At 71.5% G+C, this 50,528-nt stretch carries 51 protein-coding genes, 1 tRNA gene and 1 pseudogene (1 of these 53 only partly in view); 33 read left to right on the forward strand and 20 right to left on the reverse strand.

The window, feature by feature from the left end; genetic code table 11:
- Positions 1-510, forward strand: the 3' portion of a protein-coding gene (locus tag BMY07_RS25230) for a LutC/YkgG family protein (protein WP_092783587.1). Its footprint begins 93 nt before the window's first position; the window shows 510 of its 603 coding nt (coding positions 94-603); its start codon lies off the left edge, out of view; it ends in the stop codon at positions 508-510.
- A gap of 292 nt (positions 511-802) precedes the next feature.
- The gene (locus BMY07_RS25235) at positions 803-2,710 is read left to right on the forward strand and encodes a Calx-beta domain-containing protein (protein WP_245782644.1); all 1,908 of its coding nucleotides are present in this window, start codon (positions 803-805) and stop codon (positions 2,708-2,710) included.
- Between the two features lie 80 nt (positions 2,711-2,790).
- Here the strand turns inward: BMY07_RS25235 and BMY07_RS25240 are convergent, their stop codons facing one another.
- From BMY07_RS25240 to BMY07_RS25250, 3 genes are all read right to left on the reverse strand, one after another.
- The gene (locus tag BMY07_RS25240; RefSeq protein WP_092783594.1) at positions 2,791-2,994 is read right to left on the reverse strand and encodes a cold-shock protein; all 204 of its coding nucleotides are present in this window, start codon (positions 2,992-2,994) and stop codon (positions 2,791-2,793) included.
- 161 nt (positions 2,995-3,155) lie between these two features.
- A complete protein-coding gene (locus tag BMY07_RS25245) occupies positions 3,156-3,545 on the reverse strand; it encodes a hypothetical protein (protein WP_092783597.1) in 390 nt (129 codons plus the stop codon).
- Positions 3,546-3,554: 9 nt separating this feature from the next.
- The gene (locus BMY07_RS25250; protein WP_245782645.1) at positions 3,555-4,127 is read right to left on the reverse strand and encodes a TetR/AcrR family transcriptional regulator; all 573 of its coding nucleotides are present in this window, start codon (positions 4,125-4,127) and stop codon (positions 3,555-3,557) included.
- 49 nt (positions 4,128-4,176) lie between these two features.
- On the opposite strand from BMY07_RS25250, the gene BMY07_RS25255 reads away from it, so the two are divergent.
- The 6 genes from BMY07_RS25255 to serB all read left to right on the forward strand — a co-directional run bounded on the left by BMY07_RS25255 (position 4,177) and on the right by serB (position 11,595).
- A complete protein-coding gene (locus BMY07_RS25255; protein WP_092783600.1) occupies positions 4,177-5,247 on the forward strand; it encodes an FAD-dependent monooxygenase in 1,071 nt (356 codons plus the stop codon).
- Positions 5,248-5,330: 83 nt separating this feature from the next.
- Positions 5,331-5,972: a M50 family metallopeptidase gene (locus BMY07_RS25260; protein WP_092783824.1), complete on the forward strand. Its 642-nt coding sequence runs from the start codon at positions 5,331-5,333 to the stop codon at positions 5,970-5,972.
- A gap of 93 nt (positions 5,973-6,065) precedes the next feature.
- On the forward strand, positions 6,066-6,713 hold the full coding sequence (locus BMY07_RS25265; protein WP_092783603.1) for a TetR/AcrR family transcriptional regulator: 648 nt from the start codon (positions 6,066-6,068) through the stop codon (positions 6,711-6,713).
- Between the two features lie 117 nt (positions 6,714-6,830).
- Positions 6,831-8,072 carry an aldehyde dehydrogenase family protein gene (locus BMY07_RS25270; RefSeq protein WP_092783606.1) on the forward strand — a complete coding sequence of 414 codons (1,242 nt, stop codon included), beginning with the start codon at positions 6,831-6,833 and terminating at the stop codon, positions 8,070-8,072.
- A gap of 142 nt (positions 8,073-8,214) precedes the next feature.
- On the forward strand, positions 8,215-9,990 hold the full coding sequence (gene ctaD, locus BMY07_RS25275) for an aa3-type cytochrome oxidase subunit I (RefSeq protein WP_092783609.1): 1,776 nt from the start codon (positions 8,215-8,217) through the stop codon (positions 9,988-9,990).
- Between the two features lie 375 nt (positions 9,991-10,365).
- Complete coding sequence (serB, locus tag BMY07_RS25280; RefSeq protein WP_092783612.1) at positions 10,366-11,595, forward strand: phosphoserine phosphatase SerB; 1,230 nt, start codon at positions 10,366-10,368, stop codon at positions 11,593-11,595.
- Here the strand turns inward: serB and BMY07_RS25285 are convergent.
- Positions 11,502-12,455 carry a LysR family transcriptional regulator gene (locus BMY07_RS25285; protein ID WP_092783615.1) on the reverse strand — a complete coding sequence of 318 codons (954 nt, stop codon included), beginning with the start codon at positions 12,453-12,455 and terminating at the stop codon, positions 11,502-11,504. The genes serB and BMY07_RS25285 overlap by 94 nt on opposite strands.
- A 69-nt stretch (positions 12,456-12,524) precedes the next feature.
- Here BMY07_RS25285 and BMY07_RS25290 point away from each other — a divergent pair, with 69 nt between their 5' ends.
- Together BMY07_RS25290 and BMY07_RS25295 are read left to right on the forward strand one after the other, a co-directional pair.
- Positions 12,525-13,496: an EamA family transporter gene (locus BMY07_RS25290; RefSeq protein ID WP_245782646.1), complete on the forward strand. Its 972-nt coding sequence runs from the start codon at positions 12,525-12,527 to the stop codon at positions 13,494-13,496.
- 274 nt (positions 13,497-13,770) lie between these two features.
- Entirely contained in the window at positions 13,771-14,532 is a 762-nt protein-coding gene (locus tag BMY07_RS25295) for a peptidyl-tRNA hydrolase (protein WP_092783618.1), read from the forward strand.
- A 12-nt stretch (positions 14,533-14,544) separates the two neighbouring features.
- Here BMY07_RS25295 and BMY07_RS25300 read toward each other — a convergent pair whose 3' ends face one another.
- Positions 14,545-14,892: a hypothetical protein gene (locus tag BMY07_RS25300; RefSeq protein ID WP_245782647.1), complete on the reverse strand. Its 348-nt coding sequence runs from the start codon at positions 14,890-14,892 to the stop codon at positions 14,545-14,547.
- 32 nt (positions 14,893-14,924) lie between these two features.
- Entirely contained in the window at positions 14,925-16,949 is a 2,025-nt protein-coding gene (locus BMY07_RS25305; RefSeq protein ID WP_092783621.1) for an ATP-dependent DNA helicase, read from the reverse strand.
- Positions 16,950-17,131: 182 nt separating this feature from the next.
- On the opposite strand from BMY07_RS25305, the gene BMY07_RS25310 reads away from it, so the two are divergent.
- Together BMY07_RS25310 and BMY07_RS25315 are read left to right on the forward strand one after the other, a co-directional pair.
- A complete protein-coding gene (locus BMY07_RS25310; protein WP_092783624.1) occupies positions 17,132-17,827 on the forward strand; it encodes a hypothetical protein in 696 nt (231 codons plus the stop codon).
- Between the two features lie 180 nt (positions 17,828-18,007).
- A complete protein-coding gene (locus BMY07_RS25315; protein WP_092783627.1) occupies positions 18,008-18,217 on the forward strand; it encodes a S1 RNA-binding domain-containing protein in 210 nt (69 codons plus the stop codon).
- A 596-nt stretch (positions 18,218-18,813) separates the two neighbouring features.
- Here BMY07_RS25315 and BMY07_RS25320 read toward each other — a convergent pair.
- Positions 18,814-20,184, reverse strand: coding sequence for a glycosyltransferase family protein (locus tag BMY07_RS25320; protein WP_483860466.1), 1,371 nt, complete (start codon positions 20,182-20,184; stop codon positions 18,814-18,816).
- Positions 20,181-20,759, reverse strand: coding sequence for an exosortase P (gene xrtP, locus BMY07_RS25325; protein WP_092783835.1), 579 nt, complete (start codon positions 20,757-20,759; stop codon positions 20,181-20,183). Before xrtP ends, BMY07_RS25320 begins: the two co-directional genes overlap by 4 nt.
- Before the next feature lie 242 nt (positions 20,760-21,001).
- Between xrtP and BMY07_RS25330 the strand changes: the two genes are divergently transcribed.
- The 3 genes and pseudogenes from BMY07_RS25330 to wecB form a co-directional block, all read left to right on the forward strand.
- On the forward strand, positions 21,002-21,733 hold the full coding sequence (locus BMY07_RS25330) for a choice-of-anchor protein CoaP (protein WP_092783630.1): 732 nt from the start codon (positions 21,002-21,004) through the stop codon (positions 21,731-21,733).
- A 14-nt stretch (positions 21,734-21,747) separates the two neighbouring features.
- The gene (locus tag BMY07_RS33865) at positions 21,748-21,909 is read left to right on the forward strand and encodes an LPXTG cell wall anchor domain-containing protein (RefSeq protein ID WP_143073633.1); all 162 of its coding nucleotides are present in this window, start codon (positions 21,748-21,750) and stop codon (positions 21,907-21,909) included.
- Between the two features lie 77 nt (positions 21,910-21,986).
- Positions 21,987-23,135 (forward strand): annotated as a pseudogene (gene wecB / locus BMY07_RS25335) (non-hydrolyzing UDP-N-acetylglucosamine 2-epimerase); the annotation flags it as partial.
- Here the strand turns inward: wecB and BMY07_RS35610 are convergent.
- Positions 23,105-23,686: an isochorismatase family protein gene (locus BMY07_RS35610; protein WP_092783636.1), complete on the reverse strand. Its 582-nt coding sequence runs from the start codon at positions 23,684-23,686 to the stop codon at positions 23,105-23,107. The pseudogene wecB and the gene BMY07_RS35610 sit on opposite strands and share 31 nt — an antisense overlap.
- Positions 23,686-25,005 carry a nicotinate phosphoribosyltransferase gene (locus BMY07_RS25345; RefSeq protein ID WP_092783639.1) on the reverse strand — a complete coding sequence of 440 codons (1,320 nt, stop codon included), beginning with the start codon at positions 25,003-25,005 and terminating at the stop codon, positions 23,686-23,688. Before BMY07_RS25345 ends, BMY07_RS35610 begins: the two co-directional genes overlap by 1 nt.
- Before the next feature lie 130 nt (positions 25,006-25,135).
- On the opposite strand from BMY07_RS25345, the gene clpS reads away from it, so the two are divergent.
- The 12 genes from clpS (at position 25,136) to rdgB (ending at position 33,395) form a co-directional block, all read left to right on the forward strand.
- Positions 25,136-25,435: an ATP-dependent Clp protease adapter ClpS gene (clpS, locus tag BMY07_RS25350; RefSeq protein ID WP_092783642.1), complete on the forward strand. Its 300-nt coding sequence runs from the start codon at positions 25,136-25,138 to the stop codon at positions 25,433-25,435.
- On the forward strand, positions 25,432-25,992 hold the full coding sequence (locus BMY07_RS25355; RefSeq protein ID WP_092783645.1) for a DUF2017 domain-containing protein: 561 nt from the start codon (positions 25,432-25,434) through the stop codon (positions 25,990-25,992). Before clpS ends, BMY07_RS25355 begins: the two co-directional genes overlap by 4 nt.
- Positions 25,989-26,930, forward strand: a complete 942-nt coding sequence (locus tag BMY07_RS25360; protein ID WP_092783648.1) for a P1 family peptidase — start codon at positions 25,989-25,991, stop codon at positions 26,928-26,930. The genes BMY07_RS25355 and BMY07_RS25360 overlap by 4 nt, the downstream gene beginning before the upstream one ends.
- A gap of 142 nt (positions 26,931-27,072) precedes the next feature.
- Positions 27,073-27,525 (forward strand): M67 family metallopeptidase, encoded by a 453-nt coding sequence (locus tag BMY07_RS25365; protein WP_281245090.1) that lies wholly within the window; start codon positions 27,073-27,075, stop codon positions 27,523-27,525.
- A gap of 79 nt (positions 27,526-27,604) precedes the next feature.
- Positions 27,605-27,883, forward strand: a complete 279-nt coding sequence (locus BMY07_RS25370) for a MoaD/ThiS family protein (protein WP_092783651.1) — start codon at positions 27,605-27,607, stop codon at positions 27,881-27,883.
- Positions 27,884-27,910: 27 nt separating this feature from the next.
- On the forward strand, positions 27,911-28,861 hold the full coding sequence (locus tag BMY07_RS25375; RefSeq protein ID WP_092783654.1) for a PLP-dependent cysteine synthase family protein: 951 nt from the start codon (positions 27,911-27,913) through the stop codon (positions 28,859-28,861).
- Between the two features lie 406 nt (positions 28,862-29,267).
- The gene (locus BMY07_RS25380; protein ID WP_092783657.1) at positions 29,268-29,741 is read left to right on the forward strand and encodes an SRPBCC family protein; all 474 of its coding nucleotides are present in this window, start codon (positions 29,268-29,270) and stop codon (positions 29,739-29,741) included.
- A gap of 54 nt (positions 29,742-29,795) precedes the next feature.
- Positions 29,796-30,416 (forward strand): rhomboid family intramembrane serine protease, encoded by a 621-nt coding sequence (locus BMY07_RS25385; RefSeq protein WP_425426352.1) that lies wholly within the window; start codon positions 29,796-29,798, stop codon positions 30,414-30,416.
- Positions 30,413-31,204 carry a glutamate racemase gene (murI, locus tag BMY07_RS25390; protein ID WP_092783660.1) on the forward strand — a complete coding sequence of 264 codons (792 nt, stop codon included), beginning with the start codon at positions 30,413-30,415 and terminating at the stop codon, positions 31,202-31,204. Before BMY07_RS25385 ends, murI begins: the two co-directional genes overlap by 4 nt.
- A 36-nt stretch (positions 31,205-31,240) precedes the next feature.
- Positions 31,241-32,011 carry an MBL fold metallo-hydrolase gene (locus tag BMY07_RS25395; protein ID WP_092783663.1) on the forward strand — a complete coding sequence of 257 codons (771 nt, stop codon included), beginning with the start codon at positions 31,241-31,243 and terminating at the stop codon, positions 32,009-32,011.
- Positions 32,012-32,034: 23 nt separating this feature from the next.
- On the forward strand, positions 32,035-32,796 hold the full coding sequence (gene rph / locus BMY07_RS25400) for a ribonuclease PH (protein ID WP_092783666.1): 762 nt from the start codon (positions 32,035-32,037) through the stop codon (positions 32,794-32,796).
- The gene (rdgB, locus tag BMY07_RS25405; RefSeq protein ID WP_092783669.1) at positions 32,793-33,395 is read left to right on the forward strand and encodes an RdgB/HAM1 family non-canonical purine NTP pyrophosphatase; all 603 of its coding nucleotides are present in this window, start codon (positions 32,793-32,795) and stop codon (positions 33,393-33,395) included. The genes rph and rdgB overlap by 4 nt, the downstream gene beginning before the upstream one ends.
- Here rdgB and BMY07_RS25410 read toward each other — a convergent pair whose 3' ends face one another.
- On the reverse strand, positions 33,396-34,280 hold the full coding sequence (locus BMY07_RS25410; protein WP_092783672.1) for a serine hydrolase: 885 nt from the start codon (positions 34,278-34,280) through the stop codon (positions 33,396-33,398). It lies immediately after the preceding gene.
- 125 nt (positions 34,281-34,405) lie between these two features.
- Positions 34,406-34,879, reverse strand: a complete 474-nt coding sequence (bcp, locus tag BMY07_RS25415) for a thioredoxin-dependent thiol peroxidase (RefSeq protein ID WP_092783675.1) — start codon at positions 34,877-34,879, stop codon at positions 34,406-34,408.
- Here bcp and BMY07_RS25420 point away from each other — a divergent pair.
- Positions 34,878-35,516, forward strand: coding sequence for a hypothetical protein (locus tag BMY07_RS25420; RefSeq protein WP_143073634.1), 639 nt, complete (start codon positions 34,878-34,880; stop codon positions 35,514-35,516). The two genes, bcp and BMY07_RS25420, sit on opposite strands and share 2 nt — an antisense overlap.
- Positions 35,517-36,710: 1,194 nt before the next feature.
- On the opposite strand, the gene BMY07_RS25425 is transcribed toward BMY07_RS25420, so the two are convergent.
- A tRNA-Leu gene (locus BMY07_RS25425) sits at positions 36,711-36,784 on the reverse strand.
- Between the two features lie 98 nt (positions 36,785-36,882).
- Here BMY07_RS25425 and BMY07_RS25430 point away from each other — a divergent pair.
- Entirely contained in the window at positions 36,883-37,104 is a 222-nt protein-coding gene (locus tag BMY07_RS25430; protein WP_092783681.1) for a DUF3618 domain-containing protein, read from the forward strand.
- On the opposite strand, the gene BMY07_RS25435 is transcribed toward BMY07_RS25430, so the two are convergent.
- Both BMY07_RS25435 and BMY07_RS25440 read right to left on the reverse strand, forming a co-directional pair.
- Positions 37,101-37,415, reverse strand: coding sequence for a hypothetical protein (locus BMY07_RS25435; RefSeq protein WP_177215755.1), 315 nt, complete (start codon positions 37,413-37,415; stop codon positions 37,101-37,103). The two genes, BMY07_RS25430 and BMY07_RS25435, sit on opposite strands and share 4 nt — an antisense overlap.
- Positions 37,416-37,528: 113 nt before the next feature.
- Entirely contained in the window at positions 37,529-38,152 is a 624-nt protein-coding gene (locus tag BMY07_RS25440; RefSeq protein ID WP_092783684.1) for a TetR/AcrR family transcriptional regulator, read from the reverse strand.
- Positions 38,153-38,228: 76 nt separating this feature from the next.
- Between BMY07_RS25440 and BMY07_RS25445 the strand changes: the two genes are divergently transcribed.
- From BMY07_RS25445 to BMY07_RS34535, 3 genes are read left to right on the forward strand one after another with little or no spacing between them, the layout of a single operon-like run.
- A complete protein-coding gene (locus tag BMY07_RS25445; RefSeq protein ID WP_092783687.1) occupies positions 38,229-39,749 on the forward strand; it encodes a flavin-containing monooxygenase in 1,521 nt (506 codons plus the stop codon).
- A 10-nt stretch (positions 39,750-39,759) separates the two neighbouring features.
- On the forward strand, positions 39,760-40,239 hold the full coding sequence (smpB, locus tag BMY07_RS25450) for an SsrA-binding protein SmpB (protein ID WP_092783690.1): 480 nt from the start codon (positions 39,760-39,762) through the stop codon (positions 40,237-40,239).
- A 28-nt stretch (positions 40,240-40,267) separates the two neighbouring features.
- The gene (locus tag BMY07_RS34535) at positions 40,268-40,444 is read left to right on the forward strand and encodes a hypothetical protein (RefSeq protein ID WP_092783693.1); all 177 of its coding nucleotides are present in this window, start codon (positions 40,268-40,270) and stop codon (positions 40,442-40,444) included.
- A 47-nt stretch (positions 40,445-40,491) separates the two neighbouring features.
- Here the strand turns inward: BMY07_RS34535 and BMY07_RS25460 are convergent, their stop codons facing one another.
- The 5 genes from BMY07_RS25460 to BMY07_RS25480 all read right to left on the reverse strand — a co-directional run bounded on the left by BMY07_RS25460 (position 40,492) and on the right by BMY07_RS25480 (position 46,524).
- Entirely contained in the window at positions 40,492-41,241 is a 750-nt protein-coding gene (locus BMY07_RS25460) for a hypothetical protein (protein ID WP_177215756.1), read from the reverse strand.
- A gap of 4 nt (positions 41,242-41,245) precedes the next feature.
- Positions 41,246-41,587 (reverse strand): effector-associated constant component EACC1, encoded by a 342-nt coding sequence (locus BMY07_RS25465; RefSeq protein ID WP_092783696.1) that lies wholly within the window; start codon positions 41,585-41,587, stop codon positions 41,246-41,248.
- A gap of 21 nt (positions 41,588-41,608) precedes the next feature.
- Positions 41,609-42,064: a helix-turn-helix domain-containing protein gene (locus tag BMY07_RS25470; RefSeq protein ID WP_092783699.1), complete on the reverse strand. Its 456-nt coding sequence runs from the start codon at positions 42,062-42,064 to the stop codon at positions 41,609-41,611.
- A 120-nt stretch (positions 42,065-42,184) separates the two neighbouring features.
- Entirely contained in the window at positions 42,185-44,185 is a 2,001-nt protein-coding gene (locus BMY07_RS25475) for an LCP family protein (RefSeq protein ID WP_245782648.1), read from the reverse strand.
- A gap of 167 nt (positions 44,186-44,352) precedes the next feature.
- Positions 44,353-46,524: a phospholipase A2 family protein gene (locus tag BMY07_RS25480; RefSeq protein ID WP_092783702.1), complete on the reverse strand. Its 2,172-nt coding sequence runs from the start codon at positions 46,522-46,524 to the stop codon at positions 44,353-44,355.
- 360 nt (positions 46,525-46,884) lie between these two features.
- Between BMY07_RS25480 and BMY07_RS25485 the strand changes: the two genes are divergently transcribed.
- On the forward strand, positions 46,885-50,364 hold the full coding sequence (locus tag BMY07_RS25485; protein WP_177215757.1) for a BTAD domain-containing putative transcriptional regulator: 3,480 nt from the start codon (positions 46,885-46,887) through the stop codon (positions 50,362-50,364).
- Positions 50,365-50,528 lie beyond the last annotated feature (164 nt).

Raw genomic sequence — 50,528 nt, forward strand, 5'->3', positions numbered from 1 at the left:
GCACCCAAAGGCACCGACATAGTCGAACTCTTCGCAAAAAGAGCCGCCGACTACCGCGCCGAAGTCCGTCGAATCACCCGCGACATAGCCGCCGAGGTGCGACAGGTAGTGGCCGAGCGAAAAATCACCACCATCGCCGTCCCGACAACCTTCCCCGAGCACTACCTGACCGACCTCAAAGCAGACATCAAACGAGACGACCCACCCCTCAGCGCCGCCGACCTCGACCACACCCAAGCAGTAATCACCGAATGCGCCACCGCCATAGCCGAAACCGGCACCATAATCCTCGGCGCCGACCAAGGCAGGCGAGCCCTCACCCTCCTCCCCGACACCCACATCTGCGTAGTCCACACCGACCGCATCGTGGGCACCGTCCCCGAGGCACCGGCAGTCCCCACCCCCGCCACCTGGATCAGCGGCCCCTCCGCCACCAGCGACATCGAGCTGCACCGCGTCGAAGGCGTCCACGGCCCCAGGACCCTCATCGTGCTGCTGGCAGCCCCATGAGCACCGAACCCCACCGGGTGCAACGTCGCGCGCCCACCACACCCACCGCGGGTTCGTGAACCGCTGACGTGACTGGGTGTCGCACTGTCCACAGTGGTGGGACGGCGCTACTCGTCCAATGTGGTCGGAACCGGCGTGGACGCAGACGGTCCGTCATCATCGGAGCTCGGGCCGTAGCTCGATGGTATGGGGGTCATACCCGGAATGGTGGTCTGTGCGGCTGCCCATTGGCGCGGTGGCGGCGGCACGCCCACGATCGGATGGGGGATACCGCCATCCGATTGGAGGATCTGTGCGCACACTGCGGAAACCGCTCGCGCTCGCTGTCGTCGTCGCCACGGTGACCACAGGGCTCGCCGCCGTCCCGGCCACCGCGGCGCCACCGGGCGTCACACCCTCCGTTGTGGACGTCGTGCTCACCCCGGGCGGGTCGACGACCATCGCCAAGGCGGTGACCACCCCGTCCATCCCGGTCAACCCCGACGTCGTGTTCCTCGCCGACACCACCGGCAGCATGACCGCGGCGATCGCCAACGTGCGGTCCAATATCGGCAGCCTGGCAGGCACGATCCTCACCGAGCAGCCCACCGCCCGGTTCGGCGTCGCCGAGTACAAGGACATCAAGGACACCATCCCGTACCGGGTCAACCTCCAGCCGACCGCCGACATCGCGGCCGTGCAGGCGGCGACCACGCAGTGGGTGGCGGCCGGCGGCGGTGACTTCCCCGAGGACAACATCAACGCCCTGTACCGGATGGCCACCGGCGACGTGAACTTCCGCGTCGGCGGCGCCCGGGTGATCGCCATGTTCGGTGACGCCCCCTCGCACGACCCCAGCGGCGGCCACACCCTCGACGAGGCGATCGCGGCGCTGCAGGCGGCGAACGTGCGCGTGATCGCGGTCAACTCCTCCGGTCTCGACAGCAAGAAGCAGGCCACCGCCCTGGTCAACGCCACCGGTGGGGTGCTGATCAACAACGTGGCCTCCAGCGCCGTCCCGCAGGCCATCCTCGACGGGCTGCACGGCATCAGGGTGACGGTCAGCCCGACCGTGCAGACCTGCGCGCCGGAGTTGACCGTCAGCGCGACCCCGGTCACCTCGGCCACCGCGGCCAGCGGCCAGGTCGTCGCCTTCACCGAGACCATCACGGTGAGCCCGAGCGCGGCCCCCGGCAACTACAGCTGCGTGGTCGACTACCTGGTCGACGGCGTGTCGCTCGGCTACACCCAGTCCACCACGGTCCGGGTGCTCGGGCTGTCGATCAACGACATCACCGTGCAGGAGCCGCGGGTGCTCGGTTCCGGCTCCGCGGTGTTCGCGGTGACCCTCAACGCCGCCTCGCCGTCGCCGGTCACCGTCAACTACGCGACCACCGCGCTCACCGCGACCGCGGGTGTCGACTTCACCCCGGTGTCGGGCACGGTGACCTTCGCCCCGGGTGAGACGTCGAAGACGGTCACCGTCCCGCTGATCGGTGACCTGCTCGACGAGGTGTCCGAGACGTTCCGGGTGACGCTGTCCGGCGCGACGGGGGCGGGGATCGTCAAGGCGGTCGGCACCGCGACCATCCTCGACGGCAACCGCAACGGCAGCTACACCTGCCAGGCGACCGCCGCCAAGCTGGTCGCGCTCGGCGTGGTCGGCGCGACGGCCGCCGTGGCGAACACGGCCAACGACCCGTGCGCCGAGGCCACCGCGACCCTGATCAACGCCTCGCTGCCCAGCGGCATCCTGACGGTGATCACCGGCGACGTCAGCAGCACCACGAACCTCACCCCGGACGACCAGTCGGTCCTCCCGGTGGCCGGTGACAGCGTGGTGTCGACCGCTGATGTCAGCAGCACCACGATCACCCTGCTCGGTCTCGCCAACATCCAGGTCGGCGCGGTCACCGCGTCGGCGGGCTACACCTGCACCGCTGGCCCCGGTGGTGTGCTGACCCCGGTGTTCAGCGCGTCGTCGAACGTGGCGTCGCTGCGGGTCAACGGCCTCAACGTCGCCGTCGGCAGCGGCACGCTGGTCATCCCGCTGGTGGTCGGCCAGTTGCGGATCAACGCCACCACCGTCGACGCCAACGGCCAGTACACCCGGCAGGCCTTCGCCCTGGACACCTCGGTGGCCACGGTCGTGCTCGGTGAGGCCAAGGTCGGCCTGAAGGGCACCGCGCTCAACCCGACCGCGAACCCCTGCGTCGCCTGATGGTCCGGTAGTGGTGGTCCGGTAGTGGGGAAAGGCCCCGTCCCGAGTCCCGGGACGGGGCCTTTCCGCTTCGTGTTCGATCAGACCGCGGTCACGCCGGTCGCCTGCGGGCCCTTCGAGCCCTGGCCGACCTCGTAGCGCACCTTCTGGTTCTCCTCCAGCGTCCGGAAACCGGCCGTCTGAATCTCCGAGTAGTGCACGAACACGTCAGCGCCGCCGTCGTCGGGGGCGATGAAGCCGTACCCCTTCTCCGAGTTGAACCACTTGACGGTGCCCTGGGCCATGCTTGTCTCCTAGCCGTCCTGCTGGAGGGTGACCGCTGGTGCGGACATCCCAGCCGCCCACCCGTCCCCGACGTCCCAGGCGGGCGTCACGGGGGCGATGCGAGCGACCACAGCCAGTCAACCACAACAGACCGACAACGGGGAGGAACCCGCGCTGGGTCTTACTTCCGCCCGCGCGAGCGCCCCGCGGCCAGCGCCGACAGCGCGCACAGCCCGGCCCAGATCCCGGCCACCAGCGCGGACTTGCGGCGCGCGTCGGCGTCGGGCAGCCCGGTGCCGAACCCGACCGCGTCGGCGATGTCGGCGCTCACCCGCACCGCGATGGCCGTGCGCAGCGCCGTTCCCGCGGGGGCGACCGCCATCGCCAGCCCGGTGGCCACGTCCCTGACGCCGATGCTCCTGGTCAGCACCGCCACCCCGCGCGCGGGTTCGCCGGTCAGCGTCACCAGTCCGGTCGGCTTGGCCATCAGCGCCGGTCGGATCGTGACGGCGGCGCCGTAGGCGGCGGTGGCGAGCCCGAGGGCGCGCGGGATCCAGGTCAGCTTGGCCATGCCCGCAGGTTACCGAGGTGGGTCGCCCAGCACCCCTCGGAGCGCCTCGGCGAACGAGCGCCGGAAACCCTCGGCGTCGAGCGGGACGGCGCCCGCGCCCGCGATCCGGTCGAAGATCATCCCGTCCAGGAACGCGACCAGGGCGCGCCCCTGCCGGTCCGGGTCGGTCGCGCCCGCCGCCGTGAGCAGCGCCGAGGCCAGCACCCGGTACCGCTCGCCGACCGCGACCAGCGTCGCCCGCAGTTCGGGCCGCCGGGTCGCCTCCAGCGACAGTTCGTACCTGGCGACCATCCGCGCCCGGTGCACCGTCACCGAGCGCTCGGCCATGCCCGCCATCACGTCGGCGAGGCGGTCGGCGGAGATCCGCTCCGGCAGCGGGGTCACCGCGGCCAGTTCGTCGGCGTCGAGGTCGGCGAGTCGCTCGACGGTGGCGGCCAGCAGCGCGTGCCGGGTGCGGAAGTAGTACGAGCACGAGCCCTCGGGCAGCCCGGCGGCCCGGTCGACCGCGCGGTGGGTCAGCCCGCGCAGCCCCTCGGCGGCGAGTGTGGCGATCGCCGCGTCCGCGATCTCGTGGGTGCGCACTCTACGAGTGTAGAGTGCTCTACAGGTGTAGAGGGCGACTGGAGGAGACATGCGCACAGCGGCGGTGGTCGGCGGCGGGATCGCGGGCCTGGCGACGGCGATCGGGCTCGGCGAGCGGGGCTGGCGGGTGTCGGTGTTCGAGCAGGCGGCCGGGTTCGCCGAGGTCGGGGCCGGGATCTCGCTGTGGCGCAACGCCCTGCGGGCCCTCGACGCGCTCGGCGTCGGCGACCGGGTGCGGGCCAGGGGCGCCAATCCGGGTAACGGTGGCCTGCGGGACAAGCGCGGCCGGTGGCTGGCGGCGTCCTCGGCGGCCGACCTGGTGATGATCCACCGCGCCGACCTGCTCGAAGTCCTGCTCGGCGCCGTCCAGCCCGAGGTGCTGCGGCCAGGCACCCCGGTTGACCGGCTGGCGGTCGTGGACGGCAAACCGGTCGTCAACGGGGAACGGTTCGACCTGCTCGTGGGCGCTGACGGCCTCCACAGCACCGTCCGCGCTACCTTCTGGCCGGACGCCAAGCCGCCGCGCCCCGCCGGGCACACCGCGTGGCGCATGGTCCTGCCCGCCAAGGGAGTCACACCTAGCGAGACCTGGGGTGACAGGCAGGTCTTCGGCATCTTCCCCATGAGCGCCGACAGGGTCTACGCCTATGCAGCCGCGGTAGCTCCACCGAACACCGTCTTCCCTGAAGGGGACCTCGCCGAACTACGACGCCGCTTCGCGGACTGGCACGACCCGATCCCCAGCCTCGTCAATGCCGCCGAGACCGTGCTGCGCCACGACCTCTACTACTTGCCGGACCTGTCGACCTATGTTCGCGGCCCGGTCGCCCTCGTCGGCGACGCCGCTCATGCCATGACGCCCAACATGGGCCAAGGCGGCTGCCAGGCACTAGAGGACGCGGTGACCCTCGCGGCCACAGTCGACGACCTCGCCCACTACGACGCCCTGCGCAGGCCGCGTTCGCAGCGCATCGCCCACCGCTCGCGCAGCACCGGCAAGTTCGTCCACAGCGGCGCTCCCTGGCGCGACACCCTGGTCCGGTTGCTGCCGTCGAGCCTGGCCACCAAGGCCGTCGACCGGGCACTCGACTGGTACCCGCCGGTCACCACCCCGGCTTGAGGGAAGATCGTGGGGTGCAGATAGCCGCGACCAAGGACCTCTGGCAGCAGATCTTCGGTGACCAGTGGGAGCCGCCCGCGACGATGGTGCTGGTCACCGCCGGGGCGGCGCTGGTGCTCGTCCTGGTCAACGCGCTGTGGCGACCCGCACGCAACGTGATCACCATCGTGCACGAGGCGGGCCACGCGCTGATCGCCCTGCTCGCAGGCCGCAGGCTCACCGGCATCCGGCTGCACTCGGACACCTCGGGCGTCACCGTCTCGCGCGGCAAGCCGGAGGGCCCGGGGATGGTCTGCACCGCGCTCGCCGGGTACGTCGCGCCGTCGCTTCTCGGCCTCGCCTTCGCCGCCCTGCTGGGTACCGACCGGGTGACGGCGGTGCTGGTGATCTGCGCGGTCCTGCTCTTCGCCGTGCTGATCATGATCCGCAACGCCTACGGGGTGTTCTCCATCGTGGTCACCGGCGCCGTGCTGTTCGGCGTGTCCTGGCTGGCCACCGACGAGGTCCAGGCCGGATTCGCCTACCTCATCGCCTGGTTCCTGCTCCTGGGCGGCCTGCGCCCGGTCTTCGAGCTCCAGGCCAAGCGCAGGCGCGGCCACGCCCGCGACTCCGACGCCGACCAGCTGGCCAGGCTCACCGGCGCGCCCGGCTTCTTCTGGGTCGGCACCTTCGCGATGGTCAACACCGGCGCGGTGCTGCTCGCGGCGGGGTGGCTGCTGCTCTAGCGTGCGACCGCGCTCGGCGTTCGCCCGTTGGGCGTGTCCTCACCGGCACCTCGCGCGTTGTGCTCGGCAGGACCCCACCGAAAGGTCGACACCATGACCGAGGCACAAGGGCGACCCCAGCGACGCACCCAGCGCGAGCGCCGCGAGGCCACCGTGGGCAAGCTCGTCGACGCCACCATCGCCGCCATCTCCGAGGTCGGCTACGCCAAGGCCTCGGTGCAGGAGATCTGCCGCCGCGCGGGCGTGTCCCACGGTGGGCTGTTCCGGCACTTCGAGACCCGGCTGGACCTCGTCGTCACCGTCACCGAGGAGGTCGGCCGCCGCCAGATCGCCGGGTTCGTGGCCAAGGTGCACCCGTTCTTCGCCCAGCCGGGTGACCCGGCCGGGTCCGAGGACTTCGTGGAGGTGCTGCGGGCCATCCGGGAGGCGTCCCGGTCGCCGCTCAACATCGTCTGGTTCGAGCTGCTGCTGGCCGCCCGCACCGACGACGAGCTGCGCGCCCGCCTCGCCCCCACCATCGAGGCCTACTCCAAGGACATCTACCTCACCGCGCTGCGCATCCCGGCCATCGCCGCCCAGCCGGACGAGATCCGCCAGGTCGCGGTGTTCACCGGCCTGCACATGTTCGACGGCGAGACCTTCGTCAACGCCGTCTACCCGCGCCCCGACCTCGACGAGAAACGCCTGCGCTTCGTGGCGGCCTTCTATGCGTCGACCCTCACCGGTAGGACGGACAGTTAGCGCTGGTTGTCGGGCAGCGTCGACCCTCGCCGCTGCTCCGGAACGCGACGGTTAGCGCAGGTGGGCCATGCGGCAGACTCCACGCCAAGTCAGGCCCACCTGCGAAGGGATCGATCCGTGTCCGACCAGCCCACCATCGGCGAACTCGTCTCCGCGTGCGCGACCAGGGCGTTCGCCGCGGCGCCGTCGCTGGCGGGTGCGGACGACGAGACCATCGACAACGCCATCGCCGAGATCGCCGCCCGGCTGTCCTCCGCCCGGGCCAAGGTCCTCGCCGCCAACGCCGAGGACGTCGCCGCGGCCGAGGCGGCGGGCATGAGCGGTGGCCTGCTCGACCGGCTGCGCATCACCGAGGAGCGGCTGGCCGAGATGGCCGAGCAGCTGCGCCTGCTCGCCTCGGTGCCGCACCCCGAGCGGTCCCGCGAGGTCCGCGCCCTCGACGGCGGTCTGCGCCTGGTCGAGCTGACCCGCCCGGTCGGCGTCATCGGCGCCAACTACGAGGCCAGGCCGAACGTCACCGTCGACATCGCCTCCCAGCTGGTGAAGTCCCGCAACGGCGGCGTGCTGCGCACCGGCTCCGCGGCCCTGCGCTCGGCGACCACCCTCATCGAGCACGTCGTCGCCCCCGCGCTGTCGGACGCGGGCCTGGACCCCGACGCCATCCAGCTCGTGCCCAGCCCGGACCGCGAAGCTGCCGGCGCCCTGGTCGACCTGCCGCACCTGGTGCCGCTGGTCATCCTGCGCGGCAGCGGCGAGAGCACCCGCGAACTGGGCCGCCGCGCCGCCGCCTCCGGGGTGCGCACGCTCGCGCACGCCGATGGCGGGGGAGTCCTCTACTACGACACCAAGGCCGACCCGGCCGTCGCCGAGGACCTGATCACCCGCAGCCTCGACCGGCTCGGCGTCTGCAACCGGCTCAACCTGCTGCTGGTCCACCGCGACGTCTACGACGCGGCGCTGCCCGGCATCCAGGCCGCCCTCGCCGCCGCGGGCGTCACCGCCTCGCTGCCCCCGCACGACCACGCGGTCGGCTACGAGTGGGCGCTGGACTCCGACCGCGAGGCCACCGTGACCGTCACCCCGGTCGACGACCTCGCGCACGCCGCCCGCGTCGCCAACACCGAGACCTCCGGCCTGGCCGCGGGCATCGTCACCGCCGACCGCGCGCGGGCCGAGCAGTTCATCGCCGCGTACACCGGAACGGGTGTCTTCTGGAACGCCCCCACCCGCCTGCTGGACGGCTTCAAGCTGCTCGGCGTGCCGGAGACCGGGATCAACATCGACCGCGTCCCCGGCCCCCGCGGCCCGGTCACCTTCACCGACCTGACCCTGCGCCAGTACGCCGTCCTGCCGGTGTGAGCTGGGCAACTGCTGATCGACAGTTGTCCACAGCACACCGTCCCCACCCGAGCCCAGGCCCACCACCGGGGCTACGATCCCCCCAACGGGCCGATCTGCCGGTCCGCCCGAGGACGCCCACCACCAGCAGCAGGAGGCAGGAGTGACGGCAGTAGCCCCGCAGCCGATCGCCACGCGGCCCTACCCGGCGCGCGAGACGGCCAAGGGTTCGTACCTGCTGCGGCTGTTCCGCACCACGGACCACAAGCAAATCGGCATCATGTACCTGGTCACCTCGTTCGCCTTCTTCATGGTGGGCGGCGCGATGGCCATGCTGATCCGGTCCGAGCTCGCCGTTCCCGGCCAGCAGTTCCTGTCGCAGGAGCAGTACAACCAGCTGTTCACCATGCACGGCACGATCATGCTGTTGCTCTACGCGACGCCGATCCTGTTCGGGTTCGCCAACTTCGTGCTGCCGCTGCAGATCGGCTCGCCGGACGTGGCGTTCCCCCGGTTGAACGCGTTCTCGTACTGGCTGTACCTGTTCGGCGGCCTGATCGTCATGTTCGGGTTCCTGACCCCGGGCGGCGCCGCCGACTTCGGCTGGTTCGCCTACACCCCGCTGTCGGACAAGATCCACTCGCCCGGCGTCGGCGCCGACCTGTGGATCACCGGTCTCGCGGTCGGCGGTCTCGGCACCATCCTCGGCGCGGTCAACATGCTGACCACCATCGTCTGCCTGCGCGCGCCCGGCATGACCATGTTCCGGATGCCGATCTTCACCTGGAACATCCTGATCACCAGCGTGCTGGTGCTGCTCGCGTTCCCGATCCTCACCGCGGCCCTGTTCGGCCTGCTGGCGGATCGACAACTCGGGGCGCACGTGTTCGACCCGGCCAACGGCGGCGTCATCCTCTGGCAGCACCTGTTCTGGTTCTTCGGCCACCCAGAGGTCTATATCGTCGCCTTGCCCTTCTTCGGCATCGTCTCGGAGATCTTCCCGGTCTTCAGCCGCAAGCCGCTGTTCGGCTACCGCGGCCTGGTCTACGCGACCCTGGGCATCGCCGCCCTGTCGGTCACCGTGTGGGCGCACCACATGTACGCCACCGGCGCGGTCCTGCTGCCGTTCTTCTCCTTCATGACGTTCCTCATCGCGGTCCCGACCGGCGTGAAGTTCTTCAACTGGATCGGCACGATGTGGAAGGGGCAGCTGACCTTCGAGACCCCGATGCTGTTCAGCGTCGGCTTCCTGGTCACCTTCCTCTTCGGCGGCCTCACCGGCGTGCTGCTCGCCGCCCCGGCGATCGACTTCCACGTCTCGGACACGTACTTCGTCGTCGCGCACTTCCACTACGTGCTCTACGGCACCATCGTGTTCGCGACCTTCGCGGGCATCTACTTCTGGTTCCCGAAGATCACCGGCCGGTTCCTGGACGAACCGCTGGGCAAGCTGCACTTCTGGACCACGTTCATCGGCTTCCACGGCACGTTCCTGGTCCAGCACTGGCTGGGCAACGAGGGCATGCCGCGCCGCTACGCCGACTACCTGCCCACCGACGGCTTCACCACGTTGAACATCGTCTCGACGATCGGCGCCTACATCCTGGGCGCCTCGACGCTGCCGTTCATCTACAACGTGTTCAAGAGCTACCGGTACGGCGAGATCGTCACCGCCGACGACCCGTGGGGCTACGGCAACTCCCTGGAGTGGGCCACCAGCTCCCCGCCGCCGCGGCACAACTTCACCGAGCTGCCCAGGATCCGCTCCGAGCGGCCCGCCTTCGACCTGCACTACCCGCACATGCGGCAGGCCACCGAGGCGGACAAGTACGTCGGCCTGCTGGGTGGCCACGGCCACAAACCGGCCCCTTCCGAGGTCATTGCCGAGAAGATGAACACCGACGAGATCTCGAAGGGCGACCCCACGTTGCCCAATTGAGCGAACCCGGCCGCCCGGCGTCGACCGAGCGGGACCGGTGGAAGGACTGAGACGGGTGGAGCCCAGGCGCGCGAGCTGCCTTCGCTCCACCCGTTTCCGCGTTCCCGGAAGATCCACTGTGGACTTCCCGGCCCGGTCGGCGGCAGCCGAGGACGTCTGCCACGTGCGCCGACCCGGCTCCGCTCACCCGATTCCCGCGCCGAGGGCAGCCGACGACGCCTGCCACGGCCGCACCGGCCCCGCCGGGAACCGCAGGCACCGCACCCGCCGTGACCCGGCCGAGGGACGTGCCACCATCCGCACAACGCCCAGTCACCCCTCAGCCCGGTCCGCGCGCGGCGGCCCCGGGCCAGTCGTCATGGGAGTCACCGGATCGTGTCCACCTCAGCTGGTCCCCACCCCACCCCCGTCCTGATCACGGTCACCGGACCGGACAAGCCCGGGGTCTCCTCGGTGCTGTTCGCCGCGTTGACCCGGCACGGGGTCGACATCGTCGACGTCGAGCAGGTCGTCATCCGCGGCCAACTGGTGCTCGGCGCGCTGGTCAGCACCGACCACGACCCCGAGGGGTTGCAGGAGTCCGTCGAGCAGGCCATGGCCACCGTGGCCATGCGCGTCGACGTGGAGATCGGCGTCGACCAGCAACCGGGCGCGGCCTCCACGCACGTGCTGGTGGTGCTCGGCCGCCCGGTCAGCGCTCGGGCCCTGGGGGCGGTGGCCAGGCGGCTGGCCGCGCTGGACATCAACATCGAGGCCATCCGCCGGGTCGCCGACTACCCGGTGACCGGCCTGGAGCTGCGCGTCTCGGTGCCGCAGGACACCGACGAGGCGGACGCGGCGCTGCGGTCGGCGCTGGCGGAGCTGTCGGTGAAGGTCGGCCTGGACATCGCCGTCGAGCGCGACCTGCTGGCCCGCCGCGCCAAGCGCCTGATCGTCTTCGACGTCGACTCGACCCTCATCCAGGGCGAGGTCATCGAGATGCTGGCCGCCAAGGCGGGCTGCGAGGCCGAGGTCCGCGACATCACCGAGGCCGCCATGCGCGGCGACATCGACTTCACCGAGAGCCTGCACCGCCGGGTCGCCACCCTCGCGGGCCTGCCCGCCACCGTCCTGACCGAGGTCGCCGACGCCCTCGAACTGACCCCCGGCGCCCGCACCACCATCCGCACCCTCAAACGCCTCGGCTACCGCTGCGGCGTGGTCTCCGGCGGCTTCACCGCCATCATCGACCGCCTCGGCGAAGACCTGGGCCTCGACTTCCAAGCCGCCAACGAACTGGAGATCATCGACGGCGTACTGACCGGCCGCGTCATCGGCGACGTCGTCGACCGGCAGGGGAAGGCTGTTGCCCTGCGGCACTTCGCGGACGCTTTCCACATCCCGCTTGAGCAGTGCGTCGCGGTGGGGGACGGGGCCAACGACATCGACATGCTGTCTACGGCTGGGCTGGGGATCGCGTTCAACGCCAAGCCTGCGCTGCGGGAGGTGGCTGATACGGCGTTGTCGCATCCTTATTTGGATGTGGTGCTGTTTGTGTTGGGGGTTACTCGAGCTGAGGTCGAGGCAGCAGACCTGGCGGACGGGTTGGATCCGGAACGCGTCTGATCCTGGGTTTGCGCGAGGGTTGTGCGGATGAACGTGGCCAGTTCGGTGACGGCGGGGTGGCTGGGTGGGTTGTTCCAGGCCAGGTGCAACTGGAGGGCGGGGGCATCGGTCAGGGGGCGGTAGGTGAGGCCGGGGAAGGTGTGCATCGCGGCGGTGGCGGCGGCGCTTACGCCTATGCCTTGGCCTGCGGCTATGGCGGCTAGCCAGTCGTCGGTGTTGTCTACTTCGAGGATGGTGGTGGGGCGGGCGGTGGGGCCCCATAGGGCGGCGGTAGTGCTACCGGTAACGGGGTTGATGACTACCGGGTACGTGACTAGATCGGCCAGGGTCAGGGTTTCGTAGGCGGCAAGAGGGCTGTCGGCGGCTATGGCGGCTACTCGGGGTTCGTCGTAGAGGTGAGTGCTGCGGACTCCGGGGCTGCGCAACGGATCGCGCACTAGAGCGGCATCGACGCGGCCGGAGGCTAGGCCGGTGGAGCGGTCGTCCATGCGCAGCAGTTCCAGTGGCATGCCCGGGTGTTCGCGCTGCCACCGCCGCAGGATGGTCGCGGTGTGCTGGCCTAGCGCCGACCACGCGTGACCCAGCCGCAGCGGCCAGGTCCCGGCGCGGGACGGGTCCAGTGCGGCGTCGACCGCGGCGACGGCGGTGGCGGCGCGGGCGAGGAACGCCTGGCCCGCGTCGGTGAGGCGCAGGTGGTGGGTGGACCGGTCGACCAGCCGCACGCCCAGGTGCGCCTCCAACGCCTGCAACGTGCGCGACAGGGCAGGTTGGCCGGTGTGCAGCCGCGCGGCCGCCCGGGTGATGGTGCCCTCTTGCGCGATCACCAGGAAGGCCCGCAGGTGCCGCAGCTCCACCGTCATGTCTGTAGAGCATAACCGCTGGTGGACTGACATTTCCCGGCGAGATCCGGCGGCCGTAGCGTCGGTGTCGTGACCACTGCCTCCCTCGCCGTCGCCCGGGTGCCCCGGGTCAGCGGCCACGTCGCCGGTACGGGCCTGGTGCTGGCCGGGCTCTTCGCGCAGGAGTTCGGCGCCGCTCTCGCCGCCGGGCTGTTCCCCCGGGCGGGCGCGTCCGGGGTGGCGATGCTGCGGCTGGTCGTCGCCGCGGTGGTGCTCTGGGTGGTGTGCCGACCGCGGGTCCGGGGCCGCAGCCGCGCGGACTGGACGGTCATCGCCGCGTTCGGGGCGACGCTGGCGTGCATGAACATCACCTTCTACCAGGCCATCGACCGGATCCCGCTCGGTGCGGCCGCCGCGCTGGAGGTGTTGGGGCCACTGGCTTTGTCGGTGATCACCGCGCGGCGGGCCAGCAGTTGGCTGTGGGCCGCGCTCGCGCTGGCCGGGGTGGCCCTGCTCGGCCGCGACGGGTTCGACCGGCTCGACCCCGTGGGTGTCGGCTTCGCGTTGGCAGCGGGCGCGTTGTGGGCGTGCTACATCGTGCTCGCCGCCCGCGCAGGCAGCCGCTTCCCCAAGGCGGACGGCTTAGCCCTAGCCATGGCAGTCGGCGCTGTCCTCAGTCTCCCCATCGGCCTGATCGACGCGGGCACCCGGCTGCTAGACCCCGTCACCCTGGCCCTAGCCGCCGCCGTGGGAATCCTGTCGTCGGCCCTGCCTTACACCCTGGAACTCCTGGCCCTACGCCGAATCACCCCCGCCACCTTCGCCGTCCTAGCCAGTCTCCTCCCCGCTCTAGCCGCTGCCGCAGGCTTCTTAGTCCTAGGCCAACACCTGGCCCCACTCGACCTCGCCGCTATAACCCTGGTCATCACCGCCGCCACCGGCGCCGTCCGCACCGCACCCCGTGCCCCACTCACTCACAACAGCCCCAACGCCGTCCACAATGGCCCAACCATCCACAGATCGCCCGAATCGACACCGCACCCGATCGGCTCACCCCACTAGGCTGGGATTCGGGGGCTGCTCAGCTTGCTACCAGCGGTGCTCACCGTCCACTCGGACGACCACAACACCTTCAACCACGCGCTGGCTCGGCCAAATCCGCTCGTCCCACAGCAAACCGCCAGCCACCCAACGCACCTCGCGTGCCATCCACAATGGCCGCCTTGTCCACAGATCGCCCGAATCGGCACCGCGGCCGATCCGCCAGCCCGGGTAGGCTGGATTCGGGGGCCGCTCAGGCGCCGCCGACCGTGTCCGTCGATCGTGGGGAAGGCCGTTGAGCATCCTCGAGCCCCTTGCCGCTCGGTACGCCACCTGGTTGCGCCTGCCCGCCGAGGCCACCAACGACACCGGTGACGAGGACCCCGCCCTGGTCCGCGCGATGCCGATCGTCCTGCGCGTCGAGCGGGAGCCGCAACCGGCACGGACCGCACTGCTCGAAGCCGCGGCCGCCGCGTCCATCGCGGTGTGCCTTGACGAGCGTGCCGAACCGGACGGCCCGTGGCACGACGAGGTCGATGCGTGGGTGCGGGGGCGGATCCGCAAGGTCTCCCGTCGTGCGCGGGGTGCTCACTGGGAAGCCGTGCAGGACCTCCCCGGCATCACGGTCACCGTGAACGGCGCGCAGGCCCGCGCGCTCGTCCCCGGTCTGGTCGTCGAGTCGCCGAAGGTGTTGTCCCGGTTGCAGATCTCCGGGAGCGAGTTGCCCGCCGACGAGCCGGGGCCCGCCGATCCCGGCGTGCCGGTGCTCTGGCTCAACCCGGGCGTGCCCATGACCGTGGGCAAGGCCGCCGCGCAGGTCGGTCACGCCACCATGTTGCTGGCCGCCCTGCTGCCCGCGTCCGACCTCGAGTCCTGGTCCGCCAAGGGCTTCCCCTGCGCGGTCCGCACCCCCACCCCGGACCGCTGGCGCGCGCTGCACCCCGCCGAGGACCCCGACACCGCCTGGCACACCCACGGCACCACGGCCGTGCGCGACGCGGGGTTCACCGAGGTCGCCCCCGGCACGGTCACCGTCATCGCCCAGTGGCAGCGCTGACCGAGCGCGTCGCTAGTTGCGCTGCCAGATGACGAACAGCCCGTCCTCGATCGTGGTCATCGCCTCGACGAACGCGTCGTTGTCGAAGTCCGGCAGCGACTGCAACCGGGCCATCAGGTCGTCGGCCGACGGGTGACCCGCGGGCACCGCGCACCCGCCGCCGCCGGAGCGGATCAGCAGGAAGAAGACGTCTTCCTTCCACGGGCCCTCCGGGGTGGTGCGGATCGCGACCTCGGCCAGGTCGGTCCAGGAGACGGCCTCCTCGGTGCCGTCGGCCAGCGTTCTGCGCACGCCATCGTCGTCGACGACGATGCCGCCGTCGCCGGGAATGACAGAGCCGTCGCCGGGAATGACAGACACGCGTCCTCCGCTGGGGATCTCGATGAGCACTCTCAGCTCGCCGCGGCCAGTCGGCGCAGCGCGGCCCGCACGACCTCGGGATCGGTCGTCGGCCAGAACGGGGGCAGGGACGCGCGCAGGAACCCGCCGTAGCGGGCGGTGGCCAGGCGCGGGTCCAGCACCGCGACCACCCCCTTGTCGTCCATGGACCGCAGCAGCCTGCCCGCGCCCTGGGCGAGCAGCAGCGCGGCGTGCGTGGCGGCGACGGTGAGGAACCCGTTGCCGCCCCTGGACTCCACCGCGCGCTGGCGGGCCGACGCCAGCGGGTCGTCCGGGCGGGGGAACGGGATGCGATCCATCACCACCAGCGTCAGCGACGGTCCCGGCACGTCCACCCCCTGCCACAGCGACAGGGTGCCGAACAGGCAGGTCTGCGGGTTCTCGGCGAACTTCTTCACCAGCAGCGCGGTGGAGTCGTCGCCCTGGCACAGGATGTCGACGTCGACCTTGTCGCGCAGCTCGGCGGTCGCCTGCTTGGCCGCGCGCATCGACGAGAACAGCCCGAGGGTGCGGCCACCGGCGGCGGTCACCAGCTCGCGCAGCTCCTCCAGGTACGCGGGCGGCAGGCCGTCGCGACCGGGCGGGGGCAGGTGGCGCGCGGTGTAGAGGATGCCGGAGCGCGGGTGGTCGAACGGGGAGCCGACGTCCATGCCGGTCCACCGGATGTCGTCGGACGGTTCCTTGTCGGTGGCGGTGCCCTCGGCCTTCACACCGACCCGCTGCTTGCCCGGTAGCCCCCACTGCTTGGCCAACGCGTCGAACGTGCCGCCCAGCGTCAGCGTCGCCGAGGTGAGGACCGTGGTGTTCTCACCGAACAGCCTCTCCCGCAACAGACCCGCGACACCCAACGGCGCCACGCGCAACGTGACCGGTCGCGGCCCGGCGGCGTTGATGTCACCGCTGACCCACACCACGTCCCGCAGCTTCGCGTCCTCCGACCCGAACGCGTCGAGAATGCGCACCGCGGTGTCGTGCACCTCCTCTAGCGCCGACAACGCGAGCTTGCGCGCCGTGGACGCCTCGGGGTCTTCCTTGCGGTCCGGCCCGATAGAGGTGACGCAACCGTGCGCGGCGTCGCGGATGGCCTGGAGGGTGACCGCGACCGGCTCGGGCAGGTCGTCGAGCCTGCCCGCCGGTGCCTCGGACAACAGCATCGCCAAGCCCTCGCCCGCCTCGACCAGCCGGTCGGCGACCTCGTCGGTGACGAGCTTGCCCGAGCGGCGCGCGGCGATGGCGATCGCGGTGGCCGACAGCTCGCCGGTGGCCACCGAGGTCACCCGGTCCACCAGGTCGTGCGCCTCGTCGATGATCACCACGTCGTGCTCGGGCAGCACCTGCGCGGTGCCGAGCGCGTCGATGGCCAGCAGCGCGTGGTTGGTGACCACCACGTCGGACTTGCCCGCCTCGGCCCTGGCCTTCTCGGCGAAGCAGTCGGTGCCGATCGGGCAGCGCGACACCCCGAGGCACTCGCGCGCCGACACCGACACCTGCCGCCACGCCTGCTCCGACACCCCGGGCACCAGCTCGTCGCGGTCGCCGACCTCCGTGTCGCTGGCCCAGTCGCGCAGCCTGCCGACCTCGCGCCCGAGCCGCGACACCGCGAACGGGTCGAACAGCACCTGGTCGTCCGGCTCCTCCTGCGGGCCGTCGAGCCGGTGCAGGCACAGGTAGTTGCGGCGCCCCTTGAGGATGGCGAAGGTCGGCGTCCGCTTGAGCGACTTGGTCAGCGCCTTGGCCAGCCGGGGCAGGTCGCGGTCCACCAGCTGGCGCTGCAGCGCGATGGTGGCCGTGGAGATCACCACGGACTTGCCGTTGGCCACGGCGTGCCGGATCGCGGGCACCAGGTAGGCCAGCGACTTCCCGGTCCCGGTACCGGCCTGCACGGCCAGGTGGTCCCCGGTGCGGATGCTGCTGTGCACGGCCTCGGCCATCTCGACCTGCCCAGGGCGCTCCGCCCCGCCGACCGCCTCGACCGCGGTGGCGAGCAGCTCGCGCAGCGAGGGCAGGGAGTCGGACATGGCGGAGACGGTACCCGGGAGGCCCGTCAGTCCCGCCCGCAGTCCCACCCGGCCGCCGGTGTCGCCTGTCCGGGTGGCGGTCCGGTTCTGCCGGGTGACTCTCGCTGCCCGCCTGGCAGTGGGGGCGCGCACGCGATCCACTCGGAACGAGAGGATCGTTCACCTAACGGAGGGAGTTCGACATGTCACCGGTCAGGTCACTGCGGATCGGCGTGTTGGCGGTCACCACGGGACTGGTCGCCTTCGCGGCGCCCGCCGGGGCGAGCGTGCCCGCCGACAGCAGCGCCACTGTCGGCGTGGCTGTAGCCCTCGTCGGCACCGAGGCGATCGACATCGGCCCGCTGGCCCCGTGCGCGGCGGGTGGCCCGGGGATCGGCACCACGACCGGTCAGGCCTCCGACGCGGGCCTGGTCAGCTACGGCCTCGGCAGCAGCACCTGCTCGTTCGACCCGGCCACCGGCGCGTCGTCGGCCACCGTCAACGGCAGGCAGTTCGAGCTCAACCGCAACAGCGTGGCGGGCGTCCCGAAGATCAAGATCGGCACGTTCTCGGTGTCCTGCCACACCAACGAGGAGGGCGGCGTGTCCACCTCGCTCTCGCTCGGCGGCGTCGTCGGGCTCGACCTGCCCGAGGAGATCCCGCCCAACCACACCATCCTGGTGCCCGGGTTCTTCGAGGAGGACCCGCCGATCGCCAAGATCGTCCTCAACGACCTCGTCGAGGCCGAGGCGGTCGAGGGCGAGGCGCCGGACAAGTCGCTGACGGTGCACGCCGCCAAGATCTGGCTCTACCCGGACGCCGACCCGCTCGGCCCGCCCACCCCGGGCAGCGGCTCCATCACGGTCGGCTCGGTCACCTGCAACCCGGCCCACGACTGAGCCGGGATACCGCTCGACCGGCCGGGCGAACCTCGCTAGGCTGTCCGACATGACTGCCGGGTCGGCCTCGCGCCGCACACAGAACGGGCACCCGGCCCGCGCTTGATCACCCGGCGGGCCCGCGGCCCGCCCCCCTCGCGTTTCCCCAGTTCCCCTGGAGGCGCGAGGAGGTGAGAAGCAATGAGTTGGACGGACTTCCAGAACACCCACGCCGTAGGCGACGTCATCGAGGGCGTCGTGACCAGCACCGTGCCCTTCGGCTCGTTCGTCGAGTACGCGGGCGTGACCGGGCTGGCCCACGAGCAGCAACTGCCGGTCGGCACCACCGTGTCGGTCCGCATCCTGGCCATCGACCCGCAACAGCAGCGGTTCAGCCTGGCGCAGGCGTGAGGTAGGTGCTGGTCCGGGGAAGGTGAGATTCCCCGGACCAGCACCCCCGATTAGAACACGCCCCCACCCTCCCCGGCTGGTCATAGCCCCTCGGTGCCCGCCCGGCGTCGGCCGCCACGGCCGCTAGTCCCCATGCGCCCCTCTGCAACCTTGGCCTCAACGCGCCCCTCTGAGGCGTTGGCCAGCCACGCGCTCCTCGGAGTCGCTGGTGCCAAGCCGGCTCGATGGGGTGGACTTGTTTTGTGTGGGGGGACGGCACCCGTAGCGTCGCTCACCGTGGCAGGGCCTGCTTGTGGGCCCCTGCTTTGTGGTTCTGCCCGGGTGTCGTAGGGGCCCCGCGCAAAACAAGTCCACCCCATCGAGCAAAGCTCGAAACTCGCGCCCGAACGCAATGCCGAAGGCGAGCCGTCCACCGTCAACGCCGCAGGCGAGCACGAGAGCCGGAACCCCCAGCTCAAGATCAAACCCGCCAAAGCACCCCCCGATATACAGCTTACCGACCAGCACCGACAGAACCCACCCAACGCCGCCCGCCCACAACCCCCTCAACCATCCACACCCACCAAACACCCCTTGACAAGCCCAACAACCGCCCCCTAATGATCCAACGCCACAACCCGTGATGGCAGCTCCTTGTTCCGCCGCGTCTTAGTCCACCCATTCCGCCCCTGAGCCATCCGAAGCGCAGCCCGCCACGACGTGATGTAAAACGTGTAGATATAGAGCGCATAAGCAAGCCCATACCCGATCGATCGAAGGAAGCCCTTTCCGGGCTCACACCGCCGCCGATAAATCGGACCCCAGATAACAAACGGCAACAACCCAAAAGCGCCGTACACAGTGAACAAGAGCCATGCGCCGTCGGTGAACCACGTCCACACACTCGAGAAGTCTGTGGCAGCGCGGTAGCCGAGCAACAGGAACGGGATCGGATAGATCAGCGTCCCCAGCAGCTGCATCCACGGCTGCGCCAGGTAGTACAACATCTCCGCCGCGCCCAGGGTTGACAGGTGTTGGGAGTCGAAGATGCGGCGGATGTAGCGGCCGCATTGCATTGTGCCTTGGCCCCAGCGGGTTCGTTGGGCCAGGAAGCGGCGCAGGCTGTAGAGCGCTTCCTGGTCGACGTGCGTGTCCACGGTGAAGCCGGTTTTCCAGCCTGCGGTGAGCAGGTGGACGCCCAGTTCGAAGTCCTCCAGGAGCGCGCCGCGCCACGGGCCCAGGCCGTGTGCGATGGAGTCCAAAGCGGACAGTCGGGTGAACTGGCCGTTGCCGCCCATCGCGATGGTGCCGGTCTTACCCCGGGACAGCTGGATGGCGGCGATGGCGCTGCGGAACTCCAGGTCCTGCATGCGGACCATGGCCAGGCCGAAGCGCCGCCGCCAGCCGCCGGTGTCCGGGGGTGGGGTGCCCCGGTTGCTCATCCGGACGTCGACCTGGACGGCGCCGACACCGGGGTCGCCGAAGAGGTGGTCGGCGGCGCAGACCGACAGGCAGTTGGCGGCGGGGCGGCCGTCGGCGTCAACCACCACGATCACCGCGCGGTCGGTGTCGGCGTGCTTGCCCATCCAGTTCTTCAGCGCCCGGTACGCCGAGTTCAGCGCCGCGCCCTTGCCGGTCCGCGCGTTCGGCAGCTTGCGGCACACCAGGTGCAGCAATCGATCCCCGCCGTGCCGAGGGCCCTGCAACGCCTGGACGACGCCGACCGTGTTGTCCGTCGAGTCGTCATCGATCACCCAGACATGGGCGTGTGCGAACGTGCCGCGCAGGTATCGCACCGTGTCGCCGATAACGGCCTGCTCGTCCCGGCACGGCACGAAGAAATGCCACTCCAACCGGTGTGGATCGCCAGGTGCCGCCCGCCGGTAACGCAGATACGGCACAACGATGAGACACACGTAGGTCATGAACGCAACGGACATCGTCAAAGCGAGGGCTTGCGTGAAGCCGAGCAACAACGGCAGGTTCACCGCGTCGCCTTCCACACGAACAGCACCAGTGCGGCCGCGCCACCCACGACGCTCACGATGGACCCGAGGAAGGTGTGGCCCCAGTAGTAGCCCTGGTCGGTGCCGAGCCAGTCGATCAACCCGACGAGCGTCAGCACCCGCAGCTGGTTGACCACCACGACCGCGATCCCCGCCAGCAGCAGCGCGACGAGCACCCGGCCCGCGATCCGGCCGCGCAGCGCGACCATCACCGCCGCGACCACCAGCAGCGGCAGCACCAGGAACGCCGACGTGCACTCCGGACTCATCCGCAGCCCGAACGCGTGATCCGTGCCGAGTCCGAAGTAGACCGTCTGGCGCTCGGCGACCAGGTGCACGCCACCCGAGGTGATCAGCCGCAGGATCCCGCTCGCCAGCGCCATCTCCGCGGTCCGGTAGAGCCGGTTGCCGACCACGAGCGCCACCGCGGCCGCCACGAGGGCGATCGCGACGAGCTTCGTCGATGGTCGGGATACCGGCAGCGCGTTGGCCAGGGCCACCGCCGCTCCCTCCTCCAAGAATCGCGCGTCGTTCACCCGACGCGTCAGGAATTCCATCGGCCACACCACCACCAGGGCTACATCCGCGATCCGGGTGACGAAGCCCGGAAAGCCAATGCACCCAGCGTCAGCAGAATCGTGAAACCAGGTCGTGATCCACTCGATCGGGTTGCATCGGCGCAGATCTGTGATCTCTGGCCGGTCGCCGGCGATACGCCTTCCGCAAGCCCCGGTCCCCACCGCACTCCCGTGCGGATCTCGTGGGCGGCGACTCTCTCGAATCCCTTGGAGGAACAACGATGTACCAGCGTTGGCTGCGCCGCGCCTGTGCCACCGGTGTGGTCGCGTCCGCCGTCCTGCTCGCCGGTGCGACGCCCGCCGTCGCCGCCCCCGGTGACGCGTCCGCCCACGTCGCCTCGGCGCGGGTCGCGCTGCTCGGCCAGACCACGGCCGCCGTCGGACCACTCGCCCCGAGCGCCGCAGACGGTCCCACCACGGCCGAGCTGTCGAACGCCGCGGTGCCCGGTGTCGCCACCGCGCGCCTGGTCAGCAGCAGTGCGATCCGCGACGACAACACCGGTGTCGTGCGGGCCAGGGCAAGCCTGACCGATGTCGGTGTCGTGCTGTCCAACATGGGCACGGTCGGTGCGATCACCGTCACCTGCGAGGCCACGCAGACCGGCATCACCGGCCGCACCTCGCTCGCCGACGTCTCCCTCAAGGCGGCGAAGGTCCCGCTCGACCCGCCCGCCAACACCACCGCCGGGGTGCCGAACGTGGCGTCCCTGGTGTTCAACGAGCAGATCCGCAACCGCGACGGCAGCCTGACCGTCAACGGTGTCCACTTGCGACTCAACGCCGTCGTCGGCGAGGGTGACCTCGTGCTCGGCAGCGTCACCTGCGGCGTGGCGGCACCGCCGATGCCGATGGCGTCCGGCTCCGGCCTGTGGGCCGGGATCGGTCTGCTCGCGCTGGTGGCGCTACCCGTTGGGGTTACGGCAATCCGGCGCCGTCGCGTCGACACGGCCTGAGCGGGGAGGCCACCATGTACCGAGCACCCACCGGAGGTGCCATCGGCGGCAGCGCGGGGCTTGCGATGACGGGCGCCGACGTCGGCTGGTGGATCGCGCTGGGCCTCGCCCTGCTCGTCACCGGCTTCCTGCTGCTGCACGCCAACCGCCGACGCGCCAGACGCGTGGCGAACTGATCCGAAGTGGATCCCGGGTGCGCCCACCCCTCCCCACCGGTCCCGGGATCCACTTCGCTCCCTCCCCTAAGGAACACATGCGCAACGAGGTCCTGATCCTGGTCGGCACCCGGCCGGAGGCGGTGAAGGCGGCGCCCGTCGCGCTCGCGGCCGCCGCCGACCCCCTGCTCGTCCCCTACGTCGTCCACAGTGGACAACACCCCGGCATGGTCGAGCAGGCGCTCACCCCGTTCGGGCTGGGTCCGGACGAGGTGCTGGTCGTCGACCGGCCGGTCGGCGGGCAGGCGGAACTGGTCGGCGCGCTGCTGCCCAGGCTGGACGCCGTCCTCGCCCGCCGCGACCCCGGTGTCCTGCTCGTGCAGGGCGACACCACCACGACGCTGGCAGGCGCGCTCGCCGCGTTCTGGCGCGGCATCCCGGTCGCCCACCTGGAAGCGGGACTGCGCACCGGCGACCTCGCCGCGCCCTTCCCCGAGGAGGGCAACCGGCAGATGGTCGCCAGGATCGCCGCGCTGCACCTGGCCCCCACCGAGGACGCCGCCGCCGCGTTGCGCGCCGAGTCCGTGTCCGGCGCCACGATCGAGGTCACCGGCAACACCGTCGTCGACGCTGTCCGCCACATCGCCTCAGTAGACCTACCGGCCGCGAACGCCCCACTGGCCCGACTGGAACAAGACCTCGACAGCACCGGCGGCAGACTCGTCCTGGTCACCGTGCACCGCCGCGAGTCCTGGGGGGCGCCGCTGGCGGGCATCCTCGGCGCCGTCCGCACGATCGCCGACCGGCACCCCGACGTGCGCGTGCTGCTCCCGGCGCACCCCAACCCCGGGGTCCGCGCCCAGGTCGCCGCCGTGCTCGGCGGCCACCCCGGGATCGTGGTGACCGACCCGCTGGACTACCCCGACCTGGTGCGCGCCCTGCGCCGGGCGGCCCTGGTCATCACCGACTCCGGCGGCATCCAGGAGGAGGCGCCCACCTTCGGCGTCCCGGTCCTGGTCGCCCGCGACGTCACCGAGCGCATGGAGGCCGTCCGCGCGGGCTGCGCGCACCTGGTCGGCACCGACCGGGTGAAGCTGCTCGGCGAGGCGGAGCGGGTGCTGGTCACCGGCCAGCGGGTGCCCGACACCGACAACCCGTTCGGCGACGGGCACGCCGCGCGCCGGGTCTGCGCCGCGCTGACCAGGCTGCTCTCCGGTCAGCCGACCCTGGGCGTCCCGACCAGCGTGACGTCCGCCGCCCTGAGGCCCGCCAGCGCCGACTCGACGGTAGGCGCGGCGACGCCCGCGGTGAGGTCGAGCAAGACCGTGGTGGTGAAACCGGCCGTGGCCGCGTCGATGGCCGTCGCGCGCACGCAGTGATCGGTGGCGATCCCGACGACGTCCACCCGGGTCACCGCGCGTGAGCGCAACCAGTCGACCAGCGGCACCTCGGCCGGGCCGACCCCCTCGAAGCCCGAGTACGCCGCCGCGTAGGCCCCCTTGGAGAAGACGGCCTCGATCGGCGCCACGTCCAGCGCGGGGTGGAACGAGGACCCGGCGGTGTCGACGACGCAGTGCACCGGCCAGCTGTCGACGAAGTCGGGGGTGTCGCTGAAGTGCGCGCCCGGGTCGATGTGGAAGTCGCGGGTCGCGACCACGTGGTCGTAGTCCGAGGCGGCCACGTGGGCGGAGATCGCGGCGGCGACGGCGGCACCACCGGTGACGGCGAGGGAACCGCCCTCGCAGAAGTCGTTCTGCACATCGACGACGATCAACGCGGACTTTCCGAGGTCGGTCATCACGGCTCCAGGTACACGGTGGGGATGGCGGGGTCGCCCGCGGACAGCTTCAGGCCCTCCCAGGGGAGGCTGACCAGGCCCTTGCGCACGCGGGTCCTGCTGTCCTCCAGCGTGGGCAGATCGGGCACCGGTTGTCCACCGCGCATCAGGGGGATCTGCAGCAACCGGTCGTGCTCGCCGACCTCGGGAGCCGGGCCGCCCGCGGCGTAGATGACCTCTTCCAGCGCGGTGCCGGTCGGCTTGTGCCTGCGCAGCGCCAGCTTCCGGCCGCCGCGCGACTCCTTGTGCGAGCTGCGCTTGGCCACCGGCCGCCCGTCGACCTCGACCAGCTTGTAGACCATCCCGGCGGTCGGTGCCCCCGACCCGGTCACCACCGAGGTGCCCACCCCGTAGGCGTCGACCGGCTCGGCCCGCAGCGACGCGATGGCGTACTCGTCGAGGTCGCCGGACACCACGATCCTGGTCTGGGTGGCGCCGAGCCCGTCGAGCTGCTCGCGGGCGTGCCTGGCCAGCACCCCGACGTCACCGGAGTCGATGCGGATCGCGCCGAGCCCGGTCCCGGCCACCTCGACCGCCGTCGCGATGCCCTGGGTGATGTCGTAGGTGTCGACCAACAGCGTGGTGCCGACACCGAGGGCGGACACCTGCGCGGCGAACGCGGCGCGCTCGTCGTCGTGCAGCAGCGTGAACGCGTGCGCGCAGGTACCGGCGGTCGGGATGCCGTAGGCGCTACCGGCGGCCAGGTTCGACGTAGTGGAGAACCCGGCCAGGTAGGACGCACGGGCCGAGGCGATCGCCGCGACCTCGTGCGTGCGCCGCGAGCCCATCTCGATGATCGGCCGCCCGTTCGCCGCGCCCGCCATCCGCGCCGCGGCCGAGACGATGGCGCTGTCGTGGTTGAGGATCGACAGCACGACCGTCTCCAGCACGACCGCGTCGGCGAAGGTGCCCGTCACGGTCAGCACGGGGGAGCCGGGGAAGAACAGCTCGCCCTCGGGGTAGCCGTCGATGTCACCGCTGAAGCGGTACGCGGCCAGCCACTCCAGCGTCGCCGCGTCGACCACCGAGGTCTCCCGCAGGTGCGCCAGCTCGGCGTCCCCGAACCGGAACGCGGCCGCCGCCTCGACGACCCGCGCCGTCCCGCCGACCACCCCGTACCGGCGCCCGTCCGGCAACCGCCTGGTGAACACCTCGAACACGCAGGACCGCTCGGCCGTGCCGTCGGCCAGCGCGGCGGAGAGCATGGTCAGTTCGTAGTGGTCGGTCAGCAGTCCGGTACTGACCGGACCCACGCCGCTCGCACCCGCGTTCACACCCATGGGCATGAGCCTATGTCGTGTTACACCTCTAGCGGCTGATTGGCCCAGTCGGGCACGATCGGTGATCGAGTAGTCCGATCGAATGAAGATCCGCCGGTGTTCGCGAAACGGGTCATGCCACCATTGACCCATGACCGCAGCCGTCGACATGGAGCAGACGCAGGCGACGCCGTCCAGCTCGGAGGTGGTGGCCGAGGACCGGCCCTGGCAGACCGTCGTCTGGAACGACCCGGTCAACCTGATGTCGTACGTGACCTACGTGTTCCAGAAGCTGTTCGGCTACAGCAGGGACAAGGCGACCAAGCTCATGCTCGACGTGCACCACGAGGGCAAGGCGATCGTGTCGTCGGGGACCAAGGACAAGGTGGAGGCCGACGTGGCGAGACTGCACGCCGCGGGGCTCTGGGCGACGATGGAACACACGTCATGAAGCCGTGGAAGCGCAAGGGCGACCTGGTGCACGCCGACATCGACCGGCAGGAGGCCGCGGTGCTGCGCGGCCTGGTGTCCCAGATCGACGACATGCTGCGCGCGCGCATCGAGGAGACCCCGCAGGACGAGCTCGCGGAGCTGACCGGCATCCGCACCGGCCCGTCGACCTCCCCGGACGACCCGATCCTGTCCCGGCTGCTGCCCGACTTCCACCGGCTCGACGACGACAACCCCAGCAAGGCCGACCTCGACTCGGCCGCGGTGCTGCGCTCGCTGCACGAGCCGACGCTGCTCGACCTCAAGACCGGGGTCGCCGCGGTGGTGCTGGAGACCTGCCCGATGTACGGCGGCGGGATCCGGCTCTCGCTGGAGCAGGCCGACGCCTGGCTCTCCGCGCTCAACGACGTGCGGCTGGCCCTGGGCACCGCCATCGAGGTCACCGAGGACATGCCGGACGAGCTGCCCGACGACGACCCGCGCAGCCCGCACCTGTCGGTGTACCACTGGCTGACCTGGGTGCAGGAGTCCATGGTGCAGGCGCTCTCCACGCCGTGATCACCCAGGTCCCGGGGGTGCGGGTGGGCCACCACCACCGGTTGGGCGGCGGGTGGGCGACCGGGACCACGGTCGTCCTGCTGCCGGAGGGCGCGGTCGGCGGGGTCGACTCGCGTGGCGGTGCACCTGGGACTCGTGAGACGGACCTGCTCGCCCCCGAGAACCTGGTCAGCAGGGTCGACGCCGTGTGCCTATCCGGCGGTAGCGCCTACGGGCTGGCTGCGGCGGATGGCGTTATGCGCTGGCTCGGCGAGCGCGGTGTCGGGTTCCCGGTAGGGCCAGAGTCGCACCACGTCGTACCGATCGTTCCTGCGGCGGTGCTGTTTGACCTACCTCGCGGTGAGTGGGGTAACCGTCCGGATGCGGAGTTCGGGTACGCGGCCTGCGCGGCTGCCTCTGATGGCCCAGTCGAGATGGGCAGCGTCGGGGCTGGAGCCGGTGCCAGAGTCGGGTCGCTCAAGGGCGGTATCGGCTCGGCCAGCGCAAGAGTGGGCGAGTTCACAGTTGGCGCTATCGCCGCGGTCAACGCCAAGGGTGAGGTGGTCGACCTGTCCACCGGCGGCTTCTGGGTCGACGGTGAACCGGGGGAGTTCCCGCCCGCGCCGGGGAGGGCCGCGCGGCTGGCGGTGCGGTCTTCGGATCTCAACACCACCATCGGCGTTGTCGCCACCGACGCCGCCCTGGACAAGGCGCAGTGCAAGCGGTTGGCCATGGCCGCCCAGCACGGGCTCGCCCGAGCAGTGCGCCCGTCACACACCCTTTTCGACGGCGACACCGTGTTCGCGGCCGCTACCGGGGTCCGCCCGGTGTCCTGCCCGGACGAGCTGGACGCGCTCTATACCTCGGCGGCCGAGGTGTTCGCCCGGGCTGTCGCACACGGCGCGCTCACCGCCACCACCGTCGGCGACCTGCGCTCATATAGCGACATTTGGGGATGAACTGCGGGTCTCGCACTCGATTGGCGGCGGCCGCCAAGCGGGGACGATGCCGGGCGGGGACGAGGGGGTGGGTGGCGGGAGAGAGTGTCACTGCGGCCTCCCACACACTGGGAGGTGTGGATCCAGCCCGTAGGATGGTGCCGTGCTGACGATCCGCCGAGACCTCGTGGACGCGATGGTGGCGCATGCCCGCCGCGACCACCCGGACGAGGCGTGCGGCGTCATCGCGGGACCCGACGGCTCCGACCGCCCCGAGCGGTTCATCCCGATGCTCAACGCGGCCCGCTCGCCCACGTTCTACGAGTTCGACTCCGCGGACCTGCTGCGGCTGTACCGGGAGATGGACGCCAACGACGAGGTGCCGGTGGTCATCTACCACTCGCACACGGCCACCGAGGCCTACCCGTCGCGCACCGACGCCAAGATCGCCGCCGAGCCGTACGCGCACTACGTGCTGGTCTCCACGCGCGACCCGCACGAGCACGAACTGCGCTCGTTCCGCATCGTCGAGGGCGTCATCACCGAGGAACCCGTCGAGGTCGTCGAGTCCTACCGGTTCGCCCACACCGGACCGGACGACGTCCCAGAGCTGTGAGTTCCCCCGTGCCGCGGAATACCCGCGGCACCCGCGCGCGTCCCTTCCCTTGAACCCACCTCCCGGAGGATGACCCACCATGGCCGTCACCGTCTCGATCCCGACCATCCTGCGCACCCACACCGGCGGCGAGAAGACCGTCCCGGCCGCGGGCGACACCCTGGCCCAGGTCATCGACGACCTCGAGGCCAACCACGGCGGCCTCAAGGCCCGCCTGGTCAAGGACGGCGTGCTGCACCGCTTCGTCAACGTCTACGTCAACGACGAGGACGTCCGCTTCGCCGGTGGCCTGGAGGCCAAGGTCGCCGACGGCGACAACGTGACGATCCTGCCCGCCGTCGCCGGTGGCGCGCGCTAGTTTTCCGGCTTCGCTTGAGGGGGATCCGTGGCCCGCTACGACTCGCTGCTCGACGCGCTGGGTGACACGCCGCTGGTCGGCCTGCCCCGGCTGTCCCCGGCGCCGACGGTGCGGCTGTGGGCCAAGCTCGAGGACCGCAACCCGACCGGCTCCATCAAGGACCGCCCCGCGCTCGCCATGATCACCGCCGCCGAGCGCGACGGCCGCTTGGCGCCCGGGGCGACGATCCTGGAGCCGACCTCGGGCAACACCGGCATCTCGCTGGCCATGGCCGCCAAGCTCAAGGGCTACGGCCTGGTCTGCGTGATGCCGGAGAACACCTCCGAGGAGCGCAAGCTGCTGCTGCAGGCCTACGGCGCCCGCATCGTGTTCTCCCCGGCGGCGGGCGGCTCCAACGAGGCCGTCCGCCGCGCCAAGGAACTCGCCGAGCAGCACCCGGACTGGGTGATGCTCTACCAGTACGGCAACCCGGACAACGCCGCCGCCCACTACACCGGCACCGGCCCCGAGATCCTGCGCGACCTGCCGTCCATCACGCACTTCGTCGCGGGCCTCGGCACCACCGGCACCCTGGTCGGCGTCGGCCGCTACCTGCGCGAGCACAAGCCCGACATCCAGATCATCGCCGCCGAACCCCGCTACGGGGAGCTCGTCTACGGCCTGCGCAACCTCGACGAGGGCTTCGTCCCCGAGCTGTACGACCCATCGGTCCTGAGCAGCCGCTTCTCCGTCGGCTCCTACGACGCCCTCCGCCGCACCCGCCAACTCCTGGAAACCGAGGGCATCTTCGCAGGCGTCTCCACCGGCGCCATCCTGCACGCGGCCCTCGCCTCCGCCGAGAAAGCCGCAGGCGCGGGCGAGGAAGCCGACGTCGTCTTCATCGTCGCCGACGCAGGCTGGAAATACCTCTCCACCGGCGCCTACAGCGGCACCATCGACGAAGCCTCCGACCGCCTTGACGGCCACCTCTGGGCCTGACCGTCCCGCGCGCTCGGTGCTGGCGTGCGGGGCTAGTAGCAATGTCGCGCTGAGGAGCGGAGTCGTCGCGGACTGCTGACATCTCGCGCAGACAGCGGTCGCTTGGACCTCGTGCAGGCAGCGGTGTGCGGGCTGGTGCCCCTCCACCGTGTGGGCGGCCCAGCGAGTCGCCTTGGCGTACGAACGCGGAAGCGCGCATGTCCATCGCCGCCGACGCGAGTCGGGAAGCGCCTGTCCACCGGGTGCGTGCGGCGGCACCATCGACGAAGCCTCCGACCGCCTCCGGGCGTAGTCGCGCGTGCTCCGCGCGGGGGTGATCGGCGACCTCGGTTCGGTCGCTCGGTAGTGGGTGCGGGCCTGGTGGGTGGGCGTGGTCCGGGGCCGGTCGGGCGCTAGGTTCTGCGGTATGGCCGGTGTTGTCGAGGTGCTGCGGAGCGCCCAGGTGCCTGCTCCGGTGGAGCGGGTGTGGGCGATCGTGTCGGATGCGGGGCGGGCGCCGGATTGGTTCAGCTTCGCGGAGCGGACCGAGGTGTTGTCCGGCGATGGGGTCGGGCAGCGGCGCAGGCAGTTCGGGCTGTGGGGGAACCGGCGGTCGGAGATCGACCAGGAGGTCGTGGCCTTCGACGCGCCGGTGCTGATCGGGTGGGTGCACAAGGCGGAGCGGTTGGACGGGAAGGCGGCGCCGACGTTGGCGAGGTCGACGCGGTTCACCATCGAGCTCCAGGCTGACGGCGAGCGGACGACGGTCACCCTGCGCACCGTCCAGGAGCCGGTCGACGCGCTGCGCGGGTTCCTCATGCGCACCGCGTGGACCAGGGAGATCAAGCGCCGGATGGACGAGTCGCTGGCCAGGTTGGCGCGGGCGGCGGAATCGGGGTGACCTCCGGGGTTTCGCCGGATCCGGTGCCCCGCGCGAGCACGTAGTCTCACGGGTGTGAGCACCGCGCCCGTCCAGCCGAGCAAACCCGCAGCCCGGGTGTTCCCGCCGAACCCGGTGCAGGCGGTCATCGTCGTCGGCGGGTTCGCCGCGCTGCTGTACCTGATCGAGTTCCTCGATGCCGTGCTGCCCGCCGACCTCGACCAGTTCGGCATCATCGCGCGCGACAGCTCCGGGCTCGACGGCATCCTGTGGGCGCCGCTGCTGCACTCGGGCTGGGGCCACCTGGTGTCCAACACGCTGCCGCTGGTGGTGCTGGCGTTCCTGGCGATGGCCAACGGCCTGTCCCAGTGGATCGCGGTCACCGCCACCATCTGGCTGGTCAGCGGCGCGGGCGTGTGGCTGACCGCCAACCCCGGCACGGTCACCGTCGGCGCGTCCGGGCTGTGCTTCGGCTGGCTGCTGTTCCTGCTGGTGCGCGGCCTGTTCACCCGCAGCGTCCTGCACATCGCGCTGGCGCTGGTGCTGCTCGGCTACTGGGGCACGATGCTGTTCGGCGTGCTGCCCGGCGACCCGGGGATCTCCTGGCAGGGCCACCTGTTCGGCGCGCTCGGCGGCGTGCTGGCCGCCTGGCTGGTGTCGATGGGCAACCGGTCGGTCACCAGGCAGGCCGCGTGAGCGCCCCGATCGGCATCTTCGACTCCGGCGTCGGCGGCCTGACCGTCGCGCGCTCGATCATCGACCAGCTCCCGCACGAGCGGCTGCGCTACCTCGGCGACACCGCCAACACCCCGTACGGCCCGCGCCCGATCGCCGAGGTCCGCGAGATCACCCTGCGGCACACCGACGCGCTGGTCGGCAGCGGCGTCAAGATGCTGGTCCTGGCCTGCAACACCGCCTCGGCCGCGTGCCTGCGCGACGCCAGGGAGCGCTACGACATCCCGGTCGTCGAGGTCGTCGTCCCCGCCGTGCGCCGGGCGGCCGCGGTGACCAAGACCGGCAGGGTCGGCGTGATCGGCACCACCGGCACCATCCGCTCCCGCGCCTACGACGACGCCTTCGCCGCTGCCCCGGGCATCGCGGTCACCGGCACGGCCTGCCCCAGGTTCGTCGACTTCGTCGAGCGCGGCATCACCTCCGGGCGCCAGGTCCTCGGTCTCGCCCAGACCTACCTGGAACCGTTGCAACAGGCCGCTGTGGACACACTCGTGCTCGGCTGCACGCACTACCCGCTGCTCACCGGCGTCCTGCAGGTCGTGATGGGACCGGACGTGACGCTGGTGTCGAGTGCGGAGGAGTGCGCGAAGGACGTCTTCCGGGTGCTCACCGAGACCGGTCTGCTGACCGAGGACGAGGACGAGCCGGTGCACGAGTTCAGCGCGACCGGTCCCGCTGAGCCGTTCGACCGGCTGGCCCGCCGCTTCCTCGGCCTCGGCGCGGGCCTTGCTCCATTGGCTCGATGGTGATCGTGCCGCGATGCCCGCTGTGACAGGCTGATCGGTGTGCTGCTGACCGTCCTCGGCTGCTCGGGAAGCGTCCCGGGCCCCCACGCCGCCTCGTCCGGGTACCTCGTCGAGGCGGACGGGTTCCTGCTCGCCGTCGAGCTCGGCAGCGGCACCCTCGCCGCCATGCAAGCGATCCGCGACCCGTTCGCGCTGGACGCACTGCTGTTCTCCCACTTGCACGCCGACCACTGCGCGGACTTCGCGTCGCTGACCGTCTACCGGCGCTACCACCCGCGCCCCACCAGGGATCCCAGGGCCAACCGGTTACCCGTGCACGCGCCTGCGGCCGCCCCGCGCCGGTTCGCCGGGGCGTACGCGACCGACGAGGCCGAGTTGGCTGTCACGGATCTGTCCGATGTGTTCGACTTCCGCCCGCTGCGCGCCGGGACGTTCCACATCGGACCCTTCGAGGTGACCGCGGCGACCGCGGCGCACCCGTGCGAGGCCTACAGCTTCCGGATCGCCCACGGCGGCCGGTCCTTGGTGTACACCGGCGACACCGGCCTGTGCGGTCCGGTCACCGCGCTGGCCGATGGCGCGGACGTCGTGCTCGCCGAGGCGTCCTGGACGCACGGCTCCGGCGCCTCGACCGCGATGCACCTGTCCGGTCGGGAGGCCGGTGAGCTCGCCGCAGTGGCGGGCGCAGGCCGGTTGCTGGTCACCCACATCCCGCCGTGGACCGACCGCGACGCCGTGCGCGCGGAGGCCACCGCGGCCTTCCCCGGCGAGGTCACCCTCGTCCGGGAGGGCGCGGCCTACGAGCTCTAGCGGTGGCCGGCTAGGCTGACCGGGTGGTGAGAAGCGACGGCAGGAACGACAACCAGCTCCGGGACATCACGATCACGCGCGGGTACCAGGACTGGCCCGCCGGATCGGTGCTGGTGTCCTTCGGCCGCACCAGGGTGCTGTGCGCGGCGAGCGTCACCGAGGGCGTCCCGCGCTGGCGCAAGGGCTCCGGGCTCGGCTGGGTCACCGCCGAGTACGCGATGCTGCCCTCGGCGACCAACACCCGCGGCGACCGCGAGTCGGTGAAGGGCCGCGTCGGCGGCCGCACGCACGAGATCAGCAGGCTCATCGGCCGGTCCCTGCGCGCCTGCATCGACCTGTCCGCGCTCGGGGAGAACACCATCCACCTCGACTGCGACGTGATCCAGGCCGACGGCGGCACCAGGACCGCGGCGATCACCGGCGCCTACGTCGCGCTGGCCGACGCCATCACCTACCTGGGGGCCGCGCGCAAGCTCGCCGACCCGCAGCCGCTGTCCTGCGCGGTGTCGGCGGTCAGCGTCGGCGTCGTCGGCGGCCGGGTGCGCCTCGACCTGCCCTACGAGGAGGATGCGCGCGCCGAGGTCGACATGAACGTGGTCGCCACCGACGCCGGGACGCTCATCGAGGTCCAGGGCACCGGCGAGGGCGCCACCTTCGCCCGCTCCACCCTCGACGCCATGCTCGACCTCGCCCTCGCGGGCTGCGCCGAGCTCAACCGCGTCCAGGCCGAGGCGCTCGCGCTGCCCTACCCGGGCACCCTGCCCGAGCCGAAGGGCTCCCGGTGACCCGCGTCCTGCTGGCCAGCCGCAACGCCAAGAAGCTGGCCGAGCTGCGCCGCATCCTGGCCGCCGAGCGGGTCGAGGGCATCGAGATCGTCGGCCTCGACGACGTGCCCGAGTTCCCGGAGGCCCCGGAGACCGGCGCGACCTTCGAGGAGAACGCCCTGGCCAAGGCCCGCGACGCGGTCGCCGCGACCGGTCTGCCCGCCATCGCCGACGACTCCGGCATCGCGATCGACGCCCTCAACGGCATGCCCGGCGTCCTCTCGGCCCGCTGGTCCGGCGGCCACGGCGCCGACGAGGCCAACCTCCACCTCGTCCTGGCCCAACTCGGCGACGTCCCCGACGACCGCCGCGGCGGTGGCTTCGTCTGCGCCATCGCCCTGGTCCGCCCGGACGGCACCGAGACCACCCTGCGGGCCGACTGGCGCGGCGTCATCACCCGCGAACCCAGCGGCACCAACGGCTTCGGCTACGACCCCATCTTCCGCCCGGACGGCCACGACCGGACCTCGGCGGAGCTGTCCCCCGCGGAGAAGGACGCCATCTCCCACCGCGGGCAGGCCCTGCGCCTGCTGCTGCCCCACCTGGCCGCGCTCGCGTAGTCAGGACAGGTACGGGTCCAGGACCGCCGCGCCCGCGGTGACGGCCTTGCGGGCACTGGCCCAGCGGGTGCCCAGGGGGTACTCGGTGAGCAGGACGACCGTGTAGCGCCAGTGCTCGCCGACCAGGCCGGTGGTGTGCACGACGATGTCGTTGGTGCTGTTCGACCAGCCCTGCTTGACCGCCCAGGTGGCGGAGATGGCGGTGGGGATGCCGAAGGTCTGGTCGAAACCGTCCGCGGCCTCGGGGGTCGAGGCGGCCAGGGCGTCGACCACGAGGTCCCGGTCGGCCGCCGGGAGGTCGTCGAGGATGTAGTCGTAGACCCCGGCCACGTCGCGGGCGGTCAGCAGGACGTCGCCCCAGCGGCCGACGATGGCGGGCGGCTCGGTGCCGGTCAGGCCCATCCGCCTGGTCGAGCGGGTGAGCAGGTCGACGCCGCCCTGGCGGACCCACAGCGCGGTGGCGATGTCGTCGTCGGAGGCGCTGAGCATCGCGGCGATCTGCTTGCGGGTCGCGGCGGTCGGACCCTCGGCGAGGACGTCGACCGCGATCACCAGCTTCACCAGCGACGCCGACCGGAACTGGCGCTCCGGCTCGACCGCGACGACATCGGCCCCGGTGTCGCGGTCCACCACCAGCACCCCGACCCGGGCGGTCCCCAGCACCGACCGCACCGCCGCGGTGATCGCCGCCGGGTCGGGCATCTCGGCCGCCCTGACCTCCGGCGCCGCCTGGACCGTGGGCGCCTTGGTCGGTGTCTCGGCGGCGGTCTGCGCAGCGGTCGTCTGGGTGAGTACCTGCACGGTGGGCTGCTCCGCGGCCGACCCGCACCCGGCGACGGACAAGGCGACGAGGCCGATCAGAGCCAGGTTCCGGAGTGGGCGCACGTCCGGTGAAACGCCACCCCACCGGGGAAGGTTGACCCGGTCGGGCGGCAACTTCCCTGGTGGGCGGGCCGTAACGGCACCGCACCGGGATCCGTTGCCCCGACCGGGCGACCCTCACCGGATTCTCAGACGGAGATGTCCCGGCGCAGCTTCGCGACGTGCCCGGTGGCCTTCACGTTGTACCCGGCGTGCGCGATCTTGCCCTCCGGGTCGACCACGAAGGTGGACCGGATCACGCCGGTGACCGTCTTGCCGTAGAGCTGCTTCTCGCCGTAGGCGCCGTACGCGGTCAGGACGGTCTTGTCCGGGTCCGACAGCAACGGGAAGGTCAGGCCCTCCTCGGCGACGAACTTGGCCAGCTTCGCGGGCTTGTCGGGGGAGATGCCCAGGACGGTGTAGCCGGCGTCGTTGAACTCGGCGAGGTTGTCCCGGAAGTCGCAGGCCTGCTTGGTGCAGCCCGGGGTGGAGGCGGCCGGGTAGAAGTAGACGACGACGGACTGGCCGCGGAAGTCCGACAGCGACACCTCGGTGCCCTCGCTGTCGGGAAGGGTGAACTCCGGTGCCGCGTCACCGGGGGACAGGCGCAACTGTTCGGTCATGCCCAGGACGCTAGCGCGCCGCTACGCCTGCCCGTCGAACACGGTCACCACCGCCGCGCCCGCCGGGTCCGGCTGCGCGCTGACCACCAGCGCCGCCTTCTCCGGCGGCAGCGCGAACGCCACCAGGAACCGCGTGCTGCGACCCGGCGCCACCGCCTCCGCGCCCACCGCTCCGGTGTACCCCTGCGCCGAGTCGACCACCTGCCTGCTCGCCGCCCCGTCCGCCACCGCGGACAACGACAGCAACGTCGGCGAGTACGGCGAGGTCCCGTCGTTGCGCACGGTCATCTCGAACCCGACCGCCCTCGACACCGCCGGGAACGCCGACCCGGTCGGCACGAACGACTTGGGCGCCGACACGGTGATCGTCAACCCCATCCCCAACGCCGTCGGCTCCCCACTCCGCGTCGGCTGGCTCACCCCGGCCAGATCCGCGCTCGTAGGCACCGGCGCCGTGACCGTCGCCGAGTACGCGGTGGCGCTACCGCAGCCGGTGATCGCCACCAAGAGCGCGCAGCAAGCGGCCACGAGCGCGACGATCTTCACGGGACATGCCTCTTCCTGGCGGGGACTCGAGCTGTGCACCCCCACCATGGCACCAGTCCCCGCCACCCCGCCGAGCCGAATAGGCCGTTGAGTCGTACCTGGTTCCGCACTGTGGCCGACCCGTGATCACCGCCGCACCCAGCGTGACCACCCCCACTGCCCCCCGTGTCAGTCGATCATCCGATGATCGCCACCGGACCAGCCCCCGCACCTCGTCGACCGACTCTCACCCGCCCCTGAACTTCACCCGGTTCAGCGACAGAAGTTATCCACATCTGGATCTTCGGAAGGGTGCTTTCAAGATCGCCTGTCGTGGGGTGCCGATAGACTGGCACTGGGACGCCCCCCGGTGTGGGTGGGGGCTGGGCCGGGTCGGGACCGCGTGCGCGCGAAGCGGTTGAGGCAGGGTAAGAGGGCTCATGGCGGCGCAAAGTCGCCACCCGCACGCCGCGTCGTAAAACGCCGCCCCGCAGGTGACAGCCCATTTGGTCGCACACTGGACGCGATGGCCGAAGGCCAAGCGGCCAACGCCGGTTCCGCCGCCGACCGCACCGTGAGCGACAAGCGCAGCGGCGACATGCTCGACGCGAGGCCCGTCAGACCCGTGCGAGCACGCTGGGTCAGGCCCCCGCCGCCCCATGGGCGACAACCCATCAGTCACACACCCGATGCGACGGCCGAAGGTCCGAGCGAGGCCCCCGCTGGCCCCAGTCCGCTCCAGGTGTTCCGCTCGTTCGTCCGCTACGCAAGCTCCGCAGGACTCCCCGCTTCACACCTTCCGCGCCCACCGTGCCGTGAGCCACAACCCCGCCGGTTACCCACCTTGATGCGACGACCGAGCGGCCATGCTGGGGCAGACGCCCGCCCCACCGTGGCCGACAACCCCATCAGAAACGCCCGATGCGACGACCGAAGGCCAAGCGGCCCGCTGGGTCCGCCGCACCATGGGCGACAAGCCCACTGGTTACCTACTCGATGTGAGGGCCAACGGCCCGAACGAGCCCACGCCGGGTCCGCAGCCCACCGCACCGTGGGCGACAAACCCATTGGTTACACACTCGACGTGAGGGCCGCTAGGCCCGAGCGAGCACCGCTGGGTCGAGAGTGATCGCACCGTGGGCGACAGCCCTGTTGGTTACCTACCTTGATGCGATGACCGAGGGTCGAGCGAACCCCGCTGGGTCCGGCGCCGACCGCACCGTGGGGGTCCGGGGGCTCGGCCCCCGGGTCGGAGGACGAGCGACCCCGTCCACGCGTTCTGTGGACATGGGTAGCCCAGAGCTCGTGGGGCCGGAGAGACTCGAACTCTCACTGGCACGGACCTAAACCGTGTGCCTCTGCCAATTGGGCTACGGCCCCCGGGTAGCGTTCACAGCCTAATCGGCGTGGCCCGTGCGTGGGCGGGGTGGTCGGTGATCTACCGTTGGGGCTGTTGGTTGGGTTGCGAGGAGGATGCAGTGGCGCGGGATCCCGACACCATCCAGCGTGAGATCGAGCAGGCGCGGGACGCGCTGGCGGCGACGTTGGACCAGCTGAGTGTGAAGGCCAGTCCGAAGCGGCTGGTGGAGAGTGCGAAGTCCGGCGCGCGGTCGCGGTTGGACGACCCGAAGGTGCGGTACGCGCTGATCGGGGTGGGCGTGCTGGTTGGCCTGCTCGTGGTGCGGCGGTTGTTCCGCTAGGCCATGGCCGCTGGGGGCGGTGCGGGGGCTTTGTCCGTGCGCGCCTGGGTGGGGATGGCGGTGACCGGGTTGTCCAGGCCGAGCCGGGCGGTGAGGTAGGCGGCGGTGAAGCCGACCGCGTCGCCGTCGAGGGTGTGCACGACGGTGCGCTTCTTGTCGTTGGCGAGGAGTTCCTCGACGAGGGTGTCGGCGCGTTCGCGGGCGGTGACCAGGTCGGGCGCGGTGGCGGTCTTGGTCTGGCCCTTGGCCTTGACCTCGACGGTCCAGTCGGTGCCGCGCGCGGTGTAGTTGGCCAGGATCGGTTCGTACATGGCTCGCCCCTCCTGCTCCGGTGCGTCGCGGGGAGGCGAGGCGTGCGTCCCCACACCGCTGAGCTTGCGCGCCGTGGCGGGTTTCCGCTCGTCGACGGCGGCGGACTGGGCTTCTACCTGGGGTCGGCCAGTGCGTCGAGTCCGCCCCAGAGGACGCGGGTGAGGTGGTCGGCGGCCTGGTCGGCGGTGATGTCGTCGCGGCCGACGTACCAGAGGGAGAGCCGTTCGCAGGCGCCGACGACGGTCTGGGCGGCGACTTCGAGGTCGGTGGGCGCGGTGTCGGGCAGGAACGCCGTGAACAGCGCGATGTTGATCTCCACTTGTTCCTGCCGGACGGCCTCGACCTCGGCCGCGGCGGCCTGACCGGCGACGGCGGCCTCGTTGCGCAGGACCAGCGACCAGGCCCGGCGGTGGGCGTCGGTGAACTCGAAGAAGGCGACCAGGCCGCGGCGCAGTGCGTCGCGCGGGTCGGTGGCGCCGATGACGGCCTGGGTGGTGGCGGTGGCGAGGTGGGCGCGGGCCTGGCGGATGCAGGCGACCAGCAGGCCTTCCTTGGAGCCGAAGTACTCGTAGATCATCGGCTTGGAGACCCCGCAGCGCTCGGCGATCTCGTCCATGGAGGCCGCCAGGTAGCCGCGGTCGGCGAAGATCTCCTCGGCGACGGCGACCATCTGCCGCTCGCGTTCGGCGCGGGGCATGCGGCGCTTGCGGGTCTGCTCCGGCGCGGTGCTCACCACGGCACTCTACCGCAAGTAACCTACTTCCAGTAAGGTGACCGCGGGTAACACCTGATCGAGGGCATGGAGGGCCGCCATGGGCAAGCTCGTCAACACCGGTGTCGTGGTGATCGGCACCGGGTTCTCCGGCATGGGGATGGCCATCCAGCTGCGCAAGGAGGGCCGCGACGACTTCGTCGTGCTGGAGAAGGCCGCCGACTTCGGCGGTACCTGGCGGGACAACACCTACCCCGGCTGCGCCTGCGACATCCAGTCGCACATGTACTCGTTCTCCTTCGAGCAGAAGCCGGACTGGACCCGCTCGTACGCCCCGCAGCCCGAGATCTGGCAGTACCTGCGCGACGTGGCCGCCAAGTGGGACCTGGCGCGCAACACCCGCTTCGGCGTCGAGGTGACCGGCGCGCGCTGGGACTCGGGCGCGAACCGCTGGCACGTCGAGACCTCCGGCGGCGACACCTACGTCACCCGGTTCCTGGTCGCGGGCATCGGCGCGCTGCACCTCCCGGCCATCCCCCGGCTGCCCGGCATCGAGACCTTCGAGGGCGCGGCGTTCCACTCGGCCCAGTGGGACCACGACTACGACCTGACCGGCAAGCGCGTCGCGGTGATCGGGACCGGGGCCAGCGCGGTGCAGTTCGTGCCCCGCATCGCGCCGCAGGTGGCGGAGTTGACGCTGTTCCAGCGCACCGCGCCGTGGGTGATGCCCAAGCCGGACCACGGGATGCCCGCCTGGTCGCAGGCGCTGTTCGCGAAGGTCCCCGGCGCCCAGCGCGCCTACCGGCACCTGCTGTACTGGATCAACGAGGTCCGCGCGGTCGGCTTCAACGGCCACCAGGGTGTCCTCAAGCTCGCCTCGAAGCTCGCCGCGCACAACATCACCCGATCGGTGCGGGACCCGGAGTTGGTGCGGAAGCTGACCCCGGACTACGTCATGGGCTGCAAGCGGGTGCTGATCTCCAACGACTACTACCCGACGTTCAACCGGTCCAACGTGCACCTCGACACCTCGGGCGTCGCGGAGGTCCGCGCGCACAGCGTCGTGGGCAAGGACGGGCGCGAGCACCCGGTTGACGCGATCATCTACGGCACCGGGTTCCACGTCACAGACTCGTTCGACTACCTGAGGATCACCGGCCGGGACGGGGTCGACCTGGCCGGGCTGTGGCGGGAGCGGGGCATCAACACCCACCTCGGGATGAGCGTCGCAGGCTTCCCGAACCTGTTCTTCCTACTCGGCCCGAACACCGGGCTCGGCCACAACTCGGTGGTCTTCATGATCGAGTCGCAGATCCGGTACGTGGCCGAGGCGCTGCGGCTGGCCGACCGCGACGGCGCGGAGGCGCTGCAGGTGCGGGTCGCGGCGCAGGAGTCGTTCAACACCGAGGTGCAGCGCAAGCTCGCCGACGGCGTGTGGACCCGCGGCGGCTGCACCAGCTGGTACCTGGACTCCCAGGGCGTCAACCGCACCATCTGGCCCGGCTTCACCTGGCGCTACTGGCTGCGTACCCGCCGCGTCGACCCGTCGGACTTCGAACTGCTCACCCGCACCCGCGCCACCGCCGGAAATGGCGCGAGCGACCCGGCGGCCGTCCGCTAGTTTCGGGGGCATGGCCGCAGACCCCAACAGCGCGACGATCGCCACGAACCGGCGGGCCCGGCACCACTACGCGGTGCTCGACACGGTCGAGGCGGGCGTCGTGCTGGTGGGCACCGAGGTCAAGAGCCTGCGCCTGGGCCGGGCGTCGCTGGTCGACGCGTTCGCCACCATCGACGACGGCGAGGTGTGGCTGCGCGGGCTGCACATCAACGAGTACGCGCTGGGCACCTGGACCAACCACACGCCCCGGCGGACCCGCAAGCTGCTGCTGCACCGGCGCGAGATCGACAAGCTGTCGCAGAAGGTCCACGAGTCCGGCCTGTCCCTGGTCCCGCTGTCGATGTACTTCACCGACGGCCGGGTGAAGGTCGAACTGGCCCTCGTCCGCGGCAAGAAGACCTGGGACAAGCGCGCCGACCTCGCCGACCGCGACGCCAAGCGCGAGATCGAACGCGCCTTCGCCCGCCACATCAAGGGCAAGCGCCACTAGCGCCGCCGCCCGTGACACCATCCACCCCGTGCCCCGCCTGTTCACCGCCCTCCTGGGCCTGGTCGACAAGTTCGAGGAACGCGGAGTCCACGTCCCCGGCGCCGACGACGGCAAGATCTCCCCATGGCGCGACTTCGGCTGGCTGATCGCCGCCTGGCTGGTCGCCATCGGCTTCTTCATCCTCTTCTTCGCCCTCGCCGCCTGAACCCGACCGGCTCACTTCGGGCAGTTCGGCAACGGGTCCCCACCCGGTTAGGCAGGTGCGACTCGGCCCTCGACGCCTGCCCCTGCCGTCGGGATCACTGCCGCTCGGCCTCTGGTGCGGCGGTGGGCTGTGGTGTCTAGGAGAGCGCCTACAGTGCGGCGGCGCGAGGGGGTTGCGTTGGGTTGGGATGCGGTGGCGAGCAGTGTGGGGTCTAGGCGTAAGAGGGTGGAGAGGGCGCGTTGGGGGGCAGTGAGGGTGGCTAGGCCTGGGGGGACGGGGGGTTCCACTTCGTTTTCGGCGGAGGGGGTGAAGGCGTCTTCGTTGCGTTCCCAGGTGCCGTAGGCGGCTAGCCACGCGAGGTAGAGCGGTCGGAGATCGCCTGCGGCCAGTTCGAGGCGAATCCCTGCGATCGCGGGAAGCCACCCGCCAGGGTCGTGGGTGAGGATCTCGCGGTCCTCGTCGGTGATCTGGAAGTCGAACACCGCGAAACCGCCTACGACCCAGGCGTCCACGAAGTCATCGACGCGGTGGTCGTCGATGACCGCGGCGTCCACCGCCGTGTCGGGTAGCCGCAACATCACCCGGTGGTCGCCCCAGTCGGTGATGTGCACGTGGGCGTCGTAGTACCGCGACATCAACTCCGCTGGGTCGCCCTTGAAGTCGCCCCAGTGGTACTCGTTCGCGAACGTCGTGGCGGTGATCTCCGCCCGGCTGGACAAGGCGCGGACAGCGCGCTGCTCGGCGAGTCCCAGGGGTCGGTCGACCGCCAGGAACCCGTAGTACTGGTACTCGCCCACGGGGCTACTCGTCGAAGAACTTGTCCACCTGGGCCAGGACCTCGTCGACGTTCGAGTTGTTGGCGAGTTTGGCTTTGAAGTGCTTGTCGCCGTCTTTGAGGTCCAGGTCCAGGACGACGGCTTTGCGGCGGGTGCTCAGGTAGGTGAAGACGGAGCGGATCATGACGGCGCCTGCGCCGCCGCCGCCGAGGGCGATGGTGAGGGCGTCGATGGCGGCGCCCATCTCGCCTTCGCGGATGGGGGCGTCGCGGAGGCGGACCCTGCCGCGCAGTTCGTCCTCGTCGCGCAGCCAGGTGGCCAGTTCGCGGAGGTCGTCGTCGGTGCCGGTGAGTGCTGCCTCAGTCACTCGTCCAGTGTACGTAGCCGATCACTCCGCCTGGGCCCTGATGTGCGCGACCAGTTCGATGGTGTCCATCCCGCACAGCTCGGCCAGCCGGTCGAGCGCCGAGCCGTCCAGGTGCACCTCGTCCTGTTCGGACAGCAGTTCGGCGGCCCAGCGGCGCAGCGGCATCAGCTGGGGCCGGTCGTCGGCGGCCGCCGCGTGCAGGTCGACGCGGACGCGGCCCAGGGGGGTGTCCGCGAAGACGCGGTCGTGCACCCGGGCGATCAGGTCGTGTGGCAGCGCCTCTAGCGCCACGCAGATCTCTACGAACCGGACCACCGAACACTGCCGGGTGCCCAGTTCGTAGGTCGCCAGGGTCTGCAGCGAGATCTCGCTCTGCAGCCTGCCGTTGAGCTCCTTGCGGGTCCAGCCCCGCTGCTTGCGCAGCCTGCGGATCTCGTCCCCGAGCACCCGCTGGTAGGTCGCCGCTTCGATGCGCAAGGTCCGCCCCTCCTCGACCGGCGCCGCTGAACGCCGACGCCTCCACCACAGGAAGCGATCAACCCGCCCGCCCTGACGCGGGTTCGGCGAAGTTGCTCCGATCGAGTGAGGGCGAAAGCCTCAGTTCACACACGGAGGCCCGGTCTGCACCGCGGCGCGGGCACCCAGGTCGAGCAACGGGGCACCCGTCAGCCGCTCGCCGGGGGTACCGGCGGTGGTGCTGAAGTCCTTGCCGATGATGACGGTGACCTTGCCCTTGGTCAGGTTGGTGTCCGCCTCGCTGGTGGCCTTGCCGCCGAGCGCGTCCACGACCGACTTGCCGCCCGCCTCCTCGCCCTTGGCGTAGCGGACCACGGTCTTGGACCTGGCCGCGGCGTTGCCGGTCTCGCCGGTCGGGAAGCCCTGGCTCTCCAGGGTGTCGGCCACCTCGGCGGCCAGCCCGGTGCGGCCGGACCCGTTGAGCACCGACACCGTCGGCTTGGCCGCGGGCGCGTCGGCGGTCCCGGTGGTGGGGGCGCCGCTGCTGGGCGCCGGGGTCCCGCCGGTCAGCAGGCCGGTGACGAACTCCTTCACCGCCGTGGGGTCGACCTGCACCGCGCTGCCGTCGCTGGGGGTGCTCAGGTCGAGGGTGCCGTGCGGGATCGTCTCGAACCCGACGTCGCCACCGGTCACCGAGATCATCTGCTGCGCGAACCGCATGATGTCCCAGTTCTTGTCCAGCACCACCGACTTGCCGATCGCGGTCTTGAGCTGGTCGAGCACCTGCGAGCCGGGCGCCAGCACGTCGCCGGAGACCATCTTCTTCGCCATGGCGCTCATGAACACCTGCTGGCGGGTGATCCGGTCGATGTCGCCGTTGGGCAGCCCGTGCCGCTGCCGGACGAACTGCAGCGCCTGCACCCCCTGCAGGGTCTGCGTCCCGGCCGGGAAGTTCGCGCCGGACAACGAGTCCTTGGTGGCCTTCTTCAGGCACACCTCGACGCCGCCGACCGCGTTGGTGATGTCGTAGAAGCCGAGCAGGTTGACCTCGGCGTAGTGGTCGATGGTGGCGCCGGTGAGCTTGGTCAGGGTGGCGATCAGGCTCTTGGCGCCCTCCTCGTTGGACCGGCGCTCCAGCTCCTTCTGGTCGGAGACGCCTTCCTTCTGAAGCTGGCCGCGCGCGGCCAGCTTCGCCCTGCTGTAGGCGGAGTTGACCTTGTGCTTGCCGTAGCCGGGGATCTCGACGTACGAGTCGCGGGGGATCGAGATGCCGACCGGCTTGCCGCCGTTGTTCGGGATCCTGATCATGATCAGCGTGTCGGTGTTGGTCTCGCCGTCGGACTTGCCGCCGTTGAGCATCGCCAACTGCTCTTTCGACAGCGGGTTGCCCTGCGCGTCGGTTCGGCTGTCCACGCCGACCATCAGGATGTCCACCGCGCCGTCCGCGGGCTTCTCCCCGGTGTCCTCGACCACGTTGGCCTTGGTGACCCCGTCGGAGAACGAGTCGGTCACCTTCCAGTAGTAGCCGGTCGCGGCGAGCACGACCGCCGAGAGCAGCGCCACCGCCGTGCGGCCCGCGACCATCCCCGGCTTGGGCTTGCGCGCCCGCGTCGACGACGGCCTGGTGCTCGGCCGGATCCGCTCGGTCTCGGCCGCCCCGGACACCCGCTTGCGCGGCCCGGACCCCTCGCGCGCCCCGGCACCGTCGCGCCGCCCCGCGCGGACCCCGCTCTCGCGACCGGCCGCACCTGCCCGGCTCGCGCTGTCCCGGCCCACACCGTCCCGACCCGCACCGTCCCGGCCCGAGTTGCTCCGGCTCGGCGACTCGGCCCGGCTCGCGCCGTCCCGACCGGGAGCAGCCGCTCGTCCGGCGCGCCCCCGCGCCCGGTCGTCGCCGCGCCCCGCCTCGGGTCGTGGCCTGCGCGCCCCCGCGTCCCGCGTCCCGCGCTCGTCCCGGACGCCGCGGTCCCTGGCCGGGTCCTGCCGCGGCCGCTCGGGCCGCGCGGCCCGGTCCTGGCCGTCGCGCGCCGCCCTGGGGTGGTCGCCGGGTGGTGGGACGCGCCTGCCTGGGGCCTGGGCGCGCGGTGGTACGGGTCGACCCGATCCCGCGCGATCGCCTGGCCTCGGTGGCCGGTACTCCACGCCCCGCTCCTCCCTGTCGCCTGACGCCGGTCGGCCCTGGGCGCGCTCGTCCGCCGGTGAAAAGTAAGACGCGCGCGAGGTGTCCCAGGTTGTCCGTAGCGTGACATATCCGGATGTCCCACCGGGCACGGCACACGTCCCACCGCCCCCAGCACGCCCCTATCGAGTCACACCCGCGCCCGTGACCTGCGGTTGCTCCAGGCGATCACCCGGCTGGCCGCCGCGAGCACCGCCACCCCCATCGTCGCCCCGTAGAGCCCGACGCCCGGCCCGAGCGCCGATCCCATCGGCGGCAGGCAGGCGACCGCGGTCACCAGCCAGGGCCAGGCCGTGCCGGTGGAGCCGATGCGGACCGCGTGCAGCAGGTACCAGCCGAGCAGCAGGTGGATGGCGCTGGTCATCGGGTCGACCGGGATGCCGAGCAGGACCGGGTCGTGGTGGGCGCCGGTGAGACCGCTCAGCGCGAAGCCGATGATCCCCAGCGCGCCGTAGCCCGTGCCGATGGCCGCCGCGACCGGGTCCCAGCGGCTCACCGGGAGGTCGTCGGGGCGGATGGTCCCCGGCCCGCCCCGGCCGCGGCGCTCGAACAGCAGGAACGCCAGCACGGTCGGCACCGCCAGCAGCACCAGCGCGAGCAGCGTCCTGGGCTGGGTGGCCCAGCTCAGGACCGTGCCGGGCACCCCCGCGCTGGACGCGGCCCCGATCACGCCCGCCAGCAGCAGCATCGCGCACAGGTACACCAGGTAGACCGTCATCGGCGCGTTCCGCAGCCGGTGCACCGCCCTGGCCACGCCGCCGTGCGCGATCACCCGGACCCGGTCCCGCCCGGGAGCGACCACCAGGCACACCTGCACCAACCCGACCAGCAGCACCCCCAGCGCCGAGGGGACGAAACTCGCCGTGCCAGCCGGTACCGCGATCAGCCCTTTGTCGTGGCCGCCAACGGTTGTCAGCAGCACCAGGCACACCAACGCGCAAGCTGACACCACCGGCAAGGCCCGGCGCGGCAGGTGGTCGAACGACCCATCGGCGTAGTGCATCGACAGTTGCCCGAACAGGGCCGCGAGCACGATCCCGCCCGCGTAAGCGGCGATGGTCCCGCTACCGAACAACCCGAGCCCGGCGACGACAAGAGCCTGCGCGACCGGCGTCCCGACCGGGGCTCGCTTGTGCAGCCAGTGCATCGCGGGCGTCATCCCGACCACCAGCAGGTACAGGCCAAGCAGCCACAGCGGTTGCGTGATGAGTCGGGTGAAAGCATCGACGGCAGCGTCAGAGGCGTTGAGCAGGTCTAGAGACAGCGGCACCACCAGCCACGCGGTGACGAACGCCAGCACCGGCCGGATCAGCCAGCACACCCGCCCGGCCAGGTAACCGCCGTAGCCGGTGCCGTCCGCCAGCGCGGCCCGCCAGGCCAGCAGGTTCGAGTCGCCGCCCGCGAAGAAGAACAGCGGCACCAGTTGCAGCACCCAGGTCAGCGGCCACAGCGACCCGATGCCGGTCCCCAGCAGCGGCGCGAACGCCAGCGCGGACTCCGCCAGCACCACCCCGGCCAGGCTCACCACCCGCAGCATCCCCAGGTACCCCGCTCGGTCCCTGGCGCGTTCCCCGATCGGCACCGCGCCGCGCGGCACCCCGGTCCTGCGGCGGGCGAACGCGGGCACCCGCACCGCCAGCAGCAGCGCCACGACCAGCAGCGCGACCACCCAGGTCCCGATCGGCTCCGCCCGCGGCGGACCCCAGCGCTGGTGCCACGAGTTGGCGACCAACCCGGCCGCGTACAGCGACGCCACCAACTGGCACGTCCCGGCCGCCCCGCGCGGGTTCAGCTCGCACTGGCGGTGCATGTCTCTGGCGAGCCGGTCGTCCAGGGCGCGCCGCGGTCCCGGTCCGAGCGGCTGGCCCTTGGCCGAGGCGTACCGCAGGAGGTCGTAGCCGAGGTCGTGCGCCTTGCAGCTGGCGGAGAAGTCCCAGCGGGAGTTGTCCTCGCCCCACGGCGCCGAGCACCCGCCGTCGACGTGGACCGCGCGCCTGGTGCCGTCCGGCGCGGTCAACCGGCCGGGCGTGACCCCGGACACCCGGGTGAAGTCGGCGGGCAGCAACGCGATCGGGTCGCGGCCGGAGCCCGGGTCGAGCAGGGCGTCGATGGCGGCCGCGGCCTTGGCGACGTCCCCGGTCGGTGGCGTCGTCGGCTCGGTCGGCGCGCGCGAGGCCACCACCCCGTAGCCCCCGGCGACCAGGATGACCAGGACGAGCCAGCCGACTCGGCCGCGCAGCCGCACCGGCCCCCGGTGCTCCGGCGGATCCGGTCTCGGCGGTGCGGCGATGGTGGCCGTCACGATCGGAGATCTCCCACTCGGGGGAGGCTACCGCCGCTCGACGCGCGCGAAGGGCGGAAAGGCGCTAGGGGGTGAGACCCGGGCCGTGGCACGGCGCACCCCCAGGACGCCGCGCCACGAAAGGTCCCCCCGCGGACCCCCGGTCCCCCGACTTCACACGCTACGGCCTGCCCTGGCATCCTGCCTGTACCGCGCACTGCCGCTGCCCGAACCGGAAACAGGGCCGCCGACCAGGCACAACCGGGGTAGTCGATGTACTACGATCGGCAACCGGCAAGTCCGTTGCCCCGCTGGCGGCAACTCCGGCGGCACCCCCGACCGGTGGGCGGGCGGAGCGCGAGGCGAGGCGAAGGGGAGCAGATGGTCGACCCGCCCGGCGCGTTCGGCGAACTCCTCCGCTCGCACCGGACCCGGGTGGGCCTCACCCAGCAGCAGCTCGCCGAGCGCTCGGGGGTGAGCGTGCGGGCGCTGCGCTACATCGAGCGCGGCGAGGTCGGCATGCCGCGGGCGGACTCGCTGCGCAGGCTCGCCACCGCGCTCGGCGTCACCCCGGAGGCGCTGGCCGAGGGCGCCGCCGCCCCGGCCAAGCCCGCGCGGCCCACCCACCTGGTGCTGGGCGTCCTCGGCTCGTTCACCGTGGCCCAGGGCGAGAAGGAGATCACCGTGGGCGCGCTCAAGCAGCGCATCCTGTTCGCCCTGCTCGCCCTGCACCCCAACCGGCCGGTCAGCCGCGAGGAGATCGTCGACGTCCTGTGGGGCGACGACCCGCCGGAGAGCAGCCTCGGCCTGATCCACACCTACGCCTCCCGGCTGCGCCGCGTCCTGGTCGCCGCGGGCAAGCGCAACGCCGCGGTGATCAACGCGACGCCTGCCGGCTACAAGCTCAGCGTGCGGCCTGATCAGCTGGACACGCTGCGCTTCGAGGACCTGGTGCGCCGGGCTCGTCTGGTCCGCGGCAGCGACCCGGACCAGGCCGCCGACCTGCTCGACGAGGCACTGGCCTGTTGGCGCGGCCCCGTACTGGCAGACCTACCGGCAAGAATGCGCAAGCACCCCGCCGCGGTAGCGCTGACGGCAAGGCGCCGCGAGGTAGCGCTCACTCACGCCGATGTCGCTCTCTCGCTCGGTAGGCACGCCAGGGTCGTTGCCGGTATCCGGTCGTTGGCGCACGAGGAGCCGCTGCACGAGGGACTGCACGCCCGGCTGATGCTGGGTCTTGCCGGTACCGGCGAGCAGGCCGAGGCGCTGCGTGTGTTCGCCGACATCCGCACCCGCCTCGACGACGAGCTCGGCGTCGAACCCGGCCTGGAGATCCAGGACGCCCACCTGCGGGTGCTGCGCGACCGCCCGCCGCCGCCCACCGTGCCCGAGCCCGTCGCGCAGCGCCCGCCCGCGCAGCTGCCCGCCGAGACGCCCGGGTTCGTCGGCCGGGCGCAGCCGCTGACCGACCTCGACGACCTGCTCGACCACGTCGAGGGCAGCCCCGGCGTGGCGATCGTCGCGCTCTCGGGCACCGCGGGCGTCGGCAAGACGGCGCTGGCGCTGCGCTGGGCGCACCGGGCGCGCGACCGGTTCCCCGACGGGCAGCTCAGCGTCAACCTGCACGGCTACGCCTCCGGCACCCCGCTGACCACCCAGGAGGTGCTGGTCCGGTTCCTGCACGCGCTCGGCGTCGCCCCCGAGCGGGTGCCGATCGACCCGGACGAGGCCGCGGGCCTGTACCGGACGCTGCTGACCGGCAGGCGGGTGCTGGTGCTGCTGGACAACGCCGCGACCGCCGAGCAGGTGCGGCCGCTGCTGCCCGGCTCGTCCGGCTGCCTGGTGCTGGTCACCAGCCGCGACCGGCTCACCGGGCTGACCGCGCAGGACGGTGCCCACCAGGTGCCGCTCGACGTGCTCGACCCGGCCGAGGCGGTCGACCTGCTCGGCAGGCTGGTCGGGGTCGGCCGGATGCGCCGCGAGCCCGACGCCGCCGCCGAGATGGCCGCGATCTGCGGGCACCTGCCGCTGGCGCTGCGCATCGCGGGCGCGAACCTGGCCATCCGGCCGCTGATCAGCATCGCCGACTACACCCAGGAGCTGCGCGAGCGCGGCCGGATGTCCGGGCTGACGGTGGCGGGCGACGAGTCGGGCGCGGTCAGGGCCGCCTTCGACCTGTCCTACGAGAAGCTGGTCCCCGCCGCGCGCAGGCTGTTCCGGCTGCTCGGCGTGGTGCCCGGCGCGGACGTCGACGCCGAGGCCGCCGCGGAGCTCAGCGGGCTCGCGCTCAACGACGCGACCCGGCTGCTGCGGGTGCTCGACCACGGCAACCTGATCCGCGAGCACGCCAGGGGCCGCTACACCTTCCACGACCTGCTGCGCGAGTACGCCTCCGGCCGGGCCGACGCCGAGGACGCCGAGACCGACCGGGTCACCGCCGTGGTGGCGCTGTTCGACCACTACCTGCGCGAGATCGAGGCGCACAGCGCGGTGCTGTGGCGGGTCGGCGCGATGCCCGAGCACGGCTCGGAGGAGAAGGCCATCGCCTGGCTGGACGCAGAGCGGGCCAACCTCGTCGCTGCCGCTACCGCCGCGTCCGGGCTGGGGCTGCACCGTTACGCGTGGCGCTTCGCTGAGGCTCTTAGGCCGTACTTCTGGAACCGGGGCCACGGCGCTGACGGCCTCGCGGTGGGGCACGCCGCTCTAGCCGCGGCCAGGGGCGCCAAGAACCTGGACGCCGAGGCTTCCGTGCACGATCTGCTCGGCCTGATCCACACGAACCTCAGCGACTACGTGGCCGCGATCGAGAGCCACCGGTGGGCGCTAGAGCTGAGTCAGTCCACTGGCAACCGGATCGTGGAGGCGGCCGCACTGCACAACCTGGGCCGTGCGCACTCCCAACTCGGGCAGCCGGCGCAGGCGTCGTCGTTCTATGAACAGGCCCTGGATCTGAACCGGGTCATCGGCAACCGCTTCGGCGAGGCGGGCGCGTTGAACTACCTCGGCGGGACAGCGCTATCGCTGGGCCGACCGCAGCAGGCCATAGAGCGTCACACCGAGGCCCTGGAACTCAGTACCCGCATCGGCAACCGGCACGTACAGGCTGCCGCCTGCCAAGGACTCGGTCTGGCCCACTGGGCGATGGGTGACCTACCGAAGGCCGCGCAGCGCTACCGCGAAGGCATGGCCATCTGCCGCCGGTACGGCTACCGCCACGGCGAGGTCAGCATGCTCATCTGCCTCGCGGAGACAGGCTGCGACGCGGGCGACTACGCCACCTCCGCCGCCCAGGTCCGCAAGGCCATGGACGCGGGCAGGCAACTCGGCGAACGCAGGCACGAGGTCAGCGGCCTGGACATCCTGGCGACCATCCAGCAGCGCACGGGGGAGTGGTCGTCGGCGGCCACCCACTACACCCGGGCGCTGAGCCTGGCCCGCGAGATCCGGTTCGGCTTCGGCGAGGCCTCGGTGCTCACCGGCCTGTGCGCGCTGTTCCGCCGCACCGGCGACCCCCGCTCGGCCATCGAGCACGGCACCGGCGCGCTCGCCCTGATGCGCGACACCGGCATGCGGCTGCTGGAGGTCAGGGCGCTCACCGAACTGGCCCACGCCCACCTCGACAGCGGCGACGGCCACCGGGCCACCGAGCACATCGACCGCGGCCTGGAGATCGCCCAGCGCACCGGCCAGCAACTGGCCGAGGCCAGGGCCCGGCACGTCCGCGCCCTGGTCCGCCAACTGGACGGCGACCGCCCCGGCGCCGTCTCCGACTGGCGCGCCGCCCTCCCCGTCTTCGAACGCCTAGGAGTCCCCGAAGGCGCCCACGTCCGCGCCCTCCTCTCCGCCTTCAGCGCCGACTGACCCACCACCCGCCCAGCCCCCCGCCCCCCCGTCTCGGACCCGCCTGGGCCCCATCGAGCACTCCCAGCCCACCACCCCCGGCCCGAAGACGCACCCGACCGCCTCACCCGGCCACCGTCATTGCCCCGGCCCCGCCCGTCGAGGCCCTCGCGCGCCCAACTGCT

Origin of the sequence: Actinokineospora terrae (assembly GCF_900111175.1) — a bacterium.
GTDB classification, from domain to species: Bacteria; Actinomycetota; Actinomycetes; order Mycobacteriales; family Pseudonocardiaceae; genus Actinokineospora; species Actinokineospora terrae.

Bases quoted from the DNA above. Each gene is read 5' to 3' on its own strand.
- BMY07_RS25240 (WP_092783594.1), bottom strand. From the start codon at position 2,994: ATGGCCCAGGGCACCGTCAAGTGGTTCAACTCGGAGAAGGGGTACGGC.
- BMY07_RS25245 (WP_092783597.1), bottom strand. From the start codon at position 3,545: ATGGCCAAGCTGACCTGGATCCCGCGCGCCCTCGGGCTCGCCACCGCC.
- BMY07_RS25255 (WP_092783600.1), top strand. From the start codon at position 4,177: ATGCGCACAGCGGCGGTGGTCGGCGGCGGGATCGCGGGCCTGGCGACG.
- BMY07_RS25260 (WP_092783824.1), top strand. From the start codon at position 5,331: ATGGTGCTGGTCACCGCCGGGGCGGCGCTGGTGCTCGTCCTGGTCAAC.
- BMY07_RS25265 (WP_092783603.1), top strand. From the start codon at position 6,066: ATGACCGAGGCACAAGGGCGACCCCAGCGACGCACCCAGCGCGAGCGC.
- BMY07_RS25285 (WP_092783615.1), bottom strand. From the start codon at position 12,455: ATGACGGTGGAGCTGCGGCACCTGCGGGCCTTCCTGGTGATCGCGCAA.
- BMY07_RS25305 (WP_092783621.1), bottom strand. From the start codon at position 16,949: ATGTCCGACTCCCTGCCCTCGCTGCGCGAGCTGCTCGCCACCGCGGTC.
- BMY07_RS25310 (WP_092783624.1), top strand. From the start codon at position 17,132: ATGTCACCGGTCAGGTCACTGCGGATCGGCGTGTTGGCGGTCACCACG.
- BMY07_RS25315 (WP_092783627.1), top strand. From the start codon at position 18,008: ATGAGTTGGACGGACTTCCAGAACACCCACGCCGTAGGCGACGTCATC.
- xrtP (WP_092783835.1), bottom strand. From the start codon at position 20,759: ATGGAATTCCTGACGCGTCGGGTGAACGACGCGCGATTCTTGGAGGAG.
- BMY07_RS25330 (WP_092783630.1), top strand. From the start codon at position 21,002: ATGTACCAGCGTTGGCTGCGCCGCGCCTGTGCCACCGGTGTGGTCGCG.
- BMY07_RS33865 (WP_143073633.1), top strand. From the start codon at position 21,748: ATGTACCGAGCACCCACCGGAGGTGCCATCGGCGGCAGCGCGGGGCTT.
- BMY07_RS35610 (WP_092783636.1), bottom strand. From the start codon at position 23,686: ATGACCGACCTCGGAAAGTCCGCGTTGATCGTCGTCGATGTGCAGAAC.
- BMY07_RS25345 (WP_092783639.1), bottom strand. From the start codon at position 25,005: ATGGGTGTGAACGCGGGTGCGAGCGGCGTGGGTCCGGTCAGTACCGGA.
- clpS (WP_092783642.1), top strand. From the start codon at position 25,136: ATGACCGCAGCCGTCGACATGGAGCAGACGCAGGCGACGCCGTCCAGC.
- BMY07_RS25355 (WP_092783645.1), top strand. From the start codon at position 25,432: ATGAAGCCGTGGAAGCGCAAGGGCGACCTGGTGCACGCCGACATCGAC.
- BMY07_RS25370 (WP_092783651.1), top strand. From the start codon at position 27,605: ATGGCCGTCACCGTCTCGATCCCGACCATCCTGCGCACCCACACCGGC.
- BMY07_RS25380 (WP_092783657.1), top strand. From the start codon at position 29,268: ATGGCCGGTGTTGTCGAGGTGCTGCGGAGCGCCCAGGTGCCTGCTCCG.
- BMY07_RS25420 (WP_143073634.1), top strand. From the start codon at position 34,878: ATGCCCAGGACGCTAGCGCGCCGCTACGCCTGCCCGTCGAACACGGTC.
- bcp (WP_092783675.1), bottom strand. From the start codon at position 34,879: ATGACCGAACAGTTGCGCCTGTCCCCCGGTGACGCGGCACCGGAGTTC.
- BMY07_RS25435 (WP_177215755.1), bottom strand. From the start codon at position 37,415: ATGTACGAACCGATCCTGGCCAACTACACCGCGCGCGGCACCGACTGG.
- BMY07_RS25445 (WP_092783687.1), top strand. From the start codon at position 38,229: ATGGGCAAGCTCGTCAACACCGGTGTCGTGGTGATCGGCACCGGGTTC.
- smpB (WP_092783690.1), top strand. From the start codon at position 39,760: ATGGCCGCAGACCCCAACAGCGCGACGATCGCCACGAACCGGCGGGCC.
- BMY07_RS25485 (WP_177215757.1), top strand. From the start codon at position 46,885: ATGGTCGACCCGCCCGGCGCGTTCGGCGAACTCCTCCGCTCGCACCGG.